We start from the raw sequence: 57,671 nt of genomic DNA on the forward strand, positions 1-57,671 counted from the left end.
TCTCTTTCCTTTTGCCTTTTTACTTTTATCTCTTTCCTTTTGCCTTTTTACTTTTTCCTTTTTCCTTATTTACTCGTTTTGAAAACAATAGAACCAAGAATTTTCTTTAACTCATTTGATTCACCACATAAATAAGCTAATTCTTCGTCATGATTTTTCTCATTAATTATTGCGCTAATAATTCTCAGCCAGTAATTAGATTCTCTCATTTCTTTTAAGGAAATTCTAACTTTATTATTAAAATCGGCTTTTGACGAGCCTGCTTGGCTTTCTTCATAATTAGCGCCGGCTGAAGTAGAACATTTTGCTAATTGATACCTAATAACATTAAACTCTGGAGTTTTCGGTAACGTTGGCAGGAATTTTAATACTCTAACAGTAAAATCAAACAACCTCGTTTGTAATTCGTTTTCCTTCATATTTTTCTCTTCTACTTTTAGATTCCAACTCCCATCTTTTTCCTTTTTCCTTTTTCCTTTTTACTTTTATCTTTAACCATAACCATTCCATTTTCTAACTTAACAATTGCGCGTTAATCAATATTTGTTCGAGATGTTTTTTATCTGCATCATTTAATTGTGACAGCGGTGCGCGAGGTTCACCGCCAAAATACCCTAACATATCCATTGCCGCTTTTAATCCCGGTACACCGTATTTAGTTGTAACAGCGGAATTAACTGGAATCAGTTTTTTTTGAAGTTCGATAGCTTCATTTAATTTTTTTTCCTCAATCAATTTTTGAATCTGCACACACTGGTTGGGGGCAATATTTGCGAGTGCAACAATTCCTCCCTTTGCACCTGCAGATATACCAGGAAAAAGAACAGATGCCGTTCCAACCAAAACAGAAAAAGATTCATCAGTATTCGAGATGAATTCAATTGTCTGTCGTATATTTTCCGAGCTATTTTTTATTCCGATTATATTTTTGTGTTCTGAAAGTTTTGCGACGGTAAACGCGTCAATATCTACGCCGGTAAATTTCGGCACGTTATAAATTATCACCGGCACTTTACAAGCGTCGGCAATAGAAGAAAAATATTTTATAAACGCTTCATGTTTCATTTGAGACTTATAAAAAGACGGAGTAAGTATTAGGACAAAATCTGCTCCAAGTTTTGCTGCATCGTTTGAAAGTGATATAGTTTCCTTTATTGAATCAGAGCCTGTACCTGCAATAACGATTTTATCACTGGGTGTAAATTCTCTTACTGCTTCAACAAGTTTAAGTTTCTCTTCCCTTGTTAAAAATGCACTTTCGCCGTTAGAGCCCATTATCACATATCCAGCTAATCCGGTTTTATTCCATTTTTCAATATTGAACTTAAGTTTGTTTAGCGAAAGTTCATCATTTTCAAACGGAGTAGTTATCGGAGGGAATATCCCGTGAAGTTTTTTCATTATTCTTCCTATATAAATAGCCACTAATGCGCGAATAATTTTTGTTTTAAAAAATATTTTTTAGAACAAACCAAACATTTGCTGGGCGTTCTGCAAGCCTCCTCATATACCATGGGTACCATGAAGCTCCATAAGAAATTAGGACCCTCACTTTATAACCATCTTTTGCAAGTTCTTTTTGCAATTCCGGTTTTATTCCGTATAGCATTTGAAATTCAAGTTTATCTTTTGGCAAATGAATTGTTCTAGCTTCATTAATTATTTTTCCTATGAGCTTTTCATCATGTGTAGCAAAAGCTGAGCGTATATTCTTCTCTTTAATTTCTTTCATAAGCCTTTGAGATAACTTAAAATAATTTTCATCCACAGCTCTTTTTTGTGGGAAAGCAATATTTTCTGGTTCTTTATAAGCTCCTTTCACCAGACGAATAATTGGGCGAAAATCGATTAGTTCGTTTAAGTCTTTTTCTGTTCTGTAAAGGTAGGCTTGTAAACATAAGCCAACGTTATCGAATTCAAATTTAATTCTTTTATAAAAGTCGATGGTTCTTTGTGTATACAAACTTCCTTCTATATCAATCCACGAAGTGGTGGATTCCCCAAAAACAGTATTGTTTAGGATTGCATTTGCTTTTCCTATTATAGCTTTGAAGTTGTTGTAAGTTTCTTCTTCTGAGATATCAAAGCCAAGTTGAGTTAGCTTAAGAGAAATTTCAATATCAAGATTTTGTGATTTGATTTTGTCAATCAGCTGCAAATAATGATTTTTTACTTCATCAGCTTCATCAAGATTTTTTATATTTTCTCCTAATCTTGTATATACCGTTGGTATACCGAGCAGAGCTAATTTTTTCGACTCAATAAAAGCTGCTTCTTCAGTCTCGCCTGGCATAAATCTTTTTAAGGCTTTGCGAACGAACCAAATATTTGGCACGTGTTTTTTTAGAAAAGTGCTTTCAGACATTTTAAGTAATATGTTTCTTGAAATGCTCATTTATTTATCCTGCAAATCGTTTTAGTTTATTCATAAATATTAACAACAGAATTACAGAAACAGTTAAAATACCTGTCAAAATTAAAAAATATTGATGATGTTGAAAATCGCTGTAAAACTTGCCAAGGAAACCAGAGCCGTAACTACCGAGTGCTGTTGCACCAAACCAGCCTCCCATCATTAATCCTTGAATTTTAGGCGGTGCTACTTTTGTTACAAACGATAAGCCTAATGGAGAAATTAAAATTTCAGCGAGAGTAACAACAAGATATGTTGAAATTAACCATAAAGGCGACATATTGTTTTGGTCTAAATTACCCCCAAGCAGCGAAGCAGGTATCATAATTGCCATTGCAATTCCCATTATAAACATTCCTATTAAAATTTTTACTGGCGTTGCTGGTTCCTTACCTGCTTTATTTAATTTAGAAAAATATGCCAACATCAATGGCGTAAGTGTTAGAATAAAAAATGGGTTAAAAAATTGATATGTCTCCGGACGTAATATATTAGAAATTATTGTTGATCTTTCTGCGAAGAGTGTTAAAGCAAATCCATTCTGATAAAATCCAACCCAAAAAAAGCTGACAATCAGGAATAAAATAACAAGCGTAGCTATTCTTTGTTTAAACTCTTCTTTAGGAATTTCTCTATAGTTCTGATTTTTTATCTCAGCAGCAGAAGATTGTTTTCTGTAATCAAAAACAATTAAGTTTTTTTTGCCAAGTTCAAAAATGATAATACAAATTAACAACCCTAAACCTGCTGCAGCAAACGATACATTATAATTTCCAAATAGATTAAATAATAACGTTGCAGCTAAGGGAGCTATTGCCGCCCCAAGGTTTACACCCATATAATATATATTGAATCCAGCATCTTTTAATTCTAATTTATCGTGATATAAATTGCCTACCAAAACTGCAATGTTAACCTTAAAAATGCCAGTTCCAAAAGCTATTAAAAACAATCCAATAAAAAATAGAGTTACAGCATTAGCAGAGGAAAGGAACAGAAATGCGAATCCAAATGACATGACCCATGCACCAATTCGTACTGTATTAAAATTACCCAAGACTTTATCACCCAGCCATCCACCTAAAATTGGGATAAAATAAACAAGGGCAAGAAACCAACCATAATAATTACCTTTTGTAGCATCATCCCATTTAAATTCCTTTTCCATATAAAGCACTAAAATTGCCATAAGTGTATAGAAGCCAAAACGCTCCCACATTTCAGTGAAAAAAAGTACTATAATTCCTTTTGGGTGTTTTTTGAACATTGTTGCTCCAGGTTATTCGTTAATTCACTTAGTCAATTTTTTTTGTTGTTTTTGTAGTAAATCTCATTTTCACATTCAGATAGTTATGTGGTAATTGAAAATCACCGTTTATTAATGTTTTTTCTTTCGTGACCCAGCCTTTTATTTGCTTTTCTGCCCTTATTGCTTCTATTGGATTATAGAATTCATGAGTGTAGACAAGTTCAATCGGGCAATCTTTTAGCAGTGTAATTTTGTTTCTCTCCATCCTCATGTTCCTTAAGTCTCCTTTCAAGATTGTTTGTTACGTTTGTGTAATAGCTTTCCTCAGAGCATTTTACATTCTCTTCATTCCTCAGACCCCGCTCGGAATTACTGACGAGGAGTCGAATCATCGCAAATAATCATCTCACTAAAAATCCGTGTTTTAACGGATCTTTTGGATCGATATAAAAAACGCTTTTGCCGGTAATAAAAGCATTTCCTTCTATTTCTGGTATTACAGCTCTATAAGGACCAAATTTCGTTTCAGCAACTGCTTTCCCAATAAACTTAGTACCAATTATACTTTCAATTATCATAGGCTGGTTTAATTTTATTTCGTTATCAAAATAATGCAAAGCCATGCGGGCACTTACGCCGGTACCGGTTGGACTTCTATCAACTTCCCCATCTGCGAAGATGCAAACGTTTCTACTATCAGCTTCATTTGAATAAGATTTACCGTAAAAGATTGTTCCATAAAGAAAACTCAATTCATTATCGAAAGGGTGTTCAATTTTAAAATTATTCATAACTGTTTTTTTTATAAGCATTCCTTTATGGATTAATTCATCTACATTTTCTTGTACCAGCTTCAATCCAATTTCTTCAGCTTTTACAAATACATAAAAAGCACCACCAAAAGCTACATCAAACTTTACTTTACCTATTTCGGGCACATTTATTAATTCATCTTTCATTAAAACAAAAGAGGGAACATTGTGAAAGTAGATAGACGATATTTCATCATTTTCTATTTTTGCATAAGAAATAATTTGTCCAGCAGGAGTATCTATCTTAATAGTAGTAACGGGCGAGTTCTTTTCCATCATTCCAGTTTCCAAAACAACTTTTGTTAAGCCGATTATTCCATGTCCACACATTGTACTGTACCCTTCATTATGGAGGAATAAAGCACCAAAGTTGGAATCTTTTCTTTCAGGTGGAGTAATAACACATCCGTACATATCGGCATGACCTCTGGGCTCCCACATTAATGCTTTTCTGAAATCATCTAAATTTTCCTTCATGTACTGGCGTTTTTCCAGAATGGTATAACCTTTAATTTCTGGTAATCCGCTTAAAATTATACGAAGTGGTTCACCTGCAGTGTGAACATCAATAGTTTCAATTTCAGTCCAATCTTCAGGGTGCATCCATTCAGCAATTTTTCTTATTCGAAAGGTAGTTGACATTCAATTACCATCAAGATCGACTTGTTTATACATTAAATTTTTTCGGAGGACATGGCTTCTACTCCATCTATTGACTTGGGTATAGGAACACCTAATACTCTGCAGCCTTTTGAAGTTATTACAATATCATCTTCAATTCTTATACCGCCGAAGCCAATATAATTTTTAACTTTATTGTAGTTAATGTATTTAACAAACTTTTTTTCTGCTTCCCATTGATGGATTAACTCTGGTATGAAATAAATTCCTGGTTCAACAGTTAAAACAACTCCCGGCATTAATTCTTTCCCGTATCGAAGGGATTTCAATCCGAACTGTTCACTCCTCAAAATTTTTGTGGAATAACCTGTGTATTGTTCCCCAAAATTTTCCATATCATGAACATCTAAACCAAGCAAGTGACCTAAACCATGTGGGTAAAACAAAGCATGCGCACCCTCGTTTACAGCTGTTCTCATATCACCTTTCATAAGTCCGAGCGCTTTTAATCCTTCTGCAATTACTAATGCTGATTTTAAATGAACTGACCGCCATGTAATTTTTGGCTTAGCTGTTTTAATTGCGGCTAATTGTGCATCAAGTACTATTTGATAAATTTCTTTTTGCTTTTGTGTAAATTTACCTGATACAGGGAAGGTCCTCGTGATATCGCTTGAATAATGGTTAAAAGATTCAACACCTGAATCGTTTACTACAATATCACCATTTTTTAAAATATTGTTATACGAATGATTATGTAAAGTTTCTCCATGTTTAGAAAAAATAGTTGGGAACGAAAGTCCATTTCCCATAGAAAGAGCTATGCCTTCAATAAAACCCGCAATTTCTCTTTCAACCATTCCATTACGAGCAAGCTGCATAGCTGTAGTTTGCATCACATAAGAAATTTCAATTGCTTTTTCGATTTCTTTTAATTCTTCATTAGATTTTATACTTCTTTGATCAGCTACTGCTTTAATTAGTTCAATTGAGGCGTAATTATTAACCGCATTCGCATTTATTCCTAAAAGGTTTTCAAGTTTCAGCATATTGTCATATCTGTATTGAGGCACATAATGAATTTTTCTTCCTTGTGAAATTGCTTTTTTGATAAACGATTCAAGTTGGGAAAGTGAAGAGATATTAGCAACTCCTACATTTGCTGCTAATTGTTTTATAGTTGGTTGTTTGCCCATCCAAACAATATCGTTAACTGTAAAATCGTCCCCAAAAATTATTTCTTTGTTTTCGTCAGCATCAATTATTGCAAAAAGTCCCGCTCGGTCTAAACCAAAGTAATAAAGAAATGTGCTATCCTGCCTGTATTTGTATGTGTTGTCAGCGTAATTCATCGGTGCTTCATCGTTGCCAGGGAAAAGAATTAAGCCGGTTTTAATTTTCTTCTTTAGCTGCTCTCTTCGTTTAATGTAAATTTTTTTATCAAACATTTTTTGACCTCATTAATTATTTTATGATTAGAATCTTACTAGATACCTCTAAGTCTCTAACAAAAAATATGAACTAAAAGTTAAATTAATGAAAATTATTGTCAATTGAGTAATAAACTCAACAGTACTAGACCTAATTTTTTACTAAGAAATTTTATTTCGCAAAAACAATATTTTACGTTTTGGCTTACACTGAAAAATCAATTCCTAATAAACTTTAGAGTTAATATTCTTTACACATTAAAATCTACAATTATTTTACAGACATATTATAAAAAGGATATTACAAATAACATTCGAATTCATTAAGTTACTGCAACAAAAAAATGAGAAATGTATGGCTGCACTTAAAAATTACTCAATGCTTTTTATTTCTCTTATTTTGCTAAGTTGCTCTTCAATAACTTTAAAGCCTGTAAGATACGGTTGGCCAATTGAAGATGTTCAAAAAGTTGACCAAAAGGGTTTTATAAACATCAACAGGTACTCCACAAAAATTAATGTTAAGCAAATCTTCTTTTTAGAAACAAACGATTCAACAAACGTTAAGGACAAAGAAATTAGACTTATTAGAGACGATGCAGGCTTTTATTACTTTACTTCCCCCGGCTTCAAGCATGTGTATATATTTAAATCTGACGAAGGCTCGATGAAATTAGAAAACCAAATACTAATAAACCAAGCGGGGTTAAAATCTCCGGCAATGAACCAAAGAAATTCTTACATAGAAATAATTGACGGTGAAAAAACTTATATGTTGAACAACAAAGGAATAGTGAGGTAATTTCTATGAGCAGATATATTCACCAAACAATAGTATTGTTGACTTTAGTCCTTTTTCTCAGCTCAATAACTTATTCACAATCAGACTACGAAAAAGTTAGGAACTTTAAGACTAAATACAAAGAAATCGAAGACTCGCTTAAAAATGCCAAATCGTTTGACGATGTTTTAAGGGCGCAGGACAATTTAGAAAAACTAAAAATCGAATTTTCAAGCAGCAGAGATTTACTTGACAAAAGCTTATACCCCGAAAGTTATAACTCAGCCATTGAAAAACTTGAAAATGCTATATTGCTACGTAAAAGTGACTTCAGCCAAATTGTTGAATTAAAAACTCAAGTTGACACATTAAAAAGCCGGATAACAATATTAAACGAAAAAAATGCAAGTCTTCTTTTACAGATAAAGGAACTTCAACTAAGTCAAAAAAAAGATAAACAAACAATTGCATCACTACAAAAACTTGTAGCTACATTAAGAGCAAATTTACTCCAACGTGACGAACTTGTAAGAAACATAGTTGATAGTTTGCTTGTCTCTTTTGTGAAAGCGCCTTCTTCAATGAGCGATGCAGAAAAACAAAATATTTTCAACAAGATTGATTCAGGCAATTTGTTTTACAATATTGAACGAGCAATCTCAGATAACATACAATTCCTTAGTGTCACATCTTTAACTCCAGATGACCTTAATGAAATAAAGAAACAACATAAAGAGTTTTCCGGTTTATGGAAAAAGATCGGCTCTAAGCTTTCTGAAGTATACTTAAATAAATCAGAAAAAATACGAGAAATTAGTCTAATCGATAACATGTTCGAACAGTGGAATCAAAAAATAAACGAGGAAATATGGTCCTCGATTAACAAAGAATTCAGAAGTAAAGATATACCTCTGTTAGCCTTTAACAATGGCGATGAATTTACAGTTAGCATATCAAACTACATAGACGATGAAATAAAAAACCTTTCTGTTAGAAGAAAAAGTGAAGCGCTAAAAACCTTCGATACTTTTACGGATTCAGTTTGGTTCGGAAAAATAAAACCAATTTGGGTTCCGCTATTAATTAATAATAATCTTTTAACCGAAGCACAAAAAGATACTATAGAAAACAGAATTGCACAATGGAAAGAAAAAGTTGAGCCATCTGGCATCCCAATATGGATTTATATTATTGCTGCTTTATTGATTTTATCATTTTTTATTGCTTTGTTCAGGAGAAACAAAAATCAAAAAGTAATCCAAAAAACAACAGAACAATGAGAGCAAAGAGTTACAGAGAAATTAATGTATTTAATGCATAGGCTCTTTAATAATACTCATGTTCTTTAATTTAGACTGGTAGATAGTGGAATTCATACACATTTTAAGTCTTTTTGTTATTGGATTAATTGCTGCATTTATTAATGTAAATGCAGGCGGCGGTTCAGCTCTTACATTGCCCGCATTAATATTCTTAGGATTAGATTCAGCAACTGCAAATGGAACTAATAGGATAGCGGTTATTTTACAAAACCTCTCAGCCGTTGCTTCATTTAAAAAAGAAAAGTACGAACAGTTCAATTTAAGCATAAAACTCTCTCTCTTTACTCTGCCAGGTTCAGTGATTGGAGCAATAACCGCAGTTAAAATTGGCGATGAATTATTCCAAAAAATTTTAGGAATAATAATGATTGCTGTAACAATCACAATGCTTTTACCTCAATCAAAAAATTCAATTACAATTGATAATGCCGACAAAAAGCTAACCCCCTCAACTATAATTTACTTTTTGCTGATTGGTTTTTATGGCGGATTTATTCAAGTAGGGATTGGTTTTCTCTTGATGATTGTGCTTCACAAAGCAATGAAATTTAGCCTTATTTATGTTAACATGCACAAAGTATTCATTGCACTTTTTTTAACAATACCAGCTTTTATAATCTTTATTATTAACCATAACGTTAATTGGTACTGGGGATTAATACTCGCCCTTGGAAATGCAACCGGTGGTTGGTGGGCAGCTAAAATATCAGTTAAAAAAGGTGATAGATTTATACGCGTAATTATAATTCTCGCAATATTAATAATGGCTCTAAAGTTAATAGGTATAATATTATAAATACCAATATGATTACACTACATTTTATTCCATAGTTTTATATTTTTAGCAGAAAAAATAATTATGTATAAAATACTCGTACTTGGAGCTGGATTAATAGGCGGACCAATTGCAACAGATCTTTCAAATGAAAAAAACTTTGAAGTCACCGCCGCCGATATTAATCAAAAATTGCTAAACAAACTCGGCACAAAAATTCATAAAATAAATATTGATTTATCAATTCAACACAACGTAAGAGAAATTATAAAGGATAAAGATATAATTGTAAATGCTCTGCCAGGTTTTATCGGCTACGCTACCTTCCAAACAGTTATTAAATCAAAGAAAAATGTTGTTGATTTAGCCTTTTATGAAGAAGACCCCTTTACCATTGATGAATTAGCAAAACAAAATAATATTACCGCTTTAGTTGACTGTGGTGTATCGCCAGGAATAAGCAATTTGTTAATTGGCAGAGCAGTTTCAAAAATTTCTTACATAGAAAATATTCAAATATTTGTAGGCGGCTTACCACTTAACCCAGATAATAGATTAAAGTACAAAACAGTTTTTTCTGTAACAGACTTATTAGAAGAATACGTTCGTCCTGTAAGATTAATTGAAAACGGCAAACTTAAAATTAAGCCGCCTCTCAGTGATATAGAACAAATAGAATTTGCTGGTGCAGGCTTGTTAGAAGCTTTCAACAGCGATGGCTTAAGGACATTGATAACCACTACAAAAGCAAAAAATATGAAAGAGAAAACTCTCCGTTACCCAGGTCACGCAGAAAAAATATTACTCTTAAAAGATGCGGGATTTTTAGACAAAGAAGAATTTATGATTAAAGGAGTTGCTGTTTCCCCATTCGAAATTACTGCAAAAGTTCTATCCAAGTCTTTAGCACTTGGCAAGAATGATAGAGATTTTACCATTTTAAGAGTAATTGTAGAAGGAAAGAATAACAGGGCAAAAATAAAACTCACGTACGATTTGTTAGACAAATTTGATGAACAAACAAAAACTCATTCAATGGCAAGAACAACAGGATTTATGGCTTCAATGTGTGTTAGATTAATTGCTTCTGGAATTTTCTCCAAAAAAGGAATTTTTCCACCCGAAATATTAGGCAAGGATGAAAAAGCAAGTGAATTTATATTATCTGGATTAAAACAAAAAGGTATTTCAATTGAAAGAAATTACGAAGAATTCCAGATATAAGTTAAATAAAGAAAAAACCTTTGCCAGTCTTGCTATAAATTTTTTTGTAAATCTAAATAGCCCCAAAAAACTTCCACATTCTACCGAAGTTATGAATCCATACAGAACTAGAGAAGTACAAAAAATCATCTGCAATTTTTTTTATAAATTTTACAACGATACTAACAACAGAATTTTTATCTTAGGAATAAATCCTGGCAGATTTGGCGGGGGAATAACAGGAATCCCATTTACTGACCCAATTAGGCTTGAAGAAAACTGTGGCATAAAAAATCCCTTTCCTAAAAAGCTCGAACTTTCAAGTAGATTTATTTACAAAGTTATTGAAAAATTCGGTGGACCAGAATTGTTTTATTCTAAATTTTACATCTCAGCATTATATCCATTAGCTTTAATAAAAGATGGGGTAAATTATAATTACTATGATAACAAGGAACTATACTTTGCATTAAAAGATGAAATTAAATATTTTCTTAAAAAACAATTCCAGTTCGGCGCAAAAAACGATTTTGTGATTAGTCTTGGTAAGAAAAACACAAAATTCCTAAAAGAAATTAATGATGAGCTTTTACTTTTCAAAGAAATTATTACCTTAGAACATCCTCGTTACATAATGCAATATAGGCAAAAATTTATCGGCAAATACATTTCTAAATATTTAGAATGCCTCAATAGTTTTTAATCCAAATTTTTCAGTGAAAAATGTGAGTTAAAGATTACTATCTGCTCATACTTGCTAATGCTTCTTTAATTAAATCTTCTATAGCTATGGATGGATTTTTATCTAAAACTGCTCTAACTGCTCGTTCGGCAATTTTCAAATTGTAGCCCAAATTAATCAACGCATTAACAGCATCGATTTTTAAGTTAGAACTTCCTTTCGAAATAAAATCAGTTTTTTCAGCAAACGATTCAACTTTATCGCGCAATTCTACTAATAAACGTTCTGCCGTCTTTTTACCGATACCTGGTATAGCTGTCAAACGAGCTAAATTATTCATCCTCAATGCCTCTTGCAGTTCTTCTATTTCTATTCCGGATAAAATACTTTGTGCAATTTTAGGACCGATACCGCTCACAGAGATAAGCATTTCAAACATTTCTTTTTCATCTAATGTATAGAAGCCATAAAGTTCCAGTGAATTTTCTTTTAATGCAAGAAAAGTATAAAGTGAAGCTTCTTGCTTTTCAGCTAATTTCTGAAAAGTAGAAATAGAAATATTAACAAGGTAACCAACACCATTTACATCTAAAATAATTTTTGTTGGTTTTTTTGAAACTATCTTTCCGCTTAGATATCCAATCATATTAATCAACTAATTAGTTGGTTACAAGCCGCTTAAAATTTTATCGGGATTTTCAGCTATAAACTCTTTCCAATTTTTACTTCTTCGAAAGTTTGAACTCATTTTAAAAGCATGACAAACTGCAACAGCAAGCGCATCACTTTCATCATATTTCATCTTCTTTTTTTTTAAGCCGAGCAATTTTTTTATCATAAATTGAACTTGTTCTTTTGAAGCGGCTCCATTTCCAACTACTGATTTTTTAACTTCTCTTGGAGAGTATTCTTTTAATGGGATATTATTATTAATTGCTGCTAACAACGAAACACCTCTTGCGTAGCCAATTTTTAAAGCAGATTGAACATTTTTTCCGTAGAATGCTGTTTCTAACGCAAATTCATCAGGCTTATAAAATTTTATTAGCTTATCTAATTCATCGTATATCATTTTAAGTCGTGGAGCCATTTCTTTTGTGTTAGGCAGTTTAATAAATCCAGCAGCAATTTGTATAGTTTCGTTATTTTTAAAATCAATTATACCATATCCAGTAAAAATTGTACCGGGATCTACTCCTAAAATTCTCATAACAAGTTAAAAACTCATTTTTAGTTTTTATGAAAAATCTGCCGCTGTATAAACATTTTGTACATCATCGTTGTCTTCTAATGCTTCAATTAGCTTTTCCAATTTCTCTGCAGTTTCACCCGATACATTAATTGTATTTTTTGCAATCCACTGTATTGAAGCATTTTCAATTTCTAATTTTTTTTCTGCCAAAGCTTTACGGACACTTTCAAAATTTTCCACAGAAGTTGTAACTTCAAAGAACTCATCTTCAGTCTGAAGATCTTCTACTGGTGAGTCTATTATTAACTCCATCATTTGGTCTTCTGTCATCGAGTTGCGTTTTACGGTAATTATACCTTTTCTTTCGAACATCCAAGCTACAGAATTAGCCTCGCCTAAAGAGCCGCCATTTTTACTAAAAGCATGTCTAATTTCAGCCACTGTTCTATTTTTATTATCGGTTGCGGCTTCTACAAGAATAGCTACACCGCCCGGGCCATAGCCTTCATAAAGTACTTCATAGTAAACTGCGCCTTCAAGTTCACCAGTAGCTTTTTTAATTGCACGCTCAATATTTTCTGCAGGCATGTTAGCAGCTTTAGCGTTATCGACCGCAAGTCGAAGTCTAGGATTGCCATCAATATCACCGCCACCTTGTTTAGCTGCTATGGTAATCTCTTTAATTAGTTTAGTAAACAGCTTTCCCCTTTTGGAATCAATAACTGCTTTTTTTCTTCTTATAGTCGCCCATTTTGAGTGACCCGACATATTTTTCTCCTTGCTTTTTTTAATTCTGTAATTCTTTTACTAACAAATCTTTTATTCTTATTTGAGGAAACAATTTTCCATCTTTAGATACTGTTTCAATAGTGTATACAATATCCACCAAATTTTTATCTTTATCAATTAAGTCAACGTAGTAACCCAAATTAAAACCAATTGCATCAAATACTTTTTCATTTCCATTTTGTTTAAATACAGTAGAAAGATGATTTGTACCAACAAGGCGGGGCTGATAAACGAGCGAAACATCTTCTGACATAAATACAGGCCGCATATTACCGGGTCCAAAAGGTGCAAATTGATTTAATATCCTTACAAATTTTGGCGTTATTTCCGAAAAGTGAATTTTAGCATCTATTTCAATTTCCGGCAGCCTATCATTTTCTGATAAATTTTGTTTAAGAATAGCATTGAATCGCTGCTTAAATTCATCAATCTTATTGATTTCAACTGCCAAGCCGGCAGCAGCCTCGTGCCCGCCAAATTGCAAAAGCAAATCCTCACATGCTTGAAGTGCCTCATAAATGTTAAATCCAGGCACACTTCTGGCTGAACCTTTAGCTACACCATCAACAGTAGTAAGCATAATCGATGGCTTATGAAATTTTTCTACTAAACGTGAAGCTACTATCCCAATTACGCCAGGATGCCAGTTATCATCGTGCAATACTATTCCAAGTTCATTTTGTAAATCATAATTTTGTTCTACCAGCGAAACCGCATGTGAAAACGTCATTTCATCTATCTTGCGGCGCTGTTGATTTTCATTCTCAAGAACTATAGCCAACTCCTCAGCTTTTTTGGGGTCTTCTGTAGTAAAAAGCTCAACTGCTCGGTTTGCATCGCCTAACCTGCCAACAGCATTAATCCGTGGAGCAATTGAAAATACAATTTGTCCAGCTGTTAAATTACCTGGTTCCATTTTTGCTGCTTTAATTAACGCAAGTATTCCCGGCCTGGGATTAGTATTTATTAAATCAATTCCTTCTTTAACGAGAATTCTATTTTCGTCAATAAGAGGAACAATATCTGCTGCACCTGCAAGTGCTACTAAGTCAAGGTATTTTAACGCCATATCTTTGTTGCCAATTCGATAGCCGATAGCTCTTGCTAATTTAAAAGCTACACCTGCACCAGAGAGGTATTTAAAGGGATATTGGCAGCCAGGTTTAATTGGGTCTAATATGGCAAAAGCATTTGGCAATCTTTCTTTAGGCTGATGGTGGTCACAAACAATAGTATCAATTCCAAAGGAGTTAGCGTAATCAATTTCCTCTACTGCTGTAATTCCGCAGTCAACAGAAATAATAAGTTTAATTCCGCGTTCTTTTAAATAATCTATACTTGAGGGGGAGATTCCGTAGCCTTCTGTAATTCTATTTGGTATGTAAGTTTCGACACGCGCGCCAAGTTCTTTTAAAAAAAGGAACATCAGTGATGCAGAGCATGTGCCGTCAACATCATAATCACCGTAGACGCAAATCTTTTCGTTATTAGTAATTGCATTTATTACACGAATTGAAGCCTCTGACATACCATCCATAAGGAAGGGGTCGTGAAGGGAATCTAAAGATGGGCGAAAATAAGATTTAGCTTCAAAAAAATTTGTAACACCTCTATTTACAAGAACTGTTGCAAGTGCGTTAGAAATATTAAGGCTATCTGCCAATGCAAGAACTAAATTGTCTTGTGGTGTTTCTTTGAACTTCCAACGTTTTTTTAGCATTTTATTAAATATAGAAGGCAAGCAACAAGTCAAGACTATAAGCCGAATTCTGTAATCCCGCTTCAAGCGGGACGGCAGTTATTTATCTTGCTCTGTTATCTCTAACAGAGTCTAAGCGGTCTACCCAAAGGGACTTGATGGCGAACAACCATCTCTTTCGAACTAACGAAAGAGCCCTTTTACTTGACCTTGCTCCAAGCGGGGTTTACCATGCCTTGTCCATTACTGTCCAAGCGGTAGGCTCTTACCCTGCCTTTTCACCCTTACCCCTCGTCTTCACTCGGGGCGGTATTTTTTCTGTGGCACTTTCCATAACCGAGAACTTTCGTTACTCGGCTTCCGGGTATTACCCGGCGCTTCGTTCTACGGAGTTCGGACTTTCCTCCCCGCCACTGGCGGGACAACTGCCCATCTTGACTCATTGATTGCTCTTCTACTATCCTTTTTTTAAATAATATTTTTTCAATGAACTGAATATAACAAAAATTTATTCTTTAGGCATTCCGAAAAATTAAGACTGTATTTCTCCCTTACTAATTCCCCATTAAATTCGATATAAAATTCAGATTTTTTGAGCTGGAACTTGAAATTATTATCTTAATTATTGCAGTTAATGGCACCGAAAGAAACATTCCTACAATACCCCATAAATAACCCCAAATTAGCAGCGATAAAAGTATAACTATTGGATTCAGCCCAAGACGATCACCAAAAATTTTCGGCTCTACTACATTGCCCATCAGATTCTGTATTAATATTAAAAAAACAGCTACAATAAGTGTGTAACTAATCGATTCAAACTGAACTAATGTCATTAGTGATGCAAGTATTACTGCCAAAGCAGAACCAATGTTCGGTATAAAATTTAACAGAACTGAAAGAACTGCCCATATAATTGCAAACTCTACTCCAAAAACCCACAGAACAATACCGATTAAAGATCCAGTAATTAAGCTAATCAAAAATTTTGTCGTGATATATCTTTGAACTTGTTCTGTAATATCCTTAAAAGTTCTCTTTAATTTCTCTTCACGTTCTGCCTTAATTTTTTCCATTTCTTGTTCAAATTCTGAATTCATTTCCTTTGGAACATTTTTATCCTTTTCGTTTAGCTGCCTTTTAATTTTTTTTATAGAACCCCTAATATTTTTTTCTACATACCTTTTTCTAATCACTTCAAATATTCTATTATGGCCACTGCTTATAAAAATAAAAAAGAATAAGACAAAAAAAACAGAAGAGAACAAACTTAATGTTGATGAAAACAATCCAGAAGCAATACCGCTATAGTCAAGTTCTTGCAAGACTTTTGTAAGATTAAAATGAGTTAAAGCTTCGTCTTTTATGCCTAGATTAATAGACATAGCCGAAACAATATTATTTAGTTTGCCTTCAAGAAGTGGTAAAGCGCCTTTAAACTGTGTAAATGAATCAATTAAAAACCTTGAAATACCCCAAATGAAAACAGCTGTAATTAATACATCAATAAAAATTACCGACCAACGGGGGATTTTATTTTTTGTCAACACATTATTTAATGGCTCAAATAAAAAGAATAAAAAATATGCTATTATAAAAGGTATGAAAATATGCTGTAGTTCTTTCATAACAAGCAGAATAACAAATAATCCAATCACAGTTGTAAAAAACTTAACTGTAGGATCAGAATTTCGTCGTTTCATAATAAAAACTTTGTTATTAGAGATTTCAGTTTAAATTTTGTACTAAAATATCAAATAATTTCTTATTATACGCATAGTATTCAAAAAATTAATTTATTCTGCTTAGATGCAAAATAAAATTAGTTATCAAAGCAGTAAATTTTATATTGTAATTTTTGTTGTAGGAATTGGCATAGCTTTTATAATTCTAACGGGTTTGTTTTACGGCATTAAGCTAAATTATAATTACTCCAAATTAATTCAGGCTACTATTGGAATACAAACAAATCTATCAAAAGCAAGAATCATTTTTTTAGAAAATTCAAATAATCCTGCAATGTTAAGCAAGGCATGGAATTACTTAGAATCAGTTGAACTAAATGCAAAAGTCCTAACTGAACAAATTGACAATTATACGTTTATTCCTCTACCATACAACGATATTGAGTTTTCCGAAAAAGCACAAGAAATCCGCAGGGAATTAGTTAACTACAGAGCTCTTTCCAATAAACTACTAAAAGCACAACCATCGGAAATTTCAAAAATAGAAACCGAATGGGAGTACACCTTTAGTGAAATTAATGCAAGAACCGACCAAATAGAAAAGCAGCTTGAAAGTTTAATTGATAATAATTCCAAGGTATTTCGGTTTATTCAATTACTATTAATTTTGGCAAGTCTTTTATTAGCATTTATTACATTATTAGTTTTTATCAAATATGAAAAACAAAAGCGCCAGTATTTAAGGGATATTGGTGAAGCTCGACGCTCTTTGGAAAAGAAAACCTTAGAAAAAAAACAAACAGAAGTTATTCTTCAGGAAACCGAACGAAAATTATCTACTTTAATGAAAAACCTGCCGGGAATGGTATTCCGTTGTAAACCTGATGAAAACTATACTGTAGAATATGCCAGCGACGGTTCACAGCTAATAACTGGATATAAACCCGAAGACTTGATAGAAAATAAAGTGGTTTCATACGCATCACTTATTCATCCAGACGATAAACATAAGGTTCAGCAGCAAATTATTGAAGCAGTTGAAAGCAGGAAGCCTTTTCAATTAGTTTACAGAATTGTAACTGCAAGCGGATATACAAAATGGGTTTGGGAACAAGGCATTGGAATTTTTTCAGAAACCGACGATGAGTTGATTGCATTAGAAGGATTTATTACTGATATAACTGAACAAAAAACGATAGAAGAACAATTATATCTCCAAAGTACAGCATTAGAAGCTGCTGCAAATGCTATTGTTATAACCGATCAAGATGGTGCGATTTTGTGGGCTAACTCCGCTTTCTTTAAAATGACTGGTTATTCATTAGCAGAAGTATTTGGCAAAAAGATGAATTTTCTGAAGTCTGGCAAACATGATAACACCTATTACGAATACATGTGGAACACCATTAAAAGTGGTAAGAACTGGCGAGGTGAATTGATTAATAGGCGCAAGGACGGTTCATTATACAATGAAGAAATGTTTATTGCACCTGTAATAAACCCCAAGGGTGAAATAATTCACTTCGTTGCCATTAAACAAGATATTACAGAACGAAAAATAGCAGAGCAAGCATTAATTGAAAGTGAGCTTCGCTTTAGAGGGCTTTATGAAAACGCAACTGTTGGTATGTATAGAACAACTCCCGACGGAAAAATTTTAATGGCTAATCCCGCACTTATAAATATGCTGGGCTATAAAAATTTTGATGAACTTTCAAAAATAAATGCATCCGATGTTTATTTTGACAAAAACTCACGGGAAAAATTCAAGCGAATAATAAATAACGAATATAAAGTTAAAGGTATGGAAGTTGCCTGGAAAAAGGCTGACGGCAACATTATATTTGTCAGGGAAAGTGCCAGAGCAGTCAAAGATGCTGACGGTAGAATAATTTATTACGAAGGAACGGTTGAAGATATAACTGAAAAGAAGAAAGCTGAAGAAGAACTTATATTAGCTAAAGAAAAAGCCGAACAATCAGACAAGCTGAAATCTGAATTTCTATCTCAAATGTCACACGAAATTAGAACACCGATGAACGTTATTATCAGCTTTAATAATTTGTTGAAGGAAGAATTATACTACCAAGTTGATGACGAACTGAAAAACAGCTTTGACGTTATTGAAGAAGAGAGCAAACGAATTATTAGAACTGTAGAATTAATTTTAGATATGTCAGAAATTCAAACCGGTCAATACCATCCAACATTTAAGAAATTGAATTTATTTGATGATGTTATAAAGCAGCTTCACGTCGATTTCACTCCACATGCAAATAAAAAGAATATCGTTTTTGATCTTCGCAAAGAAACAGATTTAACTATTGTTGAGGCCGACGAATATTCCATTAAACAAATTTTTAAACATCTTATTGAAAACGCTATTAAATTTACTGAACAAGGGAAAGTTGAAATATACATTGGTTTAGACCCGATAAAAAGATTATATGTTCAAGTTACTGATACAGGTGTGGGAATATCAGATGAATATATGCCTCGACTTTTCACACCATTTACAAAAGAAGAAATCGGCTATACAAGAAAGTTTGAGGGCAACGGTCTTGGATTGGCTTTAGTAAAAAAATATTGTGAGCTAAACAACGCTGAAATAAAGGTTGTAAGCAAAAAAGGTAAAGGAAGTATTTTTAGAGTAACTTTTTTAAAATCGCCAATTAAAGAAATTCTTCACAAAATCTAACACAAAAAAATTTTAATAAGAATCTTAGTATTTAACTCACAGAAATAAAATCAAGTAAGTTTATCCTTTCAGTCAATTCATTAATTTTTGAACTAATATTTGTTTCCTTTTTATCTTTTTCTTGAAGCGTCTTTTTCAGCAGCTCATCTAAAGTAATTAGTGTTTCTTCCAGCTTTTGATTAATGTCGTATCTAAACTTTATAAATGATTCCTGTATTTTGTAATTAATATCGTAGTTAATTCTGCCACAATTCATTTCAATCTTGTTTTTTAGATTATCAGCTACACTTGTTACAATTTTTTTCTCGATAAAATGTTTAGGCATAATTAAAGATAGGAAGCTACTTTTCAACGCTATTGGTATGTAATCAACATCGAATTTGTAATAAAAGCTTGTGTATACATCTAAATCAAAAGTGCTACTTAAGCTTTCAAAACTTACATCTGAATTAATTGACATAGTTTTTGTCAACTCTCTTAAAAAACCATTAGAACCATCATAGTACTTTTTAATTAATTCCTTAAATTTATTTATTACCTCGCTTTCTAGGTCCGACTTTAATTTATCAAACCTATCGCGAATTTCGTTAAAAATTTTAATTTGATATTCTTCAGCACCTAATTCCTTTATGTTTGTTACTGTATGCTGCGGTTTTAGCAGCAATGGGTCTATAAACTCAGAACATAGGGTATTTTTTAGTTTAGTAATTTCATCTGTAACAAATGCTTGAAGTTGTTTTATTCTCCCATTCATTACAATATCAAACTCATCTTTATCTTTTTTTATTGTATCAAGTGACTGCTGAAAAGACTGATATTGATTTTTTAACTCCTCAAGCGGCATTTTCATACTGTTCAATTCAAAGTCAAGCAGAGATTTTATTTTCTTAGCAATAATTGATATTCTATTTTTTGTAGATATTAATAGCAGGTCGTTTTTTTCAGTCTCTACAAAACTTTCAAGTTTGTCTCTCAATGGTATAATTTTACTTTTTTCAATCATCAAGTTGTTCTTATTTCTATAACCTTCCAAGGCATATTTACTAGAAACCAGATAAAAATCATAATTAGTCCCATCGAACAGTTGGTTCAATTCGTTTTTGTTAAACGAAACAATTTTATCTATCTCTTTATCAGTTAATAAATCAATTTTATTTAATACGAACAGTATTTTAGGTACATTTTCTTTAAGGTCTTTTAAAAAATTTATCTCAATTTGTGAAAGGGGGTTATCTGCAGAAAGCAAAAAAACAGCAGCATCAATTTTTTCTATGAATTCATACGTCGTTAATGTATTATGGCTCAATGTAGAACCTACACCTGGTGTATCAATAATTGATATATTTTTTAATATCTCAGAAGGTGAATAAATTCTTACTATAGAGACGTTTTTACAATTAAGTTTATTTTCTTCTTCAGAAATATATTCACCAACTTTTTCAACGGGTATCTTAAGTTTTGTATCATCTCTAAAGCTCACTTCTGCTGAAGTTTCATTTCCATATTCAATAAGCGTAATTACAGATGTAAGCGGAACAACAGCTGTAGGTAAAATCTCATTTTCAAGCAAAGCATTTATAAATGTAGATTTCCCCCGCTTGAACATTCCTAGTATGACAAGATAAAATTTCTTTTGTTTTACTTTTTCACTTAACTCATCGATCTCCTTCATTATAGTGAACAGAGAATAAACAGTTGAAATGTCCTTTAGTTGGTTCAGCGTTTTATATATATTATTTTCGTTCATAAGAAAACATTTAACAATTTTTAATTAACGATTCTTAAATGCTTTCAGGCCGGCAAAAGTAGAGTTGCCCTCTAATTCCTCCTCAATTCTAATTAATTGATTGAACTTAGCAATTCTTTCGCTGCGGCATCCACTCCCGGTTTTTAAATGCCCAGCACCAACAGCTACTGTTAAATCCGCTATAGTGGTATCTTCAGTTTCTCCGCTTCTGTGGGAAACAAAACAATTATAATTATTTTGATAGGCCAGGTTAATTGTATCAAGTGTTTCGCTCACGGTACCAATTTGATTTAGTTTTATTAAAATGGAATTAGCTACTTTTTTATCTATTCCTTCCTTTAATATTTTTGGATTGGTGCAAAAAATATCATCACCTACAAGTTCTATTTTACTGCCAAGTTCAGCTGTTAATTTTTGCCAGCCTTTCCAATCGTTTTCAGCCATTCCATCTTCAATTAAAATTATTGGATAATCGTTTATCCATTTTTTCCAAAGTTCAATTAGTTCATCTGAGGAAACATAATGTTGATCAGATTTAAAAAATTTATACTTGCCATCTTCCCACATTTCGCTTGATGCTGGGTCAAGGCATATTGACACATCTTGGCCTGGTTTATATCCTGCTTGACTAATAGCATCAAGAATAATTTCAACTGCTTCTTGATTTGATTTTAAGTTTGGTGCAAATCCACCCTCATCACCAACACCAGTTGAATATCCTTTCTTTTTTAATATTTCTTTAAGCGTATGAAAAATTTCCACCCCAATTCTTATTGCATCTTTAAAAGCAGTAGCATTATGCGGTGCTATCATAAACTCTTGAAAATCCACATTATTATCTGCATGTCTTCCACCATTAATTACATTCATGCATGGTACTGGTAGGATATATTTTTCTTTATCTGACAAATAACGATACAATGGAATTTTTTTTGAAGCTGCTGCGGCTTTTGCAAAAGCCATAGAAACACCTAATATAGCATTAGCTCCCAACTTTGATTTGTTTAGTGTTCCATCCAATCGAATCATTTGTACATCAATTTCTTCCTGTGAATTAAATTCTTTGCCTACAATATCGTTAGCGATTATTTGGTTCACATTTGCAACAGCTTTTGAAACACCTTTACCTTTAAATTTTGTTTTATCGCCATCGCGTAATTCAACTGCTTCTCTTTCGCCCGTGCTTGCACCACTTGGCACAATAGCCCTTCCCAAAAAATCACCATCAAGCAAAATATCAACTTCAACTGTTGGATTACCTCTTGAGTCAAGAACTTCTCTGGCTTTTACATTTTTAATTTTCATGTCACTTGTTCCTCGTTTGTTGTTTTAGTGTTTATGTTAATATTTCATTATAACCATTTTTATTCACATTCTTTTTAGAAGCCGAATATTCAAGTAATTGCTGCCACGACTTCTTTTCGTCTTCTGTTATTTCTATTTTGGATTGATAATCATGCTTTTGAATAAAGTTAGTTAAGTTGTTAAACAACTTATTTAATTTAATTTTCTGTACATTAACAAAGTATGTAATTACTTCTTCATTTGGTGCTTCATTTAACAGGTACAAAAAGTGTCTTCTGCATAAAAGTACGTTATTGTTTTCGTACAGCTTTTGAAATTCTTCATCTTTATAAAGTCTAATTATCTCATGAGTATAAAAAGATTCACTGTGTTTTTGATTTTCACATGCTGGACATTCACCATTAGCAGCAAGTTTTTGCAATATTTCTTTTCTATAATAATTAAAAGTTCGCTTGTTGTATTTCCGCTGGGGTTCTAAGATCCTGCTCAACAATTTTAATTCTTTCTGCAACAGAGTTTCGTATAAGACAGAAATGTTTAATCCATCACTTTTTATTTTTACTTCTGTTTCTTTCAACATGTAAGTATGTGTATTGCACATGCCGAAAGATGCGAGCATTTTTTTATGAACCGCAGCATCAAGTACGTACTCGTAAAGAAGGAATTCAAAATACTTTTCTAATGAATTAAGCATAATCATGCAAATAGGGCAGCCTTCCTTCTTTAGGCTTTCCTTCAATTCAACCCAACTTAATCCTCGTTTAATTGCTGAAATTTCACTGCTCTCCATTTGATTGTTACTCTCTTTTCTCAAACAAACTATCCCCTTTAACGAGCTTTGGATATTTTGGATTTGTTAAATCCCTTATATCTTGTGTGTAGATTAAACTTATTGTTACATTTCTATCAAGTTCAGGGAATCTAAGATTTTTATAGTCAACAATTTTTTCTTTCTGCAAATGCACTTCCAATTCATCCCTATTAAAATATATTTTCCCACATACGCCGCACCTATATTGTTTACCTGACAATGTTTCTATTGCAAATGGGATTTTGTTTTTCATCCTAAGTTTTGCTGTAAGCTTAGGTACCGACATACTGTTTCCCTTTAATTATTTTTTTGATTTGTTCATTATTCATCGTAGCTGGTATTTTTTGTCTGCTGATGTGCAATCCAACAGAGGTAGCTATAACAGCTGCCATAACTGCATCTGTTAACCAATGCTGGTCGTGATAAATTCTCCCAAAAAATGTTAATACTGCAAGTCCATACCAAAATATTTTCCATAATATATTATTAAATAACGAAGCCATAACAGCTGAAAATGCAAAAGCAACAGCTACATCTCCAGAAGGCAGCGAAAGATGGTCGTTCGGTCCTAATGTAAAAGGAACAAAAGAAAAACTACCATGCCCGCTATAAGGCCGCCACCTGCCGAATATTGATTTTAACACAGTTACAATTATACCTGAGATAAAAAACGCCTCGAAAATTTTTAATCCAATTAGCCGTATTTTTTCTTTATTAAAAACTATACCTCCGCCGTAAAAAATTACTACTGCAGCTATTGTTAAATATAATTTCCCATAAAAATGACCAACAGAAAAAATTGTATCAAAAACAGAACTGTGGATCTGTGAAAACCAAAGTCTTACAGTTGAATCGACAAAAAAACTGATTAAATAGCATACTAGTAAGCTTAAGGCTAAAAGACTGTTTATTTTGACAAATTTTATTAATTGTTCAAAGTAAGACTTTGCATCGTTATAAGTATTTATTAAATCTTCTTTTAACATATACATTATGGTTTGTTTTTAGGGTTTAGTTGTAGGTTTTACAGAGGCAAGACTCCTACAACAAACCATTTATTTTCATATTAGTTGTAGGAGTTATCAACCCAATAGAATGGGTAGTAATAGCGAACTCCATCGCATTTTCTTTGTAAAAGTATAAAAAATTTGTGTCAGAAAAAACGTCCAAAAATTCTTTTAATGAAACTGCGGGCTATAATTCAACCCAAATTTTCCACCAGACTGCTGGCATGTTAGAAAAATGGGAACCCACCCACGAAGTGGTGGCTTCTCACACTTAGTAAAAAGTGAGTTAAACAAGTATATGAATAGTAATAATAATTATGATGACAAGCCACAACGTGGTGAATTCTCATGAATTCTTGGGTTTAACTATTATATTTACGTTTACCTTTAGGCTGTGGCCCAAAAGAAAATTTTTTGATGAATAATTTGGATTAAATGAGAACTGTTTTAGAAAAAAGAAAAATTAAAAAAATTAAAGATAAGGTAATAAGGTTAAACTTCATTTTTGCTAAGTAATATTACTAAGGTTAGCTCAAAAATAAAATGGGAATCCACCACTTCGTGGGTGGATTCCCACATTTCATGGTAAGGTTTTGTGTTTGGTATAATTGAGCCAAAGCCTCATCAGCCTCTGGCGGAAAAGCATTACTAATATATCAAAATCTTTGACAAGTTAAATGTTTAGTCGGAACGGCGTTCCGACTTACAATACGCAGTTAGCTGAACTGGCTGGTTTAAAAAGGCTTTTCTGCAAAAAATTCATTTCTTTTTTAGGGTCAAGCTAATTAACAATGTCTGTGCTTACTATTCTGCTACCATCTATTACCATAACGATTTTAACAGGGGATGTGCCATCATACCCAGTTTTATTTCCTGTGCCTACTAACGTTACTGAGTTAGGCGAAACTGTAGCTGAGAAACTGCCGTTTGAGCTAATTTCCATTCCTTCCGGGATTTTCCATCCTTTAAAAGAATTTTTACCAGCTGTGTTAAGAGAGCCTCGATAGTATTTATGAGCAATTGTGGCGAGTTTAGTTAAATCAGAAATAATTGCATTACGGTTTGCAGGTGCATCTGGGTCTTGCTTTTTTAAAATTGCTTTTTGATTATCTAAAGTTTGTTCAATCCTCTGCTGTGTATTATTGATTAAGTCTGGTATTTTATTTATTGAAGTACCTTGGGAATTGGGTGCAATTCGTAAATAAATTAAAAAAAGTAAAACAGCGATTGTAGTTAAAACTACTGTTTTGAAAATTTCCAAGATTAACTTGACAATTTCCATCATTCCTCTTTTTAATAGAAGAAGTGCTGTGCTATTAAAAATATATTCAAGACAAAAAAGCAGGACCTACATTTAAGTCCCCGTGTACTTTGTAGATTTTACCCAGTCAACCAGCAAAATCAGAATAGATATTGAGCCAAGAATAGCAGGGATTATATAAACCTCTTCATAATTTAAGCCCTCAAACCATTTACCAAAAACGGGCGTACCTAGCCAGGCACCAATCCATCCAAATATTATTTTTGAAATAAAAGAATTTACACCTGGCCGAACGTAGTAATTAAATGCAAAGTGAAGAATTGCCGAGACAACAATACTAATTACAAGCAGGATTAGAAAGCTTATAAAGCTCATTCCAATCATTATTGTCCCTCCTTTTTTTAATGCAATTTAGCACAGCACTTCTGGGGACAAGCGAAAAATAACAAAATAATCTTTTATGAACATAATTAATTAATTTTCAAGCTGATGTATAATCACACTTAATATCAATTTTTAATTAATTTTTTCAATTTTTCTATTTCATCTCTCAACACGGCAGCTCTCTCAAACTCCAAATCTTTAGCAGCATTTAGCATTTCTTCTGTCATTTGCTCGAGAAGGTCGTTTTTCTGCTCTTCGGTCATATATTTTACTACTGGTTCAGCTATTTTTATAAACGATTCTTCTTGCCGCTCGTAATCTTTTTTTCGTACATCGGCAATAGATGTTGATGAAAGGATTTCTTCCATTGTTTTATATATTGTTCTTGGTGTTATACCATGCTGTTTATTGTATTCCATTTGAAGTTTTCTTCTACGATTAGTTTCTGTAATTGCTTTTTGCATTGATTCTGTAACAGTATCAGCATACATAATCACTTTTCCGTTGACATTTCTTGCTGTTCTGCCGGCAGTTTGCATTAAAGAGCGTTCACTTCTAAGAAAACCTTCTTTATCAGCGTCTAAGATAGCAACAAGAGAAACTTCAGGTAAATCGAGCCCTTCACGAAGCAAATTAACGCCCACCAGGACGTCAAAATCGCCAATTCGTAAATCGCGAATAATTTCTACCCTCTCTAATGCATCAACTTCGCTATGAATGTATCTAACTTTTATTTTAAGTTTATCGAGATAATCGGTTAAGTCCTCAGCCATTTTTTTTGTTAAAGTAGTCACAAGCACTCTTTCTTTAGAGGCAGCACGTTTTTTAATTTCACCTATCAAGTCATCGATTTGGTTTTTTACAGGCCGCACTTCAATTTCTGGGTCTAATAATCCTGTAGGTCTAATAATTTGTTCTACAAAAGTACCGCCACTTTTTTCCAGCTCATAATCTGCAGGAGTAGCACTTACATAAATTACTTGATTTACCATCTGTTCGAACTCCTCAAATTTAAGTGGTCGGTTATCAAGTGCAGAAGGAAGTCTAAATCCATATTCAACTAAAGTTTCTTTCCTTGAGCGGTCACCGTTATACATACCTCGTAATTGTGGTATGGTTACATGGGACTCGTCAATTATTAAAAGGTAATCTTTTGGGAAATAATCAAATAAGCAATATGGACGTGAGCCGGGCGGTCTGCCATCCATATGTCTTGAGTAATTTTCAATACCAGCACAATATCCAATTTCTCTAATCATTTCAATATCAAATTTAGTTCGTTGTTCTAACCTTTGAGCTTCTACATATTTTTCCTGCTTCCAAAAGTATTCCAGCCTCTCTTTAAGTTCCTCTTCAATTGATTTAATTGCTCTGTTAATTTTTTCTTTTGACGTAACAAAATATTTAGCTGGATAGATAGGAACACTATCTATTTCTCGAATTACATTACCAGTGATAGAATCAATAATTGACAATCTTTCTATTTCATCGCCCCAGAACTCAATTCTAACTGCCTCTTCATATTGATAAGCAGGGATAATCTCAACTACGTCACCTCTTGCCCTAAAAGTACCTCTCGTAAATTCCGAATCATTTCTTGTATAATAAATGTCAATAAGATTTCGTAATAACTTTTTTCTCTCAATTTGTTGTCCTTTTCTTAAAAACATTATTTGTCTTGCATACTCATCCGGTGCACCAATTCCATAAATGCAGCTTACACTTGCAACTATTATAACATCATTCCTTCCCTCTATTAAAGAAGTAGTAGCCTTTAAACGGAGTCGATCTATTTCTTCATTAATTGAAAAATCTTTTTCAATATAAAGATCACGCTTGACAACGTATGCTTCCGGTTGATAATAATCATAATAACTAATGAAAAACTCCACAGCATTATTTGGGAAAAAGCTCTTAAACTCAGAATAAAGTTGTGCAGCTAAGGTTTTATTGTGTGAAATAACAAGTGTAGGCTTATTAATTTCTTTAATAACATGAGACATCGTAAATGTTTTTCCGCTGCCTGTAACTCCAAGCAACACTTGGTGCTTTTGACCCCGCTTTAATCCTTCGACAAGCTCTTTGATGGCTTTTGGCTGATCACCAGCAGGCTGATAATTTGAAACTAACTCAAACTTCCCCATTGCTTATTCTATTGTTTCTTGAAGCTATAATCTAATCCTATTTATATGTCAATTTCAAATATGAGTTGGGCAAAAAATTTTGAGTAAATAATCAGCGGTATTCTTTTTTCATTAACTAATTAGAACAAATACAATTTTGCTAATATGTGAAAAAGTTAAATTCTAATAGCTAAAAATGAATAACTATTCATTACCCCCTTCCTAATTTTATTAACATGGCAAATTAACTATTACTTATTAATAACTTAGCATGAGAGAGTAAAAATAAAATTTTATTTTTAGACATATTTTTTATAAGAAATGGAGAATAGCGTGAAAGGATTCATCCTCTGTTTGATTCTAATTTCATTAACTGAAGTAATGGCACAAGAGACAAAAAAAGATACGTTAAACAGCAAATGGATACCCTCACTAACAACGGGAATAAACATAAGTCAAATTGCTTTTAGTAATTGGGCGAAGGGCGGTGATAATTCAATTTCATGGACTATACTAACAAACTTTACTCTAACTAAACATTGGAGCAGTTGGACATTAAGAAGTAACTTAAAAGCTGTCTATGGTCGGTCAAAAATTGGAAGCAATACCTATAAAACAACCAATAACGACTTTTACTGGGAAAAAGTTTTGTCCTATAACGTAGGCTGGTCAGTTGATCCATATTTAAGCAACACAATTCGTACTCAAATATCAAAAGGATATGATTACAAAATAAATCCTAATGGAATACAAATTTCAGATTTTTGGGATCCGGGCTACGTCACCCAAAGTATAGGTTTCACTTACGATCGACTAAAAAATTTTAAAACACGATTGGGTATAGCATTTCAAGAAACATTTACAAAAAAATTTAAGCAATATTCTGATAACCCAAATACAGCAGATGAAATTGAGTCATTTAAATTTGAGACCGGAGTAGAATCTGCTTCTGATTTACAATTAAAATTGGATACAAATTTAATATGGGATTCTAAATTTAGATTATTTACAAGATTTGAACGACTTAATGTATGGGACGTACTTTGGGATAATACTATTACAGCGAAGATTAACTCTTGGCTGAATGTTAATTTTACTTATACCGTTTTGTATGAAAAATCACAATCTACAAGAACCCAAATTAAAGAAGCGTTACAATTAGGTTTCACTTACACAATCTTGTAATTCGAAAAACAAGTTGACAGTATTAAAGATGGAAAGAATTTACAATACAATAGACTCAGATGAACAAAGGTATTACCGTCTACTAAATTATTTGACAGACTACATATACACAGTGAAAGTAAAAGATGGCAAAGCAGTAGAGACTTATCATGGACCAGGTTGTGTGGCTGTAACAGGATATACATCAGAAGATTACAAAAAGGACCCGGAACTTTGGTACAGAATGGTTCATAAAGACGATAGAGAAGCAGTACTTGAACAAGCTAATCAAGCCCTTTCAGGTAAAAATGTTCAACCTTTAGAGCATAGAATTATTCATAGAGATGGTACGATACGCTGGGTTAAAAACAGTATAGTTCTCTCAAAAGATGAATTTGGAAATGTGCTTTATTATGATGGACTCATAAACGATATAACTGAATTGAAAAGAGCTGAAAAACTTGCCGAAGCAAAACAAGCACAGTTAATTCAAGCTGATAAAATGGTGGCATTAGGAACTATGGTCAGTGGCTTTGCCCATGAAGTCAACAATCCAAACAATTACATTTTGCTTAATGCACAATTTATTCAGAAAGTTTGGGATGACATTAAACCAATATTAAATGAATACTATGAGAAAAATGGAGATTTTGTCACTGCCGGCATTCACTTTACTAAATCAAAAGAAAAAATCGAAACAGCTATTTCAAGCATTATAGACGGGGCAATGCGAATTCAAAACATAACACGAAGTCTTACGGATTTTGCTCGTAAAGACACAGGTGAACTAAACCAAGATGTAAATCTAAATCAAGTAATAAAAAACGCAGCCGTTATTACAGGCAGCTTAATTAAAAAATCTACTGATAATTTTGTAATTAATTATAATTATTCAGTCCCACTAATAAAAGGTAACCAACAACAGCTTGAACAAGTACTCGTTAATTTAATAAGCAATGCCTGCCACTCGCTTGGTAATCGAGATAAGGGAATAAAAATTACACTTCTTCAAGATAACGAAGAAAATTCGGCAGTGATTGAAGTTGCCGATGAAGGAATTGGCATTAAAACAGAATACATTAAACACATCTTTGACCCCTTTTTTACAACAAAAAGAGATTCAGGCGGTACAGGTTTAGGTCTATATATTTCTTACAACATAATTAAAAGTCACGGTGGAAAACTTACCTTAAAAAGTGAAAAAGGGAAAGGTTCTACTTTCCGTGTAATTTTACCTATTAACAAATAAATGGAGACTAAATGGGAATGGCAATTTACCCTGACGACCCTGTCTTACTAGTTGATGATGAAACACAATTTTTGTTCAGTGCAGAAACTGCTTTGACCGCAAATGGAATTAATAATGTAGTTACAATAAATGACAGCACTAAAGTTCTGCCTTTCCTAGAAAAACAAAATTGCTCTGTTATCGTTTTAGATATTAACATGCCCCAAATAACTGGATTAGAATTGCTGCCATTAATTGTTGATAAACATCCTAACATACCTGTTATTATCTTAACTGCAATGAACGATGTTGAAAGCGCAGTGAAAAGCATTAAAGCCGGAGCATTTAATTATATTTTAAAACCAGTCGACGATACAAGATTAGTAACTACTATTCGCAGCGGCATCAATTTAAACGAGATGCGGATAGAAAATACCAAACTAAAAAACTACCTTTTAAAAGATAAACTTGAACATCCTGAGGCGTTCAACGAAATTATTACGAAAAGTTCATCAATGCGTGCTATATTTAAGTATATAGAGGCAATCGCAAAATCCCCGCAGCCTGTTTTAATTACTGGGGAGACTGGCGTGGGCAAAGAAATGATTGCTAAAGTTATTCATAAACTTAGCGGCCGACAAGGTGAACTTGTCCTGTTAAACGTTGCAGGCGTAGACGATAACTTATTTTCCGACACTTTATTTGGTCATAAAAAGGGAGCTTTTACTGGCGCTGAAAATGAAAGAAAAGGATTAATAGAACAAGCTGATAAAGGAACATTATTCTTAGACGAAATAGGAGACTTAAGCTTGGAATCTCAGGTAAAATTGTTACGTTTAATTCAAGAAGGCAAATATTATCAGCTCGGCTCTGACATGGTAAAATTAGCAGACGTAAGAATTATTTGTGCTACAAATGCTGATGTTGACGTGCTTAAAGAACAAAACAAATTTCGAAAAGATTTATATTACAGATTACAAACACATCAAATTCATATTCCACCACTAAGAGAACGTAAGGGCGATATTCCTTTCTTAGTTAATCACTTCCTCGAAAAAGCTGCTTTTCAATTAAACAAAAGAAAGCCTACACCTCCTAAAGAATTATTTATTTTACTTTCAAATTACGATTTCCCAGGCAACATACGAGAACTTGAGGGAATCATTTTCGATGCTGTTAGTGTTCATCAGTCAGGCATACTTCCCCTTGAACCTATTCGCGAAAAAATATTTTCAAGGATGAAATCTAAAGATATTTCTAACTATAACTTGCAGTATAAAGAAGAAAAAATATTTTTTGGCGAACAACTCCCTACTTTGGACGAGGCTGAAGAAATTTTAATCCAAGAAGCATTAAAAAGAACAGAAAATAATCAAACTATTGCAGCTGAACTGCTGGGGATTAGTAGACGTGCACTAAATAACAGGCTAAGAAGAAAAATAAAATTCACTCATTAAATTTATAAGTTGTAGCTGGCCTTACTTAAATCATTTTTCGTGACAATAAATTATACCGACCATATGTTTCTTGGGATTGAACTTATATTTTAAAAAATTGGTGTTAGTTCATAAAAATCCATTCTGGAGGAATCAGACGATTCAACTTGCCTCGCAATTCCTCAGAAATAAAATTCAAACCTATTTGAAATGAGGCATTCATCCATCCGAATCCTTCTTTTGTTAAGTAGGAAAATTCAGTACCAACATTTCCATATTCGGCAAATACCTTGTGTGACCTTGAAACTACATCGTACTTTTCCGGTATTGTGCCGTTATAATCCACAGCGTTACGTAAAATTGTATAGAGCCATTTATAAGCAAGACGTTCAGCGATCTTATTATAACCGTAGTTTTTCAGACCATACCAAATTAAAATTTGATGCGGCGGCCAGCCATTCGGGTAATCCCATTGTCTTTGCGGTCTTTCCTCAGTTATCTTACCTCTCGATTTTTTTGAAGAGGCTGCAACTCCTCCCGATTCTTCCAGCAGAGGAAGTGCAAATGTAATAAGCTTTTTGACTTGAACCTTCGTAGCCATACCAGCCCACATTGGATAAAATGCTGTGGCACTTACATAACCAGTCTGCTTCTTTTTTACAAAGTTATAGTCATAAAAAATTCCATCTCTTTCATTCCACAAATATTTTGTAGATAATATCTTTCGTTTGCGTGCTTTCGACAACCATTCAGAAGAGCTCTCACCCAAAAAGTTATCATCGAATTCTGACTTAATAATTTCAGCAATATCAATTTCATATTTGTACAAAAGAGAATTCAAATCAACAGTAACAACATCGGCAGCAATTCCATCTAAACGGTAACTAGTATCGTGTCCAGATTCCCTAACTGCCTGGTCATGGATAAAATATTCATCGAGTTTAGGCACAACAATTTCATTCTCAGAATATTTTTTCTTAAAGTCTTGAAGGGATAGATTATATTTTTCTGCAAATGGCTTAAGCACAGCATCAAAATGTGTTGGTTCGGTCTCAGGAGGTATTCCGATGTTATTTCCATAATAACGACTCAAGCCAGTAGAAGTTAATCTGTCTTTCCCCATCCAAATATTTTTGTATTCATAAATGCAAGCCTCGAGGCATTCTGCAAGCCAATCGTGATTTTTTTTATTCTTAGGTAAATTGTCATATACTTCTTTTATTAGCGAAGTTAAAAAAGGCGGCTGCGAGCGCGTCAAGTAATAACTTCTGTTTGCATTTAAAATCTTTCCGTAATGTTTTAATTCATAAATCAGATTGTCTGCCATCGAACGAGCAAGTTCTAATTTACCATCATTAATTAGGCCAAGTACTTCAAAATAACTATCCCACCCATACATTTCGTTGAAACGTCCGCCAGGTACAACAAACGGGGCACCGCTGATTTTACCTAATTTTTCTTTCCTTCCACGAAGTGGTGAATTCTTAAAAGCCAAAGATAAAATTCCCGGCTTAGTTTTAATTTGTCTTGCATATTCAGCAGTAATTTTGGGTGGAAGTTTAATTACGGAAATTTTAGTATCAGTAAATTTCTTTACAATTTTTTTATAATAATTAAACGCAATTGTATCGTTGTGAGGAACATAAATAAAAAATTCGTTTGAAGCGGCTTTTGTGTCAACTATAATTTTTTTCAATCCTTTTTCATCTATTGTTCTAGTTAAGCCATCCCAGTAAAAATTTTTTATTAACCTTGATATTCTATCAACAGGCTGCTCAAAAATAAAATCCGGATTTAATTGTGCAATTTCAGCTCCAGATTCTTTTTGAATCATTAATTCTTGTAAGAGATTGGAAAGATAGTAAGTGCCGCAAATTTCCAGGTATCTTCCTTCTGTAGTTTTTAATAAAAATTTTTTTGGACCGCGGTCTTCAATGGTAATTTTGTTATCGCCGTCAGTATCCTCTTGCTTTAACAATGCACTTAATGTCTTATTAATATTGCATTTTATAATCATTTATGGGCTGTACTTAAATTATTTGTATGATGTTCAATGCCAAATTTATCTGAAACTTTTTTATACGGAATAAGAGTAAATAAAAGAATTGTTATTGGGATAATTGGAAAATAAAAGGCTGTGTGTACGTTAAAGTTTTGAGAAATCAGTCCAATTATTAAAGAACCAGATGTGCCCCCCATAGCGGAGAAAATAATAATTAGACCTGTCATAGAACTATGGTGAACTTTTTCGAGCTTACTCAGCACAATTGATATAACTGTTGGGTAAACTGGTCCGATAAAAAAACCAACTACTGATAATATGAAAGCAAACGGCGGTGCCTGATACCAATTTTCAAAATTATAAGTGACAAAATTAGTTGTTGATATAAGAACGATAATTGTTAAAACCACTGCACTGGCTAAATAGGCAATCTGAAGTGAAAGCCATGAAATTTTTTTGAGCAAATAACCAGCCAAAAAGCGGCTCAAAGCGATTGAACCCGCATAAATGCTTAAAAAAGAAGCCGCTTGTGCTTTGGATAGATTGAAAATTTCTCTGTTGAATGTCGGCAGCCACGTTCCAAAACTTTGTTCAATCATAACGTAAAGAAATGCACAAATAATGAATATCCAAACCATTGGATATTTCATTAACGAAAACATTTTTATTATGTTAGAATTTTTTGCTTCTTCATGAACACCACTTTCATCTAAATCCGTCATGAATAAAAGAACTAATGCAAGTGAAGACAGTATTGCGAGTATCCAATAGGTATGATTCCAATGACTCAAGTTAATCATTAAAGAAAAGAAAATTGGTCCGCTTAAAGAACCAACTTGAAAAATCCCTTCAAGTATATTCATCAATGCAGTATGTTCCTTTTGACCCGAGGTTATTAATCCTACAGTTGAATAAACAGATACTTTCATCAATGCAAAGGAAGCACCGGTTGCCATATAAAGTACTGGTGTAACCCAATACTGTGTTATCGATGCAATTAAAATACTTGCAACAGTAACCAACAATAAACCCACTATCATTGAACGCCGATACCCAAATTTTGGGACATAAGAAGCAACGAGAAATGAAACAAACATTATAGTTAAATCCTTAAAAGCCTCAAGACTGCCAGCAGTAACTCTGCTTACGTGGTAATCTTCAATTACTTGTGCAATTACAATTCCAACTGTGTTAAGCAGAATGGCAAAAATAAAATAGTTAAGAAAAAGTGAAATTCGTATTTTCCAGTTCGACATCTGCTGTCCCTTTATTCTTAGAGCATGAGTAAAAAATATTTGTGACTGCTTGGCGTAGTTAAACTTTGAGTAACAGACTTTTAGTTTCACAAAGTCACACCAAGTTTTCACAAAGTTACTCAAAGTATTTTTTTTATTGTGTCGCTTTATACATTCTTTACAAGATTTATATAATTAATAGTCCGTTTTATAATTTTAAACTTGCGTTCTGTAAAAAACTGGCAATAGTTAGTATAAGTTTTTAGTTGCCAATTATCACATTATCTCTTAGTGAAACTTCGTGATAACTTTGTGCGACTTTGTGACCCATTCAGATATTTACACTCGTTTATTGAACTTTTCCACAAAGACGCTAAACCGAATGTATTATTCAAATAAAAAATTAATTCTATGCACAAATCAATTTACCGGAATTTTTGTCAGTTTATTTTCCTCGATAACGAATGTTACTTTTTTATTATCCACTGTAAAGTTTTTAAGGGTTAACTTGCTAATATTTTTAGGCAGCATGGGTTTATATTTTTGAACGAATCCTTCATCTGTTAGCCTTAATCCTGTATATCCAAATATTACTTGTTGGAGAAAAGCACCTGCACCTGTAATAAAGTTTATTGAATTATTGCTGTGCGTTTCTGCCAAAACATTAAATGGAGGACGAAGGTAACCCTTTAAGGTTTTTTCGATAGTGAAATTAAATAAGCTGTCAAGTTTAAGTTCAGCTGCAATAATTGGTAGAAAGTTAACACCCATATTAGCGCCGGCGCCATTTTTCTTCAAGCTTTCGACCGCATGTAAGAGGTCGTTTCTTTTTACATTATCACTCATATCCATTTGCAGCGGATATGCTAACAAATTAGTAACACTTGACCAAAGTTCTGTAGCCCCTTCTCCAGCAGGAACATTTCCGTAAGTGGGGTGATATTCTTCTTTTTCATTATAAGGAATGAACATTTTTTTGCTGATTTTCTCCCATTCTGGATTAACTTTTGTGCCAAGTACTTTAGAAGCTTTTATAGCAAGTTCAAGATTAATTTTTGCAATTGAGTTCGTATAAGTTTCGTTGCTTACATCAACCAGTCCCTCGCTTACGGAAACTACGTTGCCAATTTCATATCTATCCTTTTCTTTATTATACTTTACTCGACTAACCCAGAAGTTTGCCGTTTCAAAAATCACTTCAGAGCCAAATTGACGCAGCCAGTTTGTATCGCGCATCGCAAGAAAATATTGCCATTGAGCAAGTGCAACATCACCAACTATGTGATTTTCTCCAAGTGCGTTTTGATAGGCAAAGAACGGTGTCGTTTCTTTACCGAGTTCATCAGACTCCCACGGATACATTGCACCTTTGTATTTATTGATCGCTGCATTTTCTTTTGCACTTTGAAGTGCACAGGACCTAAACATTACCATCGATTTTGCTATGCCTGGGTGCATAAACAATAAAGGCGGAAACATATAAGTATCGGCATCCCAAAAAATATGGCCATAGTAACCTGCAGTTGAAAGACCCATAGGCGGAATGCTAAAGTTTGTATTTTTATCTACACTGCAAAGAAGGTAAAAAATCATCGAGCGAATAATTTTTTGAAATGACAAATCACCGTCTACAATAATATCTGTTTGCCACAGTCTGTTCCATTCCCTTTTATGATTAAAAAGAAGCCTTTCGAATCCGGTATTTACAGCTTTTCGCGAAATTTCTTTTGCTTTTCGAACCAAATAACTTTTATCTGAAGAACCAGAAACAATAGAAATTATTTTGTAAAAAGTATAAGTCTTATTTTTCTCAGCGTTAAATTTTACTTTAATGCTTGCAGAGACTTTGTCCTTAATAACAGTAATTTTTGGATTACTAATTTTGTCGTCTAACATAATTTCGGATGACTCGGCAACAAAAGTATTTCTCCCTTCACATTTAGAATAAATTGTTAAATCCCCGCCAAAGGAATTCTTTTCGGCATTTGATTCAATAACCCTAATAAATCCCGGATACCATTCTTTTGGCCATGCGCCGGGTGGATTTGGTTCAATTTTTTTCAGTTTTGCAAGTGCCAACCTTTTCGGTTCTTCGCGCTGTTTCAAAGAGAAAGAAAGCACAACTGTATCAGTAAAATCCGTGGTCAGTTCAAATTTAATAACTGCAAGATTTTTATCGCTTCTTGATACAAAACTAAAAACATTAATTTTTGTTTTACGATTCTCTACATTCCAAATATAGCTTGTCTCGATTGTCCCATTATACATATCGAGTTTTTGGATGTAATTTTCGAACTGGGTTGTATCTTCAGATGAACTATTTAACCAATTCTTTCCGTTGAAAAAATTTATTTTATTCCAAGCAGGCAACTGTGCAATACGCGGGATATCATCTTTACCGTGGTCATACACTTTAATCATATAAGATTCAGCAGCTTCTGTACCCAATCGGGTTGAAGATAAACTAAAATGTCCGTTGCCAATGTAAGTCGGAAAGTACGGCTGAAAATTCTTTGTTGAAAGAATAAATCCTTCATTTTGTGCGGATGAAATGTTCAGCTGAAAAATTGCCATCGCAGCAATGAGTAAAATTCTTTGAAGTTTCATATTATTTTTTTGGCTCTCAGATAATAAACTTTCTCAGTGTCTCCGTGCCTCTGCGGTTTTTTTGTTTTCACCGCAGAGACACAGAGCTACAGAGAATATTTAATTAAAATTGGTAACTTAAAGAAAGCATTGCTCTGCGCGGCAAAATAGGTCGCGCAACATAATAATAGGTTTTTACACCCGGTGTTCGAGGATTACCTTCTTCCAGACCAATTGATTGATAAAGATTAAGAACATCGAAGGACAAAGTAACAGCTTCTCCTGGGAATCTATACGATACACCTATATTCATGTAATTATATGCTGGAAGTGTCCAATATAAATTGTACTTTGTATACTTACCAAGTACCGGGTCATAACTTGCATCTACCTGGTCTCTTGAGCCAACATAATGGAAATCTGCATAAGCTGAAAATCCTTGGTAAGTATAACGAGCACTCAAATTACCTATTAACTTTGGGATACCGCCGGCAGTGAGCGCCGTACCAGTGCCTTCAACATTTTTGGGATTTGTGTAAGTCCCAACAGCTAATATATTTAATCCTTCAATTGGAGTAACCGAAACTTCAGCTTCGAGACCAGTTGCTCTGTTATCTGGACTGCTTCTTACAACCCACTTTCCTTGACCTGTAACCGGATCTGTTTCAAAGCCTTGTCCTATTATATTTGTTAACTCAACCCAAAATGCATCAGCAGTAAATGAAAGTAATGGCGAGGAATATTTCACACCGCCTTCAAATGTAACCACTCTTTTATTACCGAAAATATCAATCTGCTGTTGAGCGGCAGCATCCAAAAATTCATCTAAGGCTGGCATTTTAAATGCGCGGCTGCCCTGAGCGTAAAAAGCAACATTATTATTTAATTTATAATTTAGTCCAGCTGATAAAGCCCAATCATCAATATTGCGTTTGAAATGTCTGAACGACTTGTTACCCCACTGTTCATTATTGTAACGCGTATTTGGATCATTGTCGAGATCAACACTAGAATAATTTTCAGCATCCTGAACGAAATCATTTAATTCGTATCGGAATCCAACATCAGCACGCAGCTGCTCGGTAAGCTGGAACGACCCGCCAAACATTGTTGATAAAATTGTAGTTGAACCTGTTCCATTACGATATAGAGAATTGTAATTTCTGAAACCATTGCTAGTATAGTTTATTGTTCCGGAAGGTGTATTTACAACCAAATCAACAAGACGTGGATTATCCCTTACATCCATTAAAATATCTGCGAAGTTCCATCTATTGGTTTGAGTGTAATTTGCAAAATATACTCCCAATGTTAATGTGTGCTTTTTGTCGATTGTTTTCAAAATCTGAAGTTGATCTTGGAAAGCTGACATTGGTTTATTTACTGTTACCAGAGTGCTTGGCGAAAGAAGAGCTAGACCGCCGTTGGAACTCATATCAAAAGGTAGTTTGTTTCCATTTGCATCAAAGTGATTTGTGTAAAGTAATTGATAAGTAGAGCCGGAAGGTAATCCTAATCCTTTAACCCAGTCATTTGCATTAATTGGATTGCCGGTAAAAATTCCGTTCCATCCTTGATTATTAGACATAAGCTGAGCTGAATTCTTAAGTGTCCAATCATCCGGAAATTCAAAATTAACTTCTGTAGTAAGCCAATAAGCTTGGGTTCTTAAACCATCATCCAACGGAAAATTCAAATCACCAGATGGAGTAGGCACCGTAAGATTATTAGCCTCGTCTGTGTTCATTGCACCGTAATCTGAAAACCCTGGTACGTATTGAGGATCATCTGGATTTTGAAATGGCAAAGGTAAAATGAATTGATTTCTGTCATCTATAATTTTCAAGGAAGCTTTTATGTAACCATTGTCAAGGAGTTTAAGTAAATTAGCTTTAATTTGACCGCCGCGTATTCCTGGAAATCCTGGATATCTTGAACCTCTGTCATATCTATAGAAGCCCCCTATATTAAATCTTAAATCCTCGCTAATTGGTCCCCCAATATTAAAATCATATCTTGCCAATCCTTCAGTAGCAGCGGTAGCTTTTACAATGCCTGAAAATGTAGGACCGCCGGTCTTATTGATATAATTAATGATTGCGCCAGGTGTATTTGAACCGAATAATGCTGAATTGCCGCCGCGTACTATTTCAATGCTCTGAATATTCTCGTCCATTCTAAATAAATTATCAGCATTCATAAAAAATGTGTGCATAGTTGGAAATACAGGCAAACCATCTTCCATAAACATCACATATTCAACACCAAGAATTCCGCGGACACTTATATTTTCGTTAACCTCTCCGCCGGAACTTTCCACTCTTGTGAAACCTGGTACATATCTTAATTGTTCTGTAGTACTTCTTGGATTAGCCTGTTCAATCTCCTTTGGCGTAAGTGTGCTGATTGCAACTGAGGATTCCAATTTTGGAATAGGTGAAATTGTACCAGTTACAACTACACTTTCAAGATTCAGTACATCTGCAGAAAGTGTGAAATCAACGGTTGAAGTTTCACCCGCTGATACTTTCACTTCTTTTGTTACTGCTTTATAACCAACGACGCTTGCTTTAATTTGATAGGTGCCCTCAGCAACATTATTAATTGTGTAATTACCGTTTACATCTGAGGCAGCGCCAGTTGTTGTTCCAATTAAAACAACATTTGCAAAAGGAATTGGATTCTTTTGTTCATCTGTAATTTTTCCCTTTATTGTACCCGTGTTTTGTGCGTACAGATGAGCAGTAAAAAGAAAAATTAGCATTAATGGAATAAAAAATTCCCTAATGCTTGTAAAAAGATTTTTCATGTGACCTCCTCTGTTTTGTTTATCCCTCGTTTAATTGAGAAGCTTTTTGAGAGTTTTATTCGTTGATAATATCCAAATAAGAAAACAATACAAGTGATATGCCGAAAATTTTTCAGAATATCATTATAAAAAAATTACATGTATCTATGTATTTTCCATTAAAATAAGCAGAGAAATGTTATTTAATGATTTGAAAATATATTAACAAAATCTAGAGCCACTTCTGGGGATTATCATATTTATAAGAAGATTATCAGTTTGGATAACTGTAAGTCGGAACGCCGTTCCGACTGATTCTTGTCGATTCAGCGAATCGACTTACTGTAAGTCGGGACGCTGTCCCGACCTACCGCCTCTCCAATGTCTACTTTCTTGTCGATTCAGCGAATCGACTTACTGTAGGTCGGGACGCTGTCACGACCCACTGCCTTTCCAATGATTTACTTTCTTGTCGATTCAGCGAATCGACTTACTGTAAGTCGGGACGCTGTCACGACTAACCGCCTTTTCAATGTCTACCTTCTTGTCGATTCAGCGAATCGACTTACTTTGCGTGGACCGACTCACAGGTACTTACAATAGCTCCATTTCCACTCTTCCCATTTTTCTACCAATCCTGCTTTAACAGGATTATTGAGTACATAACTTATTGTTTCTAATAATTCATTTTCATTCCGAATCATGTGGTCGTAACTTTCTCCTTGCCAAAATGCTCCTGAAGCACCTAATATCTTACTACATTCTAAAGCTGTGTGTTTTTTAAGCTCTTGAAGAATTTTTGTTACTACAAAATTTTTTGTTGTTTGCTGAGAAACTATATTGCGTTCTTGTTTTACTAATGGCGTAAAAATCACATGGACATGATTTGGCATGATGGTGTAACAAATTAAATCATAAACTTTATTATCTCTATAATGAATTGCTTCACGCACAATTTCTGCAACTTCTTCTATAGAAAGCCATTTTGGTCCATTGCTATTATTAGCGAGTAAAGAATCAAATTGAAGAAAGTAATTCTGCTGGTATTTTAAATATTTATCCTTTTTGTCATAGCCTTGAGGAAGCGATGCAATTTTACTCAATTCCCGTTCTTTTTCTATCTTTAACTTTTCAATAACTTTTAACGGTATGGAGTTTTTAAGACGGAAAACTACATGATATGAGTAGCCTGGAAACTGATAATGTGGAAGATGGCGTTTGTAAAAGTAATTATTTTGCATATAATAAAATTCCGGTTTGTTTCACAAACTATAAGTCGGAACGCCGTTCCGACTGATTCTTGTCGATTCAGCGAATCGACTTACTTTAATCCAAGTTCTTTACACAGCCTGTGAAAATTTGGCGGTGCAATCCCAAGTTTTGCTGCTGCTTCTGCATCAGTAGAGGAATTACTCCTAACAAATTTTATATAACGTCTGCGAAATTCCTCTTCGGCTTCTTTCATTGGCAAAACATTTTCTTTAGGTGTCAAGGCAAAGTTAAATTCACTAAAGACATTTTTTGCACCCAAACTAAATTCTACTATATTAATATCAATTTTGCCATTGCTTAAAAGTACTAATCTCTGCGCTACATTTTTTAACTGCCTAACATTCCCCGGCCAACTGTAATTTAACAAATATTCCCATGCATCACTTTCTATTTGAGGATAAGAAATTCCTTGCTCATTAACGTAAAATTCCAAATAATATCTTAACAAATCTGGTATGTCTTCATGTCTTTCTCTCAGCGGTGGGATGTAGATATTAAGAACATTAAGCCTATAATAAAGATCTTCACGAAATTGTTTTTCACTAATCAATTGCAAAAGGTTTTTATTAGTCGCTGCAATAACAGACACATTAACAGTGACAGTATCTTTTCTGCCAATTTTATCGATTTCTCCAGTTTCAAGTACGCGAAGAAGTTTGGCTTGAGCCGCTAAAGGCAACTCACTAATTTCATCAAGGAATAAAGTCCCTTCGTGTGCTTGTTCAAATAGACCAGTTTTATCTGACTTCGCATCTGTAAACGAGCCCTTTTCGTATCCAAATAATTCACTTTCGATAAGTTGAAAAGGAATAGCAGAACAATTTACTGTTACAAATTTCTCAAACTTTCTTTTGCTTTTGTAATGAATATTTCTTGCAATAAGTTCTTTGCCAGTGCCCGATTCACCGATGATTAATACATTAGTGTTTATCTGAGAATATTTTTCTATTAACAATTTAATATTATTAGTTATAGTTGATGAGCCAATAATTTTCCATCTTTCCATTTTAGATTGCAAATTATCTTCAAGCTTGCTTTTCGACCGCGACTTTTCCATTTCTAATTTTTTGTTCTCTAGTTGAAGTCTTCTCTTTTCATAGCCGTTCATTATTGCAAGGATAAAATCAGTCGGCTGATAAACGAAGTCTTCCATATCAGTTGGATTTTTAGTGCCAAACCAGAAAGCTCCATTTTCAATTAGTTCGTTTGCAAATTCCGGATCAGATTGGTTAATGGTCATTTTTGTAATTATAATTACTTGAATTGTAGGGTCAATAGATTTGATTTCTTTTATAAGTTCTTTCCCATAAAGTCCACCGGAAATTTGATAATCCAAAATAACTACATCTAACTGTCCCAAAAATTTTTTTAAGCTTTCCAAAGCATCATAACCGGTTGAAACAATGTCTTTTACATGAATGATATTACTGTAAAGCTTAAGTGTATTTTGAATTCTCCTTACGTCAAATTCTTCATCTTCTATTATCAGAACATTTATTCTTTCTTGTTTCATAAAAGCCTCGTTAATATATATAGATTACTGTTAGTCGCTAATTTTCAAAAAGACAGTTAAACAGCGGTAATGAAAAATACCGCCCCTTGATTTGTGTTGTAAGCATCTAAAGTCCAACCACAAAGTTTACAAATTTCATAAGCAATATAACAACCATATCCTGCGTGACCTAAGGAATTTTTAGTGGTTGAATTTTCAAGAAAAATTTTTTTTATGCCGTTCTCATTTGTCTCTAATAAATAAGGCGCAATCCCCGAGCCGTTATCCGAAATGTAAATGTTTATTTTATTTAGTTGCTCATCAAAAGTTGTCTTAATTTCAATAACAATATTTTTCTTTTGATTATGGTCGATGCTGTTTTGAATTAACGGTTCCAAAATCTGCCATACTACATACTCATTAATATTAATTGAAGGAAGATTTTCCATCAGCATAAGATTAAATGTACACTGATTGCCTTCTTTATATACTCTCTTAAAAATATTATTAACAATAAATTCTATAACTGAATTGATATTCGTGTTAAATGTTGAGTTTCTTATAACATTTATTGGCGGGTTATAAGTTTTCATATCGTAAATAACTCTTCCCATAAAGCCTGAATATTTTGACAAACGAATACGGACTGTTTCTAAGTTTTCGTGGGTGAGGTTGCGTAAATCTTCTTTAATAAAGCCTACAATTTTTTCTGCCTTGTGATGGGCATGATATATTTTTTTAGTAAAGAATGATTCTTTTTGACTTTCTATTCTCTCCTTAAGTTCTTTTTCTTTATGCTTGAACAACTGATATTGAGCCATATCTCTGTCCTTAACAAGAAATGTAGTAATTGAAAACATAGCAAGTAGGCTGAGAAGTATTACTGCAGAAATTAAAGCACCACTTTGATCGTAAGAGCTAGCAACAGCCTTAGTAATATTTTTAAAATCGGGCGATACTTTCAAATAAACAGCACCAAGAACCTCTCCGTGTTTCGAAAAAGGGACTAATATATGGAACGTATGCGTCCCCTCTTTTAATGTAGCTATAGATTCCATTTTAAAGAGTGTATTTTGAGATTTATTAAACCATTCCTTTGCTTTTTCTCGTTTTTTTGTTGACGTAGACTTAGGCAGTAATCCTTTTGTTAAATAATCAAAAAGATCGCTACCTTGGTCAATATCGATAATTTTATTGTCGGATGTTTTGAACAACAAACAAATATCCTCTACATTTTTTTGCAATATTTGTTGACTTAAAGTAAAATCAAGTGCTTCGGAAGTAGAAGTGCGAAATTCCGATGTTGCATTAGGCGAATTGAAAGTAGGTTGAAGTAAAAGTTCCAGCGAGGTTGTTGCCAAATCAGCTAAACGTTCTGCTGTATCCCATCTGTACAATTCTATTGACTTGTTTACAACATTATCTACCGACCTTACATTTATATAAGCCAACATTACTTGTGAAAGAATAACAATTAATATTAAAATTATAACATGGTAGAGCTGAAAATGATATGATTTAAACTCTTTTAGTGATATCATTTTTTACCTCGTTTTCTTTACTTTATTTTTCCAACTGAAGCATTGCATCAATTTCCCTTTTAGATTTTGAAAGAGCTTCGGCTGCAGATAATTCTTTTTTTAAAGCAGCGTTTACATTGCCAGCAATTATATCCGAGATTTTTGTGTAATCTTCAAGTGAAGGACGCTGAATTATTTTTTTCAAAAGGGCCTTGTAAAATCTTAGAGTAGGATATTTAGCTAAAAGACTATCATCTTCATAAAAGTTTTTATTGATAGGCAAATATTCTCCAAATGAAAAAAGAATTTCCTGTGCTTCCTTCGATGTTGCATATTTTATAAAAGTAATTGCAGCTTCCTTTTCCTGAGAATATTTAGAAAGCATTAAATTCCAGCCGCCAATTGTAGAATAAGATTCATTGCCATCAAAATGCAAAGGTGGTGCTTTGCGAAGAAAACGAAGTTTTTCCGATTCTTCCTTTGTAAGATTTACAATTCGATACATATTTTGCCAACCTCTAAAAAATGGAACGTCGTTTTTGACCGCATACTTAAACGATTCGGCTTCCTCAAAATTAACCACTTCTTTTGGCACTATATGATATTTGTTGATAAGGTCAACGAAAAATTGTAAACATTTTTCTGTTCTTGGATTGATAAGATTGCTAAAATCTCCCATCTCAACATTAACATTATTTCCTTTAGTTAACTCTAAAAAATTACATATTAAGCCCTCATATGGTTTCCCTTGAAAAACATAAAGATATTTTGAGTTAAGTTGTTTATGTATTGAGAGTAACTCTTCCCAACTGCCACCGTTATTAATTGTCTGCTCAATTTTTTCACCATTTGGAAGTTTGTTAATTATATCTTTTCTGTAGTATAATATTCCTAAATCCATAAAAAGAGGAACAGCAAATAATGTGTCGTTATATTCGCAAGTCTTAAGTACGGGTTTAATTATTTGTGATAATTCATCTGAGGAAAAATAATTACCAAGAGGTTCAGCCCATTTAACAAAACGAGGAATCCAAATTTGGTCAATTGAATAAACATCAATTCTGCTGCTTTGACTTCTCATTGCTCGCGTAATTAACTCTTTTCTTTTGTTTGTAGTAAACTTTTCGTAGCCGAAATCGATTGGTATTACTTCAATTTTCCCTTTGTATTTATTGTTAAACCGTTTAATTATTTCAAGATGTGATTGTGTAATAACATCGGCAAAATAAATTTTTTTTACAGTGTTATTATTTTCATAAATATTCTTAAATGGAAAAAAGTAAAAAATAAAGGAAAGTATTATTGCAATAAATATGAGCAAGTATACTATCCAACTTTGAGTTTTCTTTTCTGAGAAAAATTGTTCAGCTGCATTAATGTTTAATTCACTCATGGTAAAATTCTCTATATATTAAGATGGGTTTTTTCACTTCCAACTTTAAACTAATTTTTACGTTATGACAATATTGGAATTATATAGTTTGTAGAAAAACCGAATTAATCTAATAATATAAAATAGTTTTTTCTATAAAAAATCTATTCTCATCAAAGCGACGCACAGTAGTATTCTGATTCCCTAAAAGAAATTAAGGAACGTCAACTAAATATTTTATATATGTTTTTTATAGAGAAGATTAAAAAATATGAGCATAATATTGATTCTTAAGTCAAAAATATTTTTTTACTTTCAACAAATTAATTTGATTGATTATATTTGCAATAGCGATGGGGTTCGCTTTGTAGCCACCGGCTCAAATTGTCCAAACCAACTTACCGGACTGATAACTCCTACTATAAAATTAAACTACAAATAAAGGAGACTAAAAAGTTGCAAAACTATACATTAGTATTTATAGGTGCTGGATTAGGCGGGATGCTGCGCTATTGGATGTCCAGTTTCGTCTATAAATTCCTCCCGCAAAATTTCCCTTACGGTACTTTGTCCGTAAATATATTGGGCAGCTTCTTAATTGGATTGATAATGTTTTATTTCAATGAGAATAGACTAATCAATCCAGAGATAAGAACTTTTCTTACTATTGGTTTTTGTGGTGGACTTACTACATTCTCTACCTTTTCTTACGAAACGATTACAATGCTTAAGGATAGAGAATTTTTCTTTGCAAGCATGAATATTTTAGCTAATGTGTTACTTACTTTAGTCGTTTTGTTTATTTCATACAAAATTTCTAAGGTGTTAAGTTAATTTATAAACAAATAGAGGAATGAATTATGGAAATTAAAGGGGAAGCAAAGCTAATCCGTATTTTTGTAGGCGAAACAGATTTAATTCAGCACATGCCAGTTTACGAAAAAATTGTTCAAGAGGCTCGTAAAGCACAGCTTGCAGGTGCTACAGTGTTTAAAGGCGTAATGGGATTTGGAAAATCAAGCAGAATTCATGCTGCAAAAATATTAAGACTTTCGGAGGACATGCCAATGGTAATTGAAATAGTCGATGAGTATGAAAAAGTTGAAAAATTTTTGCCAATCCTTCACAATATTTTCGAAGAAGCAAATTGTGGCGGATTAATCACAATCGAAAAAGCTGAAATTATTAAATATGTTGTAGGCAATAACAAATAGTAAAGCGATGGAGTTCGCTGAAATTTAGATTGCCAAACAATCTATGATAACTCCTACCAAACTATACTCTAATCAATACAAGTAGTTTTATGTATGCTGTTAATTTTTAGACTTTCTTAAGTATCATATTAAACCTAAATTTTTCACCAGCCTGCTGGCGGTTAGAAAAATTGATGTAAAAAGAATAAAATCAATTAATTATGCATACACTTCGTTTATTCAACATTAGAAAAGTGTTCGCAAAAAGAGAAGTTGTTAAAGGAATAAATATCGAGATTAAACAAGGAGAAGTTGTTGATTTACCTGGACCAAACGGTACAGGCAAAACAACCACATTTCAATCAAACAAAAAATGAAAAACGACTTTGATTATGTGAGCTCTGCAAATTCCTTTTATGAAATACCTAAAGAACAAAGAAAATTAATTAATGTGTTAATTGCTAAACTCGTGGGAAGAAAAATTGGGACTTTATAGCAATGGCAAAAGAAAGTTTTTCCAATAAAAAAACAATCGAATTTATTGTGAAAGAACTAAAGAAAATCTTTGAAAAGAGAAACCACATTAAGGGAATAATAACCTGCGGTTTAGTTCTTATTAATTTGGCAAGCATGAAAGATGAAGAAGTGGAAAGTTATTTTTCAGAATTAAGTAAAGTTATCTACAAACTAATTGATGAGGCAAAAATCATTATACAAACAGAGAAACGTTTCGTGTTATTCCCTTTGCCCGATATTAAAAGAGAAGCATATGAAATCGGCAAGAAATATATGAAAAACTTTCTTGAATGGATTTGGGCTTCCCCGGATAGTGATAATACAAAAAACAATTCAGAACAATACATGGACATAATAACTCTCAGAACACCAAAATATACTGCTGAAGAACTAATGAGTATTATAGAAAATGAACTTTACAGCATAGAAGAGATAAGCAAAATTTTAGATAAAATTTCAAAGCACATTAGCTAATTTTTTACTACCAACTTTACAGCGATACATTCGAGCATAGACCTATTAGCTTGGTAATCCGAAGAATTTCTTTTGATAATTCGCCAACCATTTTGCTCATAAAACCCTTTAGTATTAATCGATTCGATAAGCTGTGTTGACTTATCCAACAGTTCAACCAATTCCTTATTTTGGCAAAGCACTATAGGTCTTTGGTTCAATCCATATACAATAGTGACAGGCTCGATAAGTACATCGGAAAGCTGTTTAATTTTTTGTTGAGCTTGAGTATCGCGAGTTTCAAGTTGAATCATCCTTGCGCGTGCTTCAAATCCAACCATATCTTTTGAACTACTAACTAAATCGAGCAAATAATTTCGAACAACGTTTAAATCTTTTGCCGTTCGCAGCAGTTCAATATTACTATTTTTTTGAAGAGCTTTAGCTAATAATGAAATTTCTTTTAAGTAGTGATTTCGTTGGTTATCGGGTACCAAGTACATAATAATAATATGTACTGGAATGTTATCGGGTGCCCCGTAATCTATGCCGGTGGGACTCCAGCCAACAGAACAGATTAAATCTTCATCATAAGGAACACGAGCATGAGGGCATGCAAAACCTTTTCCTAATGCGGTATTTGTATTTTTTTCTCTTGCAAGCACAAGTCCCTCTACGTCAGTCCCGTTCGGTACTGAAGGAATAGCCTCGATAATATGGGCTAAGAATTGAAGTGAATCGAACTTGTCGTTATCCGGCAGTTCAATTAATCGACCTTCCTGCAGAGCATCTAATAAACTATCCATATTTAATTATCTCCGTATTTTTTAAAGAACCATCGTTTAATATTATGTGTTAATAAACTATAAGTAAATAAGAATGCAAAAATCCACAACCAAAAAATTCCCGGCAGTGGAACTAATCCAAATGTATTTGCAAATGGTGAATAAGGAAGCCATGCGGCAAGCAGCATTATAAGCAGGGTAGTTAAAGTCATAGTTGATGAAGCCATGCTTCCAATAAAAGGGACTCGCTTTGTACGGATTATATGTACAATTAATGTTTGAGTTAATAAGGATTCCACAAACCAGCCGGTTTGAAATAGTTTCTCTAAATATATTTTTTGTTCGGTAGCTAAAAGAGGATTTAAAAACTGGTTAGCGCCAAAGAAAAACCACATCAATGCATAAGTTGCATAATCAAAGATAGAACTTATTGGACCGATAAATATCATAAACCGTTTAATGTTGTCTATGTTCCATTTTAGGGGTTTTTCAACAATTTCTTTGTCTACGTTATCAGTTGGTATGCCGGTCTGTGAGAAATCATAAAGCAAATTATTTAACAGAATTTGAATTGGTTTCATTGGCAAAAATGGAAATAGATAACTAGCGCCCAGCACACTGAACATATTTCCAAAATTCGAACTAGCACCCATTCGGATATACTTCACTATATTTGCAAAAACTTTTCTTCCTTCAATAATGCCATCTTCAAGTACTACCAGGCTTTTTTCGAGTAATACAATATCAGCAGATTCTTTAGCCACATCAACGCCGGAGTCGACAGAAATTCCTACATCAGCAGCTCGCAACGAGGGGGAATCGTTAATTCCATCGCCCATGTAGCCAACAACATGTCCCGATTGTCTTAACGAAGTTATAACTTCTTCTTTTTGAATGGGTGAAAGTTTTGCAAACACATCATACTCTAATACCGTTTTAGAAAATTCCTCTGGAGAAAGTTGTTTAAGTTCTTCGCCGGTAATTATGCGGTTCACTTCTAATCCTACATCTTTACAAACTTTTTTTGTAACAAGTGAATTATCACCTGTTAATATTTTAACTTTAACTCCTGCATTTTTAAGTCCAGCTATTGCAGTAGCAGCGGATTCTTTCGGCGGGTCAAAGAAGGCTATATAGCCGAGCAAAATTAAATCCTTTTCATCAGCAACTGTAAACACATCTTTAGTAGCTGGAAAATCTCGGTAACCAATAGCCAATACACGATAGCCGCTATTGTTTAGTATTTCAACTTCTTCATATAAATCATCTCGTATCATATCAATGAGAGGATAAATTTCATCATCTACCTGATAGTGGGTACAGACTGAATAGATTTCTTCTACAGCACCTTTACAAATAAGAACATGGTCTCCTTCATATTCTACTATAACTGACATTCTGCGTCTTTGGAAATCAAATGGCAGTTCATCAACCAGTTTGCATTTACCTTCAACATTAAGTTCAATGTGTTCAAGTATAGCACGGTCTATTAAATTTCGCAGACCAGTCTGATAAAAACTATTTAAATAAGCATATTGCAATACATCACGACTTTCGTTGCCCGTTATATCAACATGTCTTTCTAAAACAACTTTATCTTGAGTTAACGTACCAGTCTTATCGGTGCAGAGAATATCAATAGCGCCAAAGTTTTGAATTGATGAAAGCTGTTTAACAATAACTTTCTTCTTAGACATTGTAAGTGCGCCTTTAGCAAGATTAACAGTAACAATCATAGGCAACATTTCAGGAGTTAGGCCAACTGCAATTGACAATCCAAACAATAACGCTTCAATCCAATTTCCTTTAGTTAATCCGACTATCATAAAAACTGCAAGCACCATAACCACCATAAAACGAATCATAAGCCAAGTGAAAGACTTTACACCTTTATCGAAGCTCGTTTCAGTTCTTGTTTCGGTCAATCGTTCTGAAATTGAACCGAAGTATGTATTGGTTGCTGTATTTACTACAACTCCGCGTGCAGACCCACTTAAAACATTTGTACCCTGAAAACAAGCATTTTGTAATTCAAATACAAAGCCATTGGTGCTTATTTTTGATGGTTCAGCTTTCTTTTCTATAGGCAGTGATTCACCAGTAAGAAGTGATTGGCTAACAAAAAAATCTTTTGCATGAATTAGTCTTAAATCCGCGGGTATAATTGAACCAGCATGAAGTAAAACAATATCGCCAGGCACTATATTAGACATTGGAAGCTCAATCTCTTTACCATCTCTTAACACCAAAACATGAGATTGCACACGTTTGCCTAATGCTTCTACAGCTTTTGTCGACTTTCTATCCAAAACGTAAGAAAGGCCTACACTAAGCAGAACCATCACACTAACTATCAGCGTTGACTTTTCCTCGCCAATTATCAAAGAAACGACAGCTATTATTAATAATTGAATTACTAATGGACTTTTTATTCTGCTGTATATATCTGCCCAAAAGCTATAACTACGAGCGTGTGCCGGCTCATTAAAACCAAATTCCTCCAAGCGTTCTTCGGCATCTTCAGATGACAATCCACTTGGACTAGTTCTCAATCTTTTAAGTGCTTCATTAACTTCTAATCCACAAATTTCAATTAAACGACTTTCATTTTCAGAAGCTTTATGTGGAGCTTTTGCTGCCTTAGTAAATGCAGATGATGAAATTTTAGAAAAGATAGAACGACGCATAATGCTCCTCCTTAAGTGAAGTATGGAGACAAATAAAATGCTTCTTCCAAATTAATTGACTATCAATTATTTATTAATTCAATTTTATCCTTGGCACCTCAGAAAATAATTCCCTAAGATAGCCAACGATAAAATTGAAGGAGGGCTATCTTAAGGCATGACGATTTGTAGCAGAACTAAAATACTCTTAGCGCCAGGTTCGTCAGAATCAGGCATTGCTTCCCTTATTTTTATTTATTTTGCAACTCAAATATAATAAAAGGTAGAGATTTATAATATATCACCTTTGCCTACTTTGTTACATAATTATAAGTTAACAATAAGGAATTGGTAAAAAATTGTATAACAAGCTTTGCATCTTAGCTTTAGAAGTTTCATCAAATACTTTATGAAATAAAAAGGTTCTGGCATGGAAACTTTGTTAAGATTACTTCAGGAGACAGTCCAAATCTCGTTACTTGTCGCTATTATGATGATTCTCGTTGACTTACTAAATGTCTTTTCCAGAAGAAAATTAGAATCGTTTTTTAAAAACGCTAATAAGTTCCGCCAATACTTCTTCGCATCTCTAATAGGAACAATTCCTGGTTGTGTCGGCGGATTTACTAACGTTTCACTTTATATTCATGGCATAATTAGTTTCGGCGCACTTGCAGGTTCTATGGTTGCTGTATCTGGCGACGAGGCTTTTGTAATGCTTGCGATGTTTCCTAAAAAAGCTATAATTCTTTTTGCTGTTTTGTTCATAATTGGAATTTTTAGCGGATGGCTAATTGATGCTTTTGTTAAAAAATACAAAATAGCAACATGTGAAAATTGTGAAGAAATGGTAGTGCACGGCCATGAAGCAAATATAAAGCATTATTTTATAGAACACATTTACGGACATATCATAAAGAAACATCTTTGGAAAATTGCGCTTTGGACTTTCGGTGCGCTTGCTATTATTGAATTTGGACTTCAATACTTACACTTGGATAAGTTCACATCCCAATATAAAATTGTTTTCCTCTTTGTGGGGGCTTTAGTTGGATTAATTCCTGAATCAGGGCCACATTTAATCTTTGTTACACTTTTTGCAGAAGGACTTATACCATTTTCCGTGCTTTTAACAAGTTCTATTGTTCAAGATGGACATGGAATGATTCCAATGTTATCTTATTCTCTATCTGACAGCATTAAACTAAAGTTTTTTAATTTTGTTATTGGAATAACAATCGGCTTACTGCTTTTTATAATTGGATTTTAAGAATGATAATAAATAAAAATCATTGGTACGATGGATTATTTTATGATAAGCTTATTGCACCAAATCAAGATAAGTCATATCAGATAGTAAAAGCAATAATTACTGCAAACTCAAGTGTACTAGATGCAGGCTGTGGCACCGGAAGATTAGCTTTTCAACTTATAGACAAAATAAAGAAATATGATGGAATTGATTTATCAAAAAGAAATATAAAAGTAGCAACTAAAAAACTTTCCAAAAATTACTCTAACAGAATATCTTTTCACCACGCTGATATCAGTTCTTTTCTAAAGTCTAATAAAAGCATTTACGATTTTGCTGTTGTTTCTTATGTTATCCATGAAATTAATGAAAACGAAAGAGAGAATATTCTACTTGAACTTTCCGAGTATGCTAATAAAATAATTATTGTTGATTATCCCTGTTCTCGCCATAACGTTCTATGGTGGTACTTGAACAATACCATAGAATTTGCTGCCGGAAAAACCCACTTTAAAAATTTTAAGACATATATTGCAAATAAAGGAATACATGGACTAGCAGAAAAAACTGGATTAATTATTATTAAAGAAATATTAAATAAACCAATTACAACTCATATTGCTGTTTTAAGTAAGAGAAAAAACGGAGAGTAACTATGCAATTTAAACCCATACAAGACTTTTATCCTGATGAGCTTAGTTATTGCTATGGATGCGGCCGACTAAACGAACACGGTCATCAAATAAAAAGCTATTGGGATGGCGAAGAAACTATTGCACATTTCACTCCCAAGGAATATCATATAGCAATACCAGGCTATGTTTACGGGGGATTAATTGCTTCACTTATCGATTGCCACGGAACTGGAACAGCCGCATTAGCTTCTTATAAAAATGAAAACAGAGAACCTGGTAGTTTACCAGCATTCCGATTTGTTACTGCATCACTTCATGTGGATTACTTAAAGCCAACACCAATTGGTGTTGAACTTGAACTGCGAGGCAAAGTAATTGAGCTTAAAAATCGCAAGGTAACCTCCGAAATTACAGTATATGCGAACGGTATAATTACTGCAAAAGGTAAGGTCGTTGCAGTACAAATGCCGGAAAATTTTATAAAAAAGGAAAAGTAAAAGACTATTGAAATTTATTAGTCTTTTTTTATTGTGAAGTCTGCAGGGTTTGGGGGGTTTTCAATCTAAATAAAAGAAATTAGTTCCTTATATAATCCAGTACCAACTAAATTATTTCTTACTACTCACTACAAACTTTAGGAGATTTTAATCGTTTTTAAAAATAGGTGCCACATATTTGCGCTTTCCATTCTTGTGTTTCAAGTTATTAAGTAGTTGTATGGAATGTACTTATAGAGTCGTAAATTATAAAGGTGACATTTTTGTGGCAGCCTTTTATTTAACTTTTCAGAGCAAAATTTTTATCTAATTCTTTTGTTAATAACAGATTCTGCATAATCTTTTTATTTGGCATTCAAATTGACGTTACAAAAACAGATTTAATATAACCAAAGGGGGTACAAAATGAAACAACTTAGTTACAAAACAGTTACTCTTTTACTGTTAGTTGCTTTTTCTACTACTATTTTAGCACAGAAATCAACTACAGAATCTTTTATAAATAAGGCAATTTCAAATTTTGTGATTGCTATGGAAAGTAATAATCCTGGTGTGGTTGAATCATCAATCTTTATTTCGATGAACATGAAGTATCAATACCCATACATGAATTACACAAAACTTGTTAATAAACTGAATGAACTTGCTGCAAATGGCAAAACTCCAGTTATACGATATAAAGCTCAATTAGCAAGTTTATACTTTAATTACTTTAATATTTTTGAAGACATAAAATTTACTGACAAAGAAAATCCAGATTATTACTTCAGACAAATTTCTGAAAAATTAGAACAGCAGTCAGTTGCTTATAAATAAAGGAATACTTCCTTAAATGGCAGGCTGGACTTGTAAAATTTTATAAGATAATTCGGTTTTTCTAATGGTGACCTCCATGTTGCAAGTCCAGCCTAATTTTTTGATGTCAATTCTCTGAAGCAAATAAAATAGAAGTAAATTAGTTAAACTAAGCCGCTTAAAAATTTTGAAGCAGAAATTACTCTTACATCCTTTCTTATAAAATCAACATTTTTCTTATTTACTACCTGAAAAAGGAAAGGTATTTTAAGTCTTTCTTTAAAATAGAGTAAGTTTGGTGAAGGTTCTGTATCATTTAATTTAACTTCTACTGCAAACCATGGTTTTTCGTTAACATTTACAAAGAAATCAACCTCCTTTTTATCAACGTTTCTAAGGTAAAATAACTTAATTTTATAACCCTCCGCTTCATTAATAAACTGAACAAATTTTAATAAGTGAGAAGCTATCATATTTTCAAAACGTAACGACTCATCTTCCACTTCTGACCAGTCAACTAAATAAAGTTTAGGTTCTTTTTTAATTGAGCGGATAACTTTTGCACTGTATGGATAAATTCTATAATGATAATAAAACATTTCCAGCACATCCAACCATTCACTTATTGCCCTGTGGCTTACTTCTAAATCTGCACGAAGTGAATTAATAGACAATTGATTAGCAACTTTAGAGGGTAACATATCTCCTAGTAATTTCATACTATTTATATCTCTCAAATTTTCGACATCTCTAATATCTTCTTTAAATAGTCTTTCTATTTTCTCGTTATGCCATCTACGTAGCGATTTTTCACTTTGAGTAAGAATCATTTCAGGAAAACCACCAAATTTAAGTAGCAGCTCAGTTGCCTCATTTAATTCTTTGCTTTTTTCTGATTGAAAATAAAGCTCATGTAAGGGGATAAAATCATTTTTTACGTTGCACATTTCAGCTACTGAAAAGGGATGAAGTGTATAATAGTGGTATCGACCTTGAAGAGAATCACTGCCTTTCCTATACACATTTAATCTTGCACTACCTGTTACAATAATTTTATACTTATTTTTATATACATCAAAAATACCTTTGATAAAGCTTTTCCATTTTCTGTATTTGTGAATTTCATCAAAAATAAGTAAGGACTCTTCGCTTGGCATTTCAAATTTCATCATTCTTTTTCTATCAGGCGAATAATCCCAATTATAATAGACATAATTAGCTATATTTTTAGTAATTATTTTTGTTGCAAGTGTAGTTTTCCCTACCTGTCTTGCACCGCCTATAAACACCATTTTTTCTTCCAAATCTTCAAGAATATTACCGACCAAATACCTTTCTTTTTCCATATTCATAAGAGTTTCTTAACTTTCATTTGGAAAAAGGATACTAATATTTTTGCTTTAAAGCAAAATTTTTAGCGAATTTTTTTGCTTTAAAGCAAAATTTTACTGACTGCCCCAAGATACTTTTTTTAGCTTAATGAAATTTGCATATAAATTAGAGTTTGCTGAAGTTTACCGTTATCATAAACAAAATTAGAACCATGAGAAATAATCTATTAATAGTAGCTTTCATAACATTAAGTTTTACACTATTTGCTCAGAACCAAAACCCAATAGCTCCAACGCCTGCGGATGAAAGATTAAAAGGATATGAAAAAAGAATAGAATTACAAGAAAAATCTTTATTAAAAAATGTTGAACTAACTTCGATTGGTCCAACTGTCCAAAGTGGAAGAGTAACGGACATTGATGTTTCTCCTTATGATGAAACTAACTTTTATGTAGCTTATGCCTCAGGCGGTGTCTGGGAAACAACTAATAATGGCATCTCATTTAAACCAATATTTGATGACCAGGCTTCAATGACAATTGGCGATATAGCTGTAGATTGGAAAAACAATATTGTTTATGTAGGAACAGGAGAAAATAATTCGAGCAGGTCATCTTACGCTGGGACAGGTATTTACAAATCATCTGATGATGGAAAAACTTGGCAATATTTAGGTTTAGCCGAAACTCATCATATAGGAAGAATAGTTTTACATCCAAAAAACCCTGATATTATTTGGGTTGCTGCAATTGGGCATCTCTACTCACCAAATAAAGAAAGAGGAATATACAAAACAACAGACGGAGGTAAAACATGGAGACAAACGTTATATATTGACGATAATACAGGTGCAATTGATCTGGCTATTGACCCGCAAAATCCAGAAATATTGTATGCTGCAATGTGGTATCGTAGCCGACGTGCATGGAACTTTGAAGAAAGTGGAAAAACCTCTGGAATATATAAAAGCACAGACGGAGGAGAAAACTGGCATTTAATTACAAACAAAGAAAGCGGATTTCCAAATGGCGACGGCGTAGGAAGAATTGGATTAGCAATTTATCATGATAACCCAAATATACTTTACGCAGCACTTGATAATCAATTCCACCGTAAAGAAAAAGAAAAAAAAGAGTATGCAGTTACAAAAGATTTGCTTAGAAAAATATCTGTAGACGACTTTCTGAAACTTAACGAATCCGATATAAATGAATTCTTAAGCAGAGAAAATTTTCCTAAAAAATATACTGCTAAACTTATACTCAATTGGGTAAGAGAGGGCAAAATAAAACCAATTGACCTTGTAAATTATTTAGAAGATGCAAACTCATTGTTGTTCGACACACCAATTATTGGACTTGAAATATACCGTTCTGATGATGCTGGAAAAACTTGGCATAAAACACATAAAGATTACCTCGACGGTGTCGTTAATACTTATGGTTATTACTTTGGACAAATAG

The 57,671-nt window shown here is 33.3% G+C and carries 51 protein-coding genes, 1 other RNA gene and 2 riboswitches (1 of these 54 running past the window's edge); of the genes, 19 read left to right on the forward strand and 33 right to left on the reverse strand.

Annotation, left to right across the window (positions count from 1 at the left end; translation table 11 throughout):
* Positions 1-65: 65 nt before the first annotated feature.
* The 8 genes from ABRY23_09270 to ABRY23_09305 form a co-directional block, all read right to left on the reverse strand.
* Positions 66-419, reverse strand: coding sequence for a four helix bundle protein (locus ABRY23_09270; protein ID MFA3783238.1), 354 nt, complete (start codon positions 417-419; stop codon positions 66-68).
* The gene (locus ABRY23_09275) at positions 385-510 is read right to left on the reverse strand and encodes a hypothetical protein (GenBank protein ID MFA3783239.1); all 126 of its coding nucleotides are present in this window, start codon (positions 508-510) and stop codon (positions 385-387) included. The genes ABRY23_09270 and ABRY23_09275 overlap by 35 nt, the downstream gene beginning before the upstream one ends.
* 3 nt (positions 511-513) lie before the next feature.
* Positions 514-1,401, reverse strand: coding sequence for a dihydrodipicolinate synthase family protein (locus ABRY23_09280; protein MFA3783240.1), 888 nt, complete (start codon positions 1,399-1,401; stop codon positions 514-516).
* 46 nt (positions 1,402-1,447) lie between these two features.
* Positions 1,448-2,395, reverse strand: coding sequence for a proline dehydrogenase family protein (locus ABRY23_09285; protein ID MFA3783241.1), 948 nt, complete (start codon positions 2,393-2,395; stop codon positions 1,448-1,450).
* A gap of 4 nt (positions 2,396-2,399) precedes the next feature.
* Entirely contained in the window at positions 2,400-3,680 is a 1,281-nt protein-coding gene (locus ABRY23_09290; protein ID MFA3783242.1) for a peptide MFS transporter, read from the reverse strand.
* 28 nt (positions 3,681-3,708) lie between these two features.
* On the reverse strand, positions 3,709-3,927 hold the full coding sequence (locus ABRY23_09295; protein MFA3783243.1) for a hypothetical protein: 219 nt from the start codon (positions 3,925-3,927) through the stop codon (positions 3,709-3,711).
* Positions 3,928-4,063: 136 nt separating this feature from the next.
* Complete coding sequence (locus tag ABRY23_09300) at positions 4,064-5,116, reverse strand: proline racemase family protein (protein MFA3783244.1); 1,053 nt, start codon at positions 5,114-5,116, stop codon at positions 4,064-4,066.
* 32 nt (positions 5,117-5,148) lie between these two features.
* Positions 5,149-6,543: an aminopeptidase P family protein gene (locus tag ABRY23_09305; protein MFA3783245.1), complete on the reverse strand. Its 1,395-nt coding sequence runs from the start codon at positions 6,541-6,543 to the stop codon at positions 5,149-5,151.
* Positions 6,544-6,880: 337 nt separating this feature from the next.
* Between ABRY23_09305 and ABRY23_09310 the strand changes: the two genes are divergently transcribed.
* From ABRY23_09310 to ABRY23_09330, 5 genes are all read left to right on the forward strand, one after another.
* Entirely contained in the window at positions 6,881-7,327 is a 447-nt protein-coding gene (locus tag ABRY23_09310; protein ID MFA3783246.1) for a hypothetical protein, read from the forward strand.
* A gap of 5 nt (positions 7,328-7,332) precedes the next feature.
* The gene (locus tag ABRY23_09315; GenBank protein ID MFA3783247.1) at positions 7,333-8,586 is read left to right on the forward strand and encodes a hypothetical protein; all 1,254 of its coding nucleotides are present in this window, start codon (positions 7,333-7,335) and stop codon (positions 8,584-8,586) included.
* Between the two features lie 85 nt (positions 8,587-8,671).
* The gene (locus ABRY23_09320) at positions 8,672-9,424 is read left to right on the forward strand and encodes a sulfite exporter TauE/SafE family protein (protein ID MFA3783248.1); all 753 of its coding nucleotides are present in this window, start codon (positions 8,672-8,674) and stop codon (positions 9,422-9,424) included.
* 63 nt (positions 9,425-9,487) lie between these two features.
* Positions 9,488-10,627: a saccharopine dehydrogenase C-terminal domain-containing protein gene (locus tag ABRY23_09325; GenBank protein ID MFA3783249.1), complete on the forward strand. Its 1,140-nt coding sequence runs from the start codon at positions 9,488-9,490 to the stop codon at positions 10,625-10,627.
* Positions 10,596-11,309 (forward strand): uracil-DNA glycosylase family protein, encoded by a 714-nt coding sequence (locus tag ABRY23_09330; GenBank protein MFA3783250.1) that lies wholly within the window; start codon positions 10,596-10,598, stop codon positions 11,307-11,309. Before ABRY23_09325 ends, ABRY23_09330 begins: the two co-directional genes overlap by 32 nt.
* 37 nt (positions 11,310-11,346) lie before the next feature.
* On the opposite strand, the gene ruvA is transcribed toward ABRY23_09330, so the two are convergent.
* The 6 genes from ruvA to ABRY23_09360 all read right to left on the reverse strand — a co-directional run bounded on the left by ruvA (position 11,347) and on the right by ABRY23_09360 (position 16,671).
* Positions 11,347-11,934: a Holliday junction branch migration protein RuvA gene (gene ruvA, locus ABRY23_09335; GenBank protein ID MFA3783251.1), complete on the reverse strand. Its 588-nt coding sequence runs from the start codon at positions 11,932-11,934 to the stop codon at positions 11,347-11,349.
* Positions 11,935-11,955: 21 nt separating this feature from the next.
* On the reverse strand, positions 11,956-12,498 hold the full coding sequence (gene ruvC, locus ABRY23_09340) for a crossover junction endodeoxyribonuclease RuvC (protein ID MFA3783252.1): 543 nt from the start codon (positions 12,496-12,498) through the stop codon (positions 11,956-11,958).
* A gap of 27 nt (positions 12,499-12,525) precedes the next feature.
* Positions 12,526-13,248, reverse strand: a complete 723-nt coding sequence (locus ABRY23_09345; GenBank protein MFA3783253.1) for a YebC/PmpR family DNA-binding transcriptional regulator — start codon at positions 13,246-13,248, stop codon at positions 12,526-12,528.
* Positions 13,249-13,267: 19 nt separating this feature from the next.
* Positions 13,268-14,989 carry a single-stranded-DNA-specific exonuclease RecJ gene (recJ, locus tag ABRY23_09350; GenBank protein ID MFA3783254.1) on the reverse strand — a complete coding sequence of 574 codons (1,722 nt, stop codon included), beginning with the start codon at positions 14,987-14,989 and terminating at the stop codon, positions 13,268-13,270.
* A 22-nt stretch (positions 14,990-15,011) separates the two neighbouring features.
* Positions 15,012-15,409: RNase P RNA component class A (gene rnpB, locus ABRY23_09355), an RNA gene on the reverse strand.
* A gap of 113 nt (positions 15,410-15,522) precedes the next feature.
* Entirely contained in the window at positions 15,523-16,671 is a 1,149-nt protein-coding gene (locus ABRY23_09360; GenBank protein ID MFA3783255.1) for an AI-2E family transporter, read from the reverse strand.
* A gap of 106 nt (positions 16,672-16,777) precedes the next feature.
* Between ABRY23_09360 and ABRY23_09365 the strand changes: the two genes are divergently transcribed.
* The gene (locus ABRY23_09365; protein MFA3783256.1) at positions 16,778-19,351 is read left to right on the forward strand and encodes a PAS domain S-box protein; all 2,574 of its coding nucleotides are present in this window, start codon (positions 16,778-16,780) and stop codon (positions 19,349-19,351) included.
* Positions 19,352-19,382: 31 nt separating this feature from the next.
* Here the strand turns inward: ABRY23_09365 and ABRY23_09370 are convergent, their stop codons facing one another.
* The 8 genes from ABRY23_09370 to uvrB form a co-directional block, all read right to left on the reverse strand.
* Positions 19,383-21,098, reverse strand: a complete 1,716-nt coding sequence (locus ABRY23_09370; GenBank protein MFA3783257.1) for a dynamin family protein — start codon at positions 21,096-21,098, stop codon at positions 19,383-19,385.
* A 24-nt stretch (positions 21,099-21,122) separates the two neighbouring features.
* Positions 21,123-22,403, reverse strand: a complete 1,281-nt coding sequence (eno, locus tag ABRY23_09375) for a phosphopyruvate hydratase (GenBank protein ID MFA3783258.1) — start codon at positions 22,401-22,403, stop codon at positions 21,123-21,125.
* A gap of 31 nt (positions 22,404-22,434) precedes the next feature.
* The gene (locus ABRY23_09380) at positions 22,435-23,217 is read right to left on the reverse strand and encodes a DUF6062 family protein (protein ID MFA3783259.1); all 783 of its coding nucleotides are present in this window, start codon (positions 23,215-23,217) and stop codon (positions 22,435-22,437) included.
* Complete coding sequence (locus ABRY23_09385; GenBank protein MFA3783260.1) at positions 23,201-23,467, reverse strand: C2H2-type zinc finger protein; 267 nt, start codon at positions 23,465-23,467, stop codon at positions 23,201-23,203. Before ABRY23_09385 ends, ABRY23_09380 begins: the two co-directional genes overlap by 17 nt.
* A 19-nt stretch (positions 23,468-23,486) precedes the next feature.
* Positions 23,487-24,206 carry a phosphatase PAP2 family protein gene (locus ABRY23_09390; protein MFA3783261.1) on the reverse strand — a complete coding sequence of 240 codons (720 nt, stop codon included), beginning with the start codon at positions 24,204-24,206 and terminating at the stop codon, positions 23,487-23,489.
* A gap of 74 nt (positions 24,207-24,280) precedes the next feature.
* Positions 24,281-24,346: riboswitch (Fluoride riboswitch) on the reverse strand.
* A 656-nt stretch (positions 24,347-25,002) separates the two neighbouring features.
* On the reverse strand, positions 25,003-25,506 hold the full coding sequence (locus ABRY23_09395; GenBank protein MFA3783262.1) for a hypothetical protein: 504 nt from the start codon (positions 25,504-25,506) through the stop codon (positions 25,003-25,005).
* 69 nt (positions 25,507-25,575) lie between these two features.
* On the reverse strand, positions 25,576-25,866 hold the full coding sequence (locus ABRY23_09400) for a GlsB/YeaQ/YmgE family stress response membrane protein (GenBank protein ID MFA3783263.1): 291 nt from the start codon (positions 25,864-25,866) through the stop codon (positions 25,576-25,578).
* Positions 25,867-25,991: 125 nt separating this feature from the next.
* Positions 25,992-28,010: an excinuclease ABC subunit UvrB gene (gene uvrB / locus ABRY23_09405; protein ID MFA3783264.1), complete on the reverse strand. Its 2,019-nt coding sequence runs from the start codon at positions 28,008-28,010 to the stop codon at positions 25,992-25,994.
* 312 nt (positions 28,011-28,322) lie between these two features.
* Between uvrB and ABRY23_09410 the strand changes: the two genes are divergently transcribed.
* From ABRY23_09410 to ABRY23_09420, 3 genes are read left to right on the forward strand one after another with little or no spacing between them, the layout of a single operon-like run.
* Complete coding sequence (locus tag ABRY23_09410) at positions 28,323-29,174, forward strand: DUF3078 domain-containing protein (GenBank protein MFA3783265.1); 852 nt, start codon at positions 28,323-28,325, stop codon at positions 29,172-29,174.
* Between the two features lie 28 nt (positions 29,175-29,202).
* Positions 29,203-30,402, forward strand: coding sequence for an ATP-binding protein (locus ABRY23_09415; protein ID MFA3783266.1), 1,200 nt, complete (start codon positions 29,203-29,205; stop codon positions 30,400-30,402).
* A gap of 11 nt (positions 30,403-30,413) precedes the next feature.
* Entirely contained in the window at positions 30,414-31,838 is a 1,425-nt protein-coding gene (locus tag ABRY23_09420; protein MFA3783267.1) for a sigma-54-dependent transcriptional regulator, read from the forward strand.
* Between the two features lie 103 nt (positions 31,839-31,941).
* Here ABRY23_09420 and ABRY23_09425 read toward each other — a convergent pair whose 3' ends face one another.
* From ABRY23_09425 to ABRY23_09460, 8 genes are all read right to left on the reverse strand, one after another.
* Entirely contained in the window at positions 31,942-33,834 is a 1,893-nt protein-coding gene (locus ABRY23_09425; GenBank protein ID MFA3783268.1) for an alpha,alpha-trehalase, read from the reverse strand.
* Positions 33,831-35,165, reverse strand: a complete 1,335-nt coding sequence (locus ABRY23_09430) for a sugar MFS transporter (GenBank protein ID MFA3783269.1) — start codon at positions 35,163-35,165, stop codon at positions 33,831-33,833. Before ABRY23_09430 ends, ABRY23_09425 begins: the two co-directional genes overlap by 4 nt.
* Before the next feature lie 309 nt (positions 35,166-35,474).
* Positions 35,475-37,661, reverse strand: coding sequence for a hypothetical protein (locus ABRY23_09435; GenBank protein MFA3783270.1), 2,187 nt, complete (start codon positions 37,659-37,661; stop codon positions 35,475-35,477).
* 103 nt (positions 37,662-37,764) lie between these two features.
* Complete coding sequence (locus ABRY23_09440) at positions 37,765-40,449, reverse strand: TonB-dependent receptor domain-containing protein (protein MFA3783271.1); 2,685 nt, start codon at positions 40,447-40,449, stop codon at positions 37,765-37,767.
* Positions 40,450-41,012: 563 nt separating this feature from the next.
* On the reverse strand, positions 41,013-41,669 hold the full coding sequence (locus tag ABRY23_09445) for a transposase (GenBank protein MFA3783272.1): 657 nt from the start codon (positions 41,667-41,669) through the stop codon (positions 41,013-41,015).
* Positions 41,670-41,749: 80 nt separating this feature from the next.
* Entirely contained in the window at positions 41,750-43,213 is a 1,464-nt protein-coding gene (locus tag ABRY23_09450) for a sigma-54-dependent transcriptional regulator (GenBank protein ID MFA3783273.1), read from the reverse strand.
* Positions 43,214-43,269: 56 nt separating this feature from the next.
* Positions 43,270-44,733, reverse strand: coding sequence for a sensor histidine kinase (locus tag ABRY23_09455; GenBank protein ID MFA3783274.1), 1,464 nt, complete (start codon positions 44,731-44,733; stop codon positions 43,270-43,272).
* Positions 44,734-44,755: 22 nt separating this feature from the next.
* The gene (locus tag ABRY23_09460; protein ID MFA3783275.1) at positions 44,756-46,105 is read right to left on the reverse strand and encodes an extracellular solute-binding protein; all 1,350 of its coding nucleotides are present in this window, start codon (positions 46,103-46,105) and stop codon (positions 44,756-44,758) included.
* 319 nt (positions 46,106-46,424) lie between these two features.
* Positions 46,425-46,510, forward strand: a riboswitch (Fluoride riboswitch).
* Positions 46,511-46,540: 30 nt separating this feature from the next.
* Between ABRY23_09460 and crcB the strand changes: the two genes are divergently transcribed.
* From crcB to ABRY23_09485, 5 genes are all read left to right on the forward strand, one after another.
* Positions 46,541-46,918 (forward strand): fluoride efflux transporter CrcB, encoded by a 378-nt coding sequence (crcB, locus tag ABRY23_09465; protein ID MFA3783276.1) that lies wholly within the window; start codon positions 46,541-46,543, stop codon positions 46,916-46,918.
* Between the two features lie 26 nt (positions 46,919-46,944).
* Complete coding sequence (locus ABRY23_09470; GenBank protein MFA3783277.1) at positions 46,945-47,298, forward strand: DUF190 domain-containing protein; 354 nt, start codon at positions 46,945-46,947, stop codon at positions 47,296-47,298.
* 200 nt (positions 47,299-47,498) lie between these two features.
* Positions 47,499-47,654 (forward strand): ATP-binding cassette domain-containing protein, encoded by a 156-nt coding sequence (locus ABRY23_09475; protein MFA3783278.1) that lies wholly within the window; start codon positions 47,499-47,501, stop codon positions 47,652-47,654.
* Positions 47,651-47,773 (forward strand): hypothetical protein, encoded by a 123-nt coding sequence (locus ABRY23_09480; protein ID MFA3783279.1) that lies wholly within the window; start codon positions 47,651-47,653, stop codon positions 47,771-47,773. Before ABRY23_09475 ends, ABRY23_09480 begins: the two co-directional genes overlap by 4 nt.
* A gap of 2 nt (positions 47,774-47,775) precedes the next feature.
* Positions 47,776-48,267, forward strand: coding sequence for a hypothetical protein (locus ABRY23_09485; GenBank protein ID MFA3783280.1), 492 nt, complete (start codon positions 47,776-47,778; stop codon positions 48,265-48,267).
* On the opposite strand, the gene ABRY23_09490 is transcribed toward ABRY23_09485, so the two are convergent.
* Both ABRY23_09490 and mgtA read right to left on the reverse strand, forming a co-directional pair.
* On the reverse strand, positions 48,264-49,052 hold the full coding sequence (locus ABRY23_09490) for a PTS sugar transporter subunit IIA (GenBank protein ID MFA3783281.1): 789 nt from the start codon (positions 49,050-49,052) through the stop codon (positions 48,264-48,266). The two genes, ABRY23_09485 and ABRY23_09490, sit on opposite strands and share 4 nt — an antisense overlap.
* 2 nt (positions 49,053-49,054) lie before the next feature.
* Positions 49,055-51,718 carry a magnesium-translocating P-type ATPase gene (gene mgtA / locus ABRY23_09495; GenBank protein MFA3783282.1) on the reverse strand — a complete coding sequence of 888 codons (2,664 nt, stop codon included), beginning with the start codon at positions 51,716-51,718 and terminating at the stop codon, positions 49,055-49,057.
* 409 nt (positions 51,719-52,127) lie between these two features.
* On the opposite strand from mgtA, the gene ABRY23_09500 reads away from it, so the two are divergent.
* From ABRY23_09500 to ABRY23_09515, 4 genes are all read left to right on the forward strand, one after another.
* Positions 52,128-52,967, forward strand: a complete 840-nt coding sequence (locus ABRY23_09500; protein MFA3783283.1) for a putative manganese transporter — start codon at positions 52,128-52,130, stop codon at positions 52,965-52,967.
* Positions 52,968-52,969: 2 nt separating this feature from the next.
* Complete coding sequence (locus ABRY23_09505) at positions 52,970-53,602, forward strand: class I SAM-dependent methyltransferase (GenBank protein ID MFA3783284.1); 633 nt, start codon at positions 52,970-52,972, stop codon at positions 53,600-53,602.
* Positions 53,603-53,604: 2 nt separating this feature from the next.
* Complete coding sequence (locus ABRY23_09510) at positions 53,605-54,081, forward strand: PaaI family thioesterase (GenBank protein ID MFA3783285.1); 477 nt, start codon at positions 53,605-53,607, stop codon at positions 54,079-54,081.
* A gap of 405 nt (positions 54,082-54,486) precedes the next feature.
* On the forward strand, positions 54,487-54,897 hold the full coding sequence (locus tag ABRY23_09515) for a hypothetical protein (GenBank protein ID MFA3783286.1): 411 nt from the start codon (positions 54,487-54,489) through the stop codon (positions 54,895-54,897).
* 143 nt (positions 54,898-55,040) lie between these two features.
* Here the strand turns inward: ABRY23_09515 and ABRY23_09520 are convergent, their stop codons facing one another.
* Positions 55,041-56,228, reverse strand: a complete 1,188-nt coding sequence (locus tag ABRY23_09520; protein MFA3783287.1) for an ATP-binding protein — start codon at positions 56,226-56,228, stop codon at positions 55,041-55,043.
* A 191-nt stretch (positions 56,229-56,419) separates the two neighbouring features.
* Here ABRY23_09520 and ABRY23_09525 point away from each other — a divergent pair, with 191 nt between their 5' ends.
* On the forward strand, positions 56,420-57,671 hold the beginning of the coding sequence (locus ABRY23_09525; GenBank protein ID MFA3783288.1) for a glycosyl hydrolase. Its footprint extends 1,691 nt past the window's final position; the window shows 1,252 of its 2,943 coding nt (coding positions 1-1,252); it begins with the start codon at positions 56,420-56,422; its stop codon lies off the right edge, out of view.

Source organism: Melioribacteraceae bacterium 4301-Me (genome assembly GCA_041538185.1).
GTDB classification, from domain to species: Bacteria; Bacteroidota; Ignavibacteria; order Ignavibacteriales; family Melioribacteraceae; genus Pyranulibacter; species Pyranulibacter aquaticus.

Coding starts and splice junctions, on each gene's coding strand:
- ABRY23_09345 (MFA3783253.1), bottom strand. CDS start 13,248: ATGTCGGGTCACTCAAAATGGGCGACTATAAGAAGAAAAAAAGCAGTT.
- ABRY23_09305 (MFA3783245.1), bottom strand. CDS start 6,543: ATGTTTGATAAAAAAATTTACATTAAACGAAGAGAGCAGCTAAAGAAG.
- ABRY23_09365 (MFA3783256.1), top strand. CDS start 16,778: ATGCAAAATAAAATTAGTTATCAAAGCAGTAAATTTTATATTGTAATT.
- ABRY23_09485 (MFA3783280.1), top strand. CDS start 47,776: ATGGCAAAAGAAAGTTTTTCCAATAAAAAAACAATCGAATTTATTGTG.
- ABRY23_09385 (MFA3783260.1), bottom strand. CDS start 23,467: ATGAAAAACAAAATCCCATTTGCAATAGAAACATTGTCAGGTAAACAA.
- ABRY23_09315 (MFA3783247.1), top strand. CDS start 7,333: ATGAGCAGATATATTCACCAAACAATAGTATTGTTGACTTTAGTCCTT.
- ABRY23_09505 (MFA3783284.1), top strand. CDS start 52,970: ATGATAATAAATAAAAATCATTGGTACGATGGATTATTTTATGATAAG.
- ABRY23_09420 (MFA3783267.1), top strand. CDS start 30,414: ATGGGAATGGCAATTTACCCTGACGACCCTGTCTTACTAGTTGATGAT.
- ABRY23_09510 (MFA3783285.1), top strand. CDS start 53,605: ATGCAATTTAAACCCATACAAGACTTTTATCCTGATGAGCTTAGTTAT.
- ABRY23_09415 (MFA3783266.1), top strand. CDS start 29,203: ATGGAAAGAATTTACAATACAATAGACTCAGATGAACAAAGGTATTAC.
- ruvC (MFA3783252.1), bottom strand. CDS start 12,498: ATGAGAATTTTAGGAGTAGATCCCGGTACAATTTTTACTGGATATGGT.
- ABRY23_09455 (MFA3783274.1), bottom strand. CDS start 44,733: ATGATATCACTAAAAGAGTTTAAATCATATCATTTTCAGCTCTACCAT.
- ABRY23_09395 (MFA3783262.1), bottom strand. CDS start 25,506: ATGATGGAAATTGTCAAGTTAATCTTGGAAATTTTCAAAACAGTAGTT.
- ABRY23_09435 (MFA3783270.1), bottom strand. CDS start 37,661: ATGAAACTTCAAAGAATTTTACTCATTGCTGCGATGGCAATTTTTCAG.
- ABRY23_09475 (MFA3783278.1), top strand. CDS start 47,499: ATGCATACACTTCGTTTATTCAACATTAGAAAAGTGTTCGCAAAAAGA.
- ABRY23_09370 (MFA3783257.1), bottom strand. CDS start 21,098: ATGAACGAAAATAATATATATAAAACGCTGAACCAACTAAAGGACATT.
- ABRY23_09390 (MFA3783261.1), bottom strand. CDS start 24,206: ATGTATATGTTAAAAGAAGATTTAATAAATACTTATAACGATGCAAAG.
- ABRY23_09275 (MFA3783239.1), bottom strand. CDS start 510: ATGGAATGGTTATGGTTAAAGATAAAAGTAAAAAGGAAAAAGGAAAAA.
- ABRY23_09480 (MFA3783279.1), top strand. CDS start 47,651: ATGAAAAACGACTTTGATTATGTGAGCTCTGCAAATTCCTTTTATGAA.
- ABRY23_09285 (MFA3783241.1), bottom strand. CDS start 2,395: ATGAGCATTTCAAGAAACATATTACTTAAAATGTCTGAAAGCACTTTT.
- ABRY23_09500 (MFA3783283.1), top strand. CDS start 52,128: ATGGAAACTTTGTTAAGATTACTTCAGGAGACAGTCCAAATCTCGTTA.
- ABRY23_09310 (MFA3783246.1), top strand. CDS start 6,881: ATGGCTGCACTTAAAAATTACTCAATGCTTTTTATTTCTCTTATTTTG.
- ABRY23_09515 (MFA3783286.1), top strand. CDS start 54,487: ATGAAACAACTTAGTTACAAAACAGTTACTCTTTTACTGTTAGTTGCT.
- uvrB (MFA3783264.1), bottom strand. CDS start 28,010: ATGGGGAAGTTTGAGTTAGTTTCAAATTATCAGCCTGCTGGTGATCAG.
- ABRY23_09425 (MFA3783268.1), bottom strand. CDS start 33,834: ATGATTATAAAATGCAATATTAATAAGACATTAAGTGCATTGTTAAAG.
- ABRY23_09520 (MFA3783287.1), bottom strand. CDS start 56,228: ATGAATATGGAAAAAGAAAGGTATTTGGTCGGTAATATTCTTGAAGAT.
- ABRY23_09280 (MFA3783240.1), bottom strand. CDS start 1,401: ATGAAAAAACTTCACGGGATATTCCCTCCGATAACTACTCCGTTTGAA.
- ABRY23_09440 (MFA3783271.1), bottom strand. CDS start 40,449: ATGAAAAATCTTTTTACAAGCATTAGGGAATTTTTTATTCCATTAATG.
- mgtA (MFA3783282.1), bottom strand. CDS start 51,718: ATGCGTCGTTCTATCTTTTCTAAAATTTCATCATCTGCATTTACTAAG.
- ABRY23_09460 (MFA3783275.1), bottom strand. CDS start 46,105: ATGAGTGAATTAAACATTAATGCAGCTGAACAATTTTTCTCAGAAAAG.
- ruvA (MFA3783251.1), bottom strand. CDS start 11,934: ATGATTGGATATCTAAGCGGAAAGATAGTTTCAAAAAAACCAACAAAA.
- ABRY23_09325 (MFA3783249.1), top strand. CDS start 9,488: ATGTATAAAATACTCGTACTTGGAGCTGGATTAATAGGCGGACCAATT.
- recJ (MFA3783254.1), bottom strand. CDS start 14,989: ATGCTAAAAAAACGTTGGAAGTTCAAAGAAACACCACAAGACAATTTA.
- eno (MFA3783258.1), bottom strand. CDS start 22,403: ATGAAAATTAAAAATGTAAAAGCCAGAGAAGTTCTTGACTCAAGAGGT.
- ABRY23_09445 (MFA3783272.1), bottom strand. CDS start 41,669: ATGCAAAATAATTACTTTTACAAACGCCATCTTCCACATTATCAGTTT.
- ABRY23_09490 (MFA3783281.1), bottom strand. CDS start 49,052: ATGGATAGTTTATTAGATGCTCTGCAGGAAGGTCGATTAATTGAACTG.
- ABRY23_09360 (MFA3783255.1), bottom strand. CDS start 16,671: ATGAAACGACGAAATTCTGATCCTACAGTTAAGTTTTTTACAACTGTG.
- ABRY23_09300 (MFA3783244.1), bottom strand. CDS start 5,116: ATGTCAACTACCTTTCGAATAAGAAAAATTGCTGAATGGATGCACCCT.
- ABRY23_09290 (MFA3783242.1), bottom strand. CDS start 3,680: ATGTTCAAAAAACACCCAAAAGGAATTATAGTACTTTTTTTCACTGAA.
- ABRY23_09270 (MFA3783238.1), bottom strand. CDS start 419: ATGAAGGAAAACGAATTACAAACGAGGTTGTTTGATTTTACTGTTAGA.
- ABRY23_09450 (MFA3783273.1), bottom strand. CDS start 43,213: ATGAAACAAGAAAGAATAAATGTTCTGATAATAGAAGATGAAGAATTT.
- ABRY23_09295 (MFA3783243.1), bottom strand. CDS start 3,927: ATGGAGAGAAACAAAATTACACTGCTAAAAGATTGCCCGATTGAACTT.
- ABRY23_09470 (MFA3783277.1), top strand. CDS start 46,945: ATGGAAATTAAAGGGGAAGCAAAGCTAATCCGTATTTTTGTAGGCGAA.
- ABRY23_09400 (MFA3783263.1), bottom strand. CDS start 25,866: ATGATTGGAATGAGCTTTATAAGCTTTCTAATCCTGCTTGTAATTAGT.